The organism is Streptomyces sp. ISL-1 (assembly GCF_018614585.1).
GTDB lineage: Bacteria > Actinomycetota > Actinomycetes > Streptomycetales > Streptomycetaceae > Streptomyces > Streptomyces maoxianensis.
On sequence record NZ_JAGGOI010000057.1, the window covers coordinates 1 to 57,671 of the forward strand.

At 69.2% G+C, this 57,671-nt stretch carries 44 protein-coding genes and 5 pseudogenes (1 of these 49 running past the window's edge); 31 read left to right on the top strand and 18 right to left on the bottom strand.

Annotated features, from left to right (window positions below):
• Window positions 1-50 precede the first annotated feature (50 nt).
• Both katG and J7E87_RS35675 read right to left on the bottom strand, forming a co-directional pair.
• Window positions 51-2,282 carry a catalase/peroxidase HPI gene (gene katG / locus J7E87_RS31830; protein WP_215098097.1) on the bottom strand — a complete coding sequence of 744 codons (2,232 nt, stop codon included), beginning with the start codon at window positions 2,280-2,282 and terminating at the stop codon, window positions 51-53.
• A 32-nt stretch (window positions 2,283-2,314) separates the two neighbouring features.
• Window positions 2,315-2,650, bottom strand: a pseudogene (locus tag J7E87_RS35675) (transcriptional repressor).
• Between the two features lie 213 nt (window positions 2,651-2,863).
• Here J7E87_RS35675 and J7E87_RS31835 point away from each other — a divergent pair.
• Entirely contained in the window at window positions 2,864-3,274 is a 411-nt protein-coding gene (locus J7E87_RS31835; RefSeq protein WP_215098098.1) for a Fur family transcriptional regulator, read from the top strand.
• 199 nt (window positions 3,275-3,473) lie between these two features.
• Window positions 3,474-4,577 (top strand): PP2C family protein-serine/threonine phosphatase, encoded by a 1,104-nt coding sequence (locus J7E87_RS31840; protein ID WP_374195247.1) that lies wholly within the window; start codon window positions 3,474-3,476, stop codon window positions 4,575-4,577.
• 132 nt (window positions 4,578-4,709) lie between these two features.
• Here J7E87_RS31840 and J7E87_RS36305 read toward each other — a convergent pair whose 3' ends face one another.
• The 3 genes and pseudogenes from J7E87_RS36305 to J7E87_RS31850 form a co-directional block, all read right to left on the bottom strand.
• Window positions 4,710-5,381 carry a transposase gene (locus J7E87_RS36305; protein ID WP_308313150.1) on the bottom strand — a complete coding sequence of 224 codons (672 nt, stop codon included), beginning with the start codon at window positions 5,379-5,381 and terminating at the stop codon, window positions 4,710-4,712.
• A gap of 121 nt (window positions 5,382-5,502) precedes the next feature.
• Window positions 5,503-5,748, bottom strand: a complete 246-nt coding sequence (locus J7E87_RS36310) for a transposase (protein WP_308313154.1) — start codon at window positions 5,746-5,748, stop codon at window positions 5,503-5,505.
• A gap of 286 nt (window positions 5,749-6,034) precedes the next feature.
• A pseudogene (locus J7E87_RS31850) lies at window positions 6,035-6,889 on the bottom strand (IS630 family transposase); the annotation flags it as partial.
• 216 nt (window positions 6,890-7,105) lie between these two features.
• On the opposite strand from J7E87_RS31850, the gene J7E87_RS31855 reads away from it, so the two are divergent.
• Window positions 7,106-7,594, top strand: a complete 489-nt coding sequence (locus tag J7E87_RS31855) for a hypothetical protein (RefSeq protein WP_251018310.1) — start codon at window positions 7,106-7,108, stop codon at window positions 7,592-7,594.
• A 14-nt stretch (window positions 7,595-7,608) separates the two neighbouring features.
• Here the strand turns inward: J7E87_RS31855 and J7E87_RS31860 are convergent, their stop codons facing one another.
• Genes J7E87_RS31860 through J7E87_RS31875 form a run of 4 tightly spaced genes read right to left on the bottom strand, consistent with a single transcriptional unit; the run spans window position 7,609 to window position 13,761 of the window.
• Window positions 7,609-8,487: an IS5 family transposase gene (locus J7E87_RS31860; protein WP_215098100.1), complete on the bottom strand. Its 879-nt coding sequence runs from the start codon at window positions 8,485-8,487 to the stop codon at window positions 7,609-7,611.
• 53 nt (window positions 8,488-8,540) lie between these two features.
• Complete coding sequence (locus tag J7E87_RS31865; RefSeq protein ID WP_215098101.1) at window positions 8,541-9,884, bottom strand: acetyl-CoA carboxylase biotin carboxylase subunit family protein; 1,344 nt, start codon at window positions 9,882-9,884, stop codon at window positions 8,541-8,543.
• A gap of 41 nt (window positions 9,885-9,925) precedes the next feature.
• Window positions 9,926-10,936, bottom strand: coding sequence for an aspartyl/asparaginyl beta-hydroxylase domain-containing protein (locus J7E87_RS31870; RefSeq protein ID WP_215098102.1), 1,011 nt, complete (start codon window positions 10,934-10,936; stop codon window positions 9,926-9,928).
• A 14-nt stretch (window positions 10,937-10,950) separates the two neighbouring features.
• Entirely contained in the window at window positions 10,951-13,761 is a 2,811-nt protein-coding gene (locus J7E87_RS31875) for an amino acid adenylation domain-containing protein (protein WP_308313151.1), read from the bottom strand.
• A gap of 495 nt (window positions 13,762-14,256) precedes the next feature.
• On the opposite strand from J7E87_RS31875, the gene J7E87_RS31880 reads away from it, so the two are divergent.
• From J7E87_RS31880 to J7E87_RS31940, 13 genes are all read left to right on the top strand, one after another.
• Window positions 14,257-14,469 carry an MbtH family NRPS accessory protein gene (locus J7E87_RS31880; protein WP_215098103.1) on the top strand — a complete coding sequence of 71 codons (213 nt, stop codon included), beginning with the start codon at window positions 14,257-14,259 and terminating at the stop codon, window positions 14,467-14,469.
• 74 nt (window positions 14,470-14,543) lie between these two features.
• On the top strand, window positions 14,544-15,557 hold the full coding sequence (locus J7E87_RS31885; RefSeq protein WP_215098104.1) for a class I SAM-dependent methyltransferase: 1,014 nt from the start codon (window positions 14,544-14,546) through the stop codon (window positions 15,555-15,557).
• Window position 15,558: 1 nt separating this feature from the next.
• Entirely contained in the window at window positions 15,559-18,243 is a 2,685-nt protein-coding gene (locus tag J7E87_RS31890; RefSeq protein ID WP_215098105.1) for an amino acid adenylation domain-containing protein, read from the top strand.
• A 6-nt stretch (window positions 18,244-18,249) separates the two neighbouring features.
• Window positions 18,250-19,518 (top strand): condensation domain-containing protein, encoded by a 1,269-nt coding sequence (locus tag J7E87_RS31895; RefSeq protein ID WP_215098106.1) that lies wholly within the window; start codon window positions 18,250-18,252, stop codon window positions 19,516-19,518.
• Window positions 19,519-19,585: 67 nt separating this feature from the next.
• Window positions 19,586-27,133 carry a non-ribosomal peptide synthetase gene (locus J7E87_RS31900; protein WP_215098107.1) on the top strand — a complete coding sequence of 2,516 codons (7,548 nt, stop codon included), beginning with the start codon at window positions 19,586-19,588 and terminating at the stop codon, window positions 27,131-27,133.
• On the top strand, window positions 27,130-28,539 hold the full coding sequence (locus J7E87_RS31905; protein ID WP_215098108.1) for an FAD-binding oxidoreductase: 1,410 nt from the start codon (window positions 27,130-27,132) through the stop codon (window positions 28,537-28,539). Before J7E87_RS31900 ends, J7E87_RS31905 begins: the two co-directional genes overlap by 4 nt.
• A 3-nt stretch (window positions 28,540-28,542) precedes the next feature.
• Window positions 28,543-29,601 (top strand): amino acid--tRNA ligase-related protein, encoded by a 1,059-nt coding sequence (locus J7E87_RS31910; protein ID WP_215098109.1) that lies wholly within the window; start codon window positions 28,543-28,545, stop codon window positions 29,599-29,601.
• Between the two features lie 17 nt (window positions 29,602-29,618).
• Complete coding sequence (locus J7E87_RS31915) at window positions 29,619-30,926, top strand: MFS transporter (protein ID WP_215098110.1); 1,308 nt, start codon at window positions 29,619-29,621, stop codon at window positions 30,924-30,926.
• Entirely contained in the window at window positions 30,926-32,059 is a 1,134-nt protein-coding gene (locus J7E87_RS31920; protein WP_215098111.1) for a cytochrome P450, read from the top strand. The genes J7E87_RS31915 and J7E87_RS31920 overlap by 1 nt, the downstream gene beginning before the upstream one ends.
• 51 nt (window positions 32,060-32,110) lie before the next feature.
• Window positions 32,111-32,836 (top strand): thioesterase II family protein, encoded by a 726-nt coding sequence (locus J7E87_RS31925; RefSeq protein ID WP_215098112.1) that lies wholly within the window; start codon window positions 32,111-32,113, stop codon window positions 32,834-32,836.
• Window positions 32,833-33,663, top strand: a complete 831-nt coding sequence (locus J7E87_RS31930) for an SDR family oxidoreductase (RefSeq protein WP_215098113.1) — start codon at window positions 32,833-32,835, stop codon at window positions 33,661-33,663. The genes J7E87_RS31925 and J7E87_RS31930 overlap by 4 nt, the downstream gene beginning before the upstream one ends.
• 281 nt (window positions 33,664-33,944) lie before the next feature.
• Window positions 33,945-35,297, top strand: a complete 1,353-nt coding sequence (locus J7E87_RS31935; RefSeq protein ID WP_251018320.1) for an IS1380 family transposase — start codon at window positions 33,945-33,947, stop codon at window positions 35,295-35,297.
• Window positions 35,285-35,461 carry a hypothetical protein gene (locus tag J7E87_RS31940; protein ID WP_215098115.1) on the top strand — a complete coding sequence of 59 codons (177 nt, stop codon included), beginning with the start codon at window positions 35,285-35,287 and terminating at the stop codon, window positions 35,459-35,461. The genes J7E87_RS31935 and J7E87_RS31940 overlap by 13 nt, the downstream gene beginning before the upstream one ends.
• Window positions 35,462-35,731: 270 nt before the next feature.
• Here the strand turns inward: J7E87_RS31940 and J7E87_RS31945 are convergent.
• Window positions 35,732-36,181 (bottom strand): annotated as a pseudogene (locus J7E87_RS31945) (pyridine nucleotide-disulfide oxidoreductase); the annotation flags it as partial.
• A gap of 19 nt (window positions 36,182-36,200) precedes the next feature.
• Between J7E87_RS31945 and J7E87_RS36630 the strand changes: the two are divergent.
• Window positions 36,201-36,287, top strand: a pseudogene (locus J7E87_RS36630) (RNA-guided endonuclease TnpB family protein); the annotation flags it as partial.
• 150 nt (window positions 36,288-36,437) lie between these two features.
• Here the strand turns inward: J7E87_RS36630 and J7E87_RS31955 are convergent.
• Window positions 36,438-36,614, bottom strand: coding sequence for a hypothetical protein (locus J7E87_RS31955; protein WP_215098117.1), 177 nt, complete (start codon window positions 36,612-36,614; stop codon window positions 36,438-36,440).
• A gap of 373 nt (window positions 36,615-36,987) precedes the next feature.
• Complete coding sequence (locus J7E87_RS31960; RefSeq protein WP_215098118.1) at window positions 36,988-38,034, bottom strand: hypothetical protein; 1,047 nt, start codon at window positions 38,032-38,034, stop codon at window positions 36,988-36,990.
• A gap of 218 nt (window positions 38,035-38,252) precedes the next feature.
• On the opposite strand from J7E87_RS31960, the gene J7E87_RS31965 reads away from it, so the two are divergent.
• From J7E87_RS31965 to J7E87_RS31975, 3 genes are all read left to right on the top strand, one after another.
• Window positions 38,253-38,705, top strand: coding sequence for a MarR family winged helix-turn-helix transcriptional regulator (locus J7E87_RS31965; RefSeq protein ID WP_215098119.1), 453 nt, complete (start codon window positions 38,253-38,255; stop codon window positions 38,703-38,705).
• Between the two features lie 401 nt (window positions 38,706-39,106).
• A complete protein-coding gene (locus J7E87_RS31970) occupies window positions 39,107-39,682 on the top strand; it encodes a GNAT family N-acetyltransferase (protein WP_215098120.1) in 576 nt (191 codons plus the stop codon).
• Window positions 39,683-39,857: 175 nt separating this feature from the next.
• Window positions 39,858-40,259 (top strand): DUF3662 domain-containing protein, encoded by a 402-nt coding sequence (locus J7E87_RS31975; RefSeq protein WP_215098121.1) that lies wholly within the window; start codon window positions 39,858-39,860, stop codon window positions 40,257-40,259.
• Between the two features lie 164 nt (window positions 40,260-40,423).
• On the opposite strand, the gene J7E87_RS31980 is transcribed toward J7E87_RS31975, so the two are convergent.
• Window positions 40,424-40,702: a GlsB/YeaQ/YmgE family stress response membrane protein gene (locus J7E87_RS31980; protein WP_215098122.1), complete on the bottom strand. Its 279-nt coding sequence runs from the start codon at window positions 40,700-40,702 to the stop codon at window positions 40,424-40,426.
• 584 nt (window positions 40,703-41,286) lie between these two features.
• Here J7E87_RS31980 and J7E87_RS31985 point away from each other — a divergent pair.
• The 10 genes from J7E87_RS31985 (at window position 41,287) to J7E87_RS32030 (ending at window position 54,109) form a co-directional block, all read left to right on the top strand.
• A complete protein-coding gene (locus J7E87_RS31985) occupies window positions 41,287-44,664 on the top strand; it encodes a pyruvate carboxylase (protein WP_215098123.1) in 3,378 nt (1,125 codons plus the stop codon).
• Between the two features lie 514 nt (window positions 44,665-45,178).
• On the top strand, window positions 45,179-45,679 hold the full coding sequence (locus tag J7E87_RS31990) for a DUF5990 family protein (RefSeq protein WP_215098124.1): 501 nt from the start codon (window positions 45,179-45,181) through the stop codon (window positions 45,677-45,679).
• A gap of 298 nt (window positions 45,680-45,977) precedes the next feature.
• The gene (locus J7E87_RS31995) at window positions 45,978-46,145 is read left to right on the top strand and encodes a hypothetical protein (RefSeq protein ID WP_215098125.1); all 168 of its coding nucleotides are present in this window, start codon (window positions 45,978-45,980) and stop codon (window positions 46,143-46,145) included.
• A 500-nt stretch (window positions 46,146-46,645) separates the two neighbouring features.
• Window positions 46,646-47,125 (top strand): lamin tail domain-containing protein, encoded by a 480-nt coding sequence (locus J7E87_RS32000; RefSeq protein WP_215098126.1) that lies wholly within the window; start codon window positions 46,646-46,648, stop codon window positions 47,123-47,125.
• Window positions 47,126-47,605: 480 nt separating this feature from the next.
• Window positions 47,606-47,752, top strand: coding sequence for a hypothetical protein (locus tag J7E87_RS32005; protein WP_215098140.1), 147 nt, complete (start codon window positions 47,606-47,608; stop codon window positions 47,750-47,752).
• 12 nt (window positions 47,753-47,764) lie between these two features.
• Entirely contained in the window at window positions 47,765-49,255 is a 1,491-nt protein-coding gene (gene rox / locus J7E87_RS32010) for a rifampin monooxygenase (protein WP_215098127.1), read from the top strand.
• Between the two features lie 317 nt (window positions 49,256-49,572).
• Window positions 49,573-50,046, top strand: coding sequence for a carboxymuconolactone decarboxylase family protein (locus J7E87_RS32015; RefSeq protein WP_215098128.1), 474 nt, complete (start codon window positions 49,573-49,575; stop codon window positions 50,044-50,046).
• 157 nt (window positions 50,047-50,203) lie between these two features.
• Window positions 50,204-51,127 carry an RNA polymerase sigma-70 factor gene (locus J7E87_RS32020; protein WP_215098129.1) on the top strand — a complete coding sequence of 308 codons (924 nt, stop codon included), beginning with the start codon at window positions 50,204-50,206 and terminating at the stop codon, window positions 51,125-51,127.
• A 252-nt stretch (window positions 51,128-51,379) separates the two neighbouring features.
• A complete protein-coding gene (locus J7E87_RS32025; RefSeq protein ID WP_215098139.1) occupies window positions 51,380-53,338 on the top strand; it encodes an acetoacetate--CoA ligase in 1,959 nt (652 codons plus the stop codon).
• Between the two features lie 147 nt (window positions 53,339-53,485).
• Window positions 53,486-54,109 carry a malonic semialdehyde reductase gene (locus J7E87_RS32030; protein ID WP_215098130.1) on the top strand — a complete coding sequence of 208 codons (624 nt, stop codon included), beginning with the start codon at window positions 53,486-53,488 and terminating at the stop codon, window positions 54,107-54,109.
• A gap of 382 nt (window positions 54,110-54,491) precedes the next feature.
• On the opposite strand, the gene J7E87_RS35680 is transcribed toward J7E87_RS32030, so the two are convergent.
• The 4 genes from J7E87_RS35680 to J7E87_RS32050 all read right to left on the bottom strand — a co-directional run bounded on the left by J7E87_RS35680 (window position 54,492) and on the right by J7E87_RS32050 (window position 56,244).
• Window positions 54,492-55,094: a DUF6518 family protein gene (locus J7E87_RS35680; RefSeq protein WP_251018321.1), complete on the bottom strand. Its 603-nt coding sequence runs from the start codon at window positions 55,092-55,094 to the stop codon at window positions 54,492-54,494.
• Complete coding sequence (locus J7E87_RS32040) at window positions 54,982-55,416, bottom strand: transposase family protein (RefSeq protein WP_308313155.1); 435 nt, start codon at window positions 55,414-55,416, stop codon at window positions 54,982-54,984. Before J7E87_RS32040 ends, J7E87_RS35680 begins: the two co-directional genes overlap by 113 nt.
• Window positions 55,417-55,537: 121 nt before the next feature.
• Window positions 55,538-55,759: a helix-turn-helix transcriptional regulator gene (locus J7E87_RS32045; protein ID WP_010981499.1), complete on the bottom strand. Its 222-nt coding sequence runs from the start codon at window positions 55,757-55,759 to the stop codon at window positions 55,538-55,540.
• Complete coding sequence (locus J7E87_RS32050) at window positions 55,759-56,244, bottom strand: DUF2975 domain-containing protein (protein ID WP_215098132.1); 486 nt, start codon at window positions 56,242-56,244, stop codon at window positions 55,759-55,761. Before J7E87_RS32050 ends, J7E87_RS32045 begins: the two co-directional genes overlap by 1 nt.
• Window positions 56,245-56,611: 367 nt before the next feature.
• On the opposite strand from J7E87_RS32050, the gene J7E87_RS32055 reads away from it, so the two are divergent.
• Complete coding sequence (locus tag J7E87_RS32055) at window positions 56,612-57,241, top strand: hypothetical protein (protein ID WP_215098133.1); 630 nt, start codon at window positions 56,612-56,614, stop codon at window positions 57,239-57,241.
• Window positions 57,242-57,476: 235 nt separating this feature from the next.
• Here J7E87_RS32055 and J7E87_RS32060 read toward each other — a convergent pair.
• A pseudogene (locus J7E87_RS32060) lies at window positions 57,477-57,671 on the bottom strand (helix-turn-helix domain-containing protein) (its annotated part continues 509 nt past the right edge of the window); the annotation flags it as partial.

Sequence of the window (57,671 nt, forward strand, 5' to 3'; positions counted from 1 at the left end):
GACCGATGGCGTCCAGGCCGGCTCGCGTGGGCCGGCCTGGTCGCCCCTGATCAGACGAGGTCGAACCGGTCGAGGTTCATCACCTTGTTCCATGCCGCGACGAAGTCGTTCACGAACTTCTCCTTCGCGTCGTCGCTCGCGTAGACCTCTGCGAGTGCACGCAGCTCGGAGTTGGACCCGAAGACGAGGTCGGCGCGGCTGCCGGTCCACTTGACCTCGCCGGTGGCGGCGTCGCGGCCCTCGAACGTGTTCGCGTCCTGGGACGTCGCCTTCCACGTCGTACCCAGGTCGAGCAGGTTGACGAAGAAGGCGTTGGTCAGGGAGCCGGGAGTGGTGGTGAAGACGCCGATCTGCGACTGCTGGTAGTTGGCGCCCAGGACGCGGAGGCCACCGGTGAGGACCGTCAGCTCGGGGGCGCTCAAGGTCAGCAGGTTCGCCCGGTCGAGCAGCAGGAACTCGGCCGGCAGCCGGTTGCCCTTCCCGAGGTAATTGCGGAACCCGTCGGCGGTCGGCTCGAGCGCGGCGAACGACTCCGTGTCGGTCTGCTCCTGCGAGGCGTCCGCGCGGCCCAGGGTGAAGGGCACCTCGACGTCGAAGCCGGCGTCCTTGGCGGCCTGCTCGACGCCCGCGCCACCGGCGAGCACGATCAGGTCGGCGAGCGAGATCTGCTTGCCGCCGGTCTGGGCGGCGTTGAAGGACCCCTGGATTCCCTCCAGGGCGCGCAGCACTGTCGCCAGTTCGTCGGGCTCGTTGACCTCCCACCCGCTCTGCGGCTGGAGGCGGATGCGCGCACCGTTGGCGCCGCCGCGCTTGTCGCTGCCGCGGAAGGACGAGGCCGACGCCCACGCGGTGGACACGAGCTGGGACACCGACAGGCCGGAGGCGAGGATCTGCCTCTTGAGGGAGGCAATGTCCTGCGCGTCGACGAGCTCGTGCGTCACGGCGGGCAGGGGGTCCTGCCACACCAGCGTCTCGGTCGGGACCTCGGGGCCGAGGTAGCGGACGACCGGGCCCATGTCGCGGTGGGTCAGCTTGAACCAGGCCCGGGCGAAGGCGTCCGCGAACTCGGCGGGGTTCTCGAAGAAGCGCCGGGAGATCTGCTCGTACGCCGGGTCGAACCGGAGCGAGAGGTCGGTCGTCAGCATCGTCGGGGCGTGGCTCTTCGACGCGTCGTGGGCGTCGGGCACGGTGCCCGCCCCGGCGCCCTCCTTCGGCCGCCACTGGTGCGCGCCGGCGGGGCTCTGGAACAGCTCCCACTCGTAACCGAACAGGATCTCGAAGAAACTGTTGTCCCACTCGATCGGGGTGTTCGTCCAGATTCCCTCGAGACCGCTGGTGATCGCGTCGCCACCCTTGCCGGTGCCGAAGGAGTTGCTCCAGCCGAGTCCCTGCGCCTCGAGCGGGGCGGCCTCGGGGTCGGGGCCGACGCTCTCCGCCGGGCCTGCGCCGTGGGTCTTGCCGAAGGTGTGACCGCCCGCGATCAGGGCGACCGTCTCCTCGTCGTTCATCGCCATCCGGCGGAACGTCTCACGGATGTCGCGGGCCGCGGCAAGCGGGTCCGGGTTTGAGTTCGGGCCCTCCGGGTTGACGTAGATGAGGCCCATCTGGACCGCGCCGAGGGGGTTCTCCAGCTCTCGGTCGCCGGTGTAGCGCTCGTCGCCGAGCCACGTGGTCTCGGGACCCCAGTAGACGTCCTCGTCGGGCTCCCAGACGTCCGCGCGGCCTCCGCCGAAGCCGAAGGTCTCGAAGCCCATCTGCTCCAGGGCGACATTGCCGGTGAGGACCATCAGGTCGGCCCACGAGAGGCTCTGGCCGTACTTCTTCTTGACCGGCCACAGCAGACGGCGGGCCTTGTCGAGGTTCCCGTTGTCCGGCCAGCTGTTGAGGGGTGCGAAGCGCTGCTGGCCGGCCCCGGCGCCGCCGCGGCCGTCGCTGATCCGGTAGGTGCCCGCACTGTGCCACGCCATACGGATCATGAACGGGCCGTAGTGACCGAAGTCGGCCGGCCACCAGTCCTGAGAGGTCGTCAGCACCTCCGCGATGTCCTGCTTCACCTCGGACAGGTCGAGGGTCTTGAACGCCTCGGCGTAGTCGAAGTCCTCGCCGAGGGGGTTGGCCACGGCGGGGTTCTTGGCGAGGATCTTCAGGTTGAGCCGCTCCGGCCACCACTGGCGGTTTCCGCCGCCCTGGGTCGGGTGCGCGGCGCGCCCGTGCGCGACCGGGCAGCCACCTGAGCCCTCCGCTTTCGCGTCGGTGACGATTGCATCGTGGTTCTCGGACATGGAAATCCTTCCGGAGGGGCGGATCACTGTGCTCAGGAACTGCGGGCGGTGGAACACTCGGGGCACGGGCCCCAGTTGATGACCTCGGCCTCCTGGGCCGAGAAGACGTGGCCGTCGCAGGCGGTAGGGCCGGGCTCTCGCCGACCGCTCGGTCGACGTCGGCGACGAGGCGACGCGCGCCCTCGAACCGAGCCTGCCTGTCGGCCGGTTCGACCCGGGGCACGAGCCCCGCCGCGGAGAGCACGTGAAGGGCCTCACCCACGATGGGGACCAAGATGCGGCCCACGCGATCGATCACCCCGGAGACGATCGCCTCGCCGGGGCGGTCGCCGCCCGGCGGTCTCGAGGAGCGCGACGCGCGCGGCCATCACCCGCACGCCGGCCCCACGCAGCCACTCGGCGGTGGTCCCGTCACGTCTCGTCTCCTGTCGTACGGGAGTCAGTCCTGTCCCTTGGCTATTGCCGGAACCGATCCTACGATGGACAGAGTCCAAGTCAACCAGTGTGCCAAGCTCGTATTCAATCGGAACCCAGACATCCGCCGGTAGCCTTCGGGTATCCCACATCTGAATAGGTGAGATATGAGTGACCTGCTGGAGCGACTGCGAGGGCGTGGCTGGCGGATGACCTCCCAGCGGCGTGTCGTTGCGGAGGTACTCGCTGGTGACCACGTGCATCTCACGGCCGACGAGGTTCACGCCCTCGCCGCACAGCGGCTCCCCGAGATCTCCCGGGCGACCGTCTACAACGCCCTGGGCGAACTGGTCTTGCTCGGTGAGGTCATAGAGGTCTCCACCGACGGCCGCGCCAAGCGCTACGACCCCAACGCACACCACCCGCACCAGCACCTGGTGTGCTCCCACTGCGGCACCATCCGCGATGTCCACCCGACCGGCAGTCCGCTGGCCGACCTCCCGGCGGAGGAACGGTTCGGCTTCACCGTGACCCAGATCGAGGTCACCTACCGCGGGCTGTGCCCATCCTGCGCCTAGTGCGTCCTGCACAAGGCTGCCCGGCCCGCCGTTCGGCCCAGCCTCGTCGGTGGTGATGTTGGGCCGTCGTCCGGGCCGGGGCGGGGAGCGTGACCTCGATCGAGCGGACCGCGCATCTGCGGTTCAAACGGCTGATCACCGCATAAGTGCATGTCCCCTTGTAGCTCGATGACCGTTTCAGACCGATATGATGCCATTTGTGATCACGTCCGGACGGCGCCGGAGCCGTCGTCCCCCCTACGGCGGCCGGTGGGAAGCTGCCTTGCTGTCACCGGTGATCCTTACCGTCCTCATCGCAGGCCTGGCGTTCTCCACACCGAGGGAGATCGCCTTCAGCCGCCTCCTGCCCGCCGCACCGGCCCTCGCCGCCGCGATGTGGCCCGTAATCCCCACGATCCTGCTGGGGACGTTCTGCCTGCTGGTCATGATCGGCCTCAGCTTCGTCTACACCGACCTGGGGACGCCATACACGGCGGCTGCAATCGTCGCCGTCACTTTGGCGGCCGCATACGCAAGCCATGTCCGACTCCAGCGGGAGGAGACACTCTCCCACGTCCGGCTCGTCGCCGACGCAGCCCAGAAGGTGCTGCTACGCCCGCTGCCGCGCCGCATCGCGGACTTCGAGATTGAGTCGCTGTATCTGGCGGCCCAAGAGCAGGCCCGGATCGGCGGCGACTTCTATGAGACGGCCGACACGCCGCACGGGGTCCGGCTGCTCATCGGCGACGTACGCGGCAAGGGCCTGCCCGCGGTGGGGGCGGCCGCGGCGGTGATCAGTTGCTTCAGGGAGGCCGCGTACGACGAGCTCGACCTGAGGGGCATCGTCCATCGCCTGGAGACCAGCATCTCCCGCTACAGCGCCGCGTTGCCCGGCCAAGACCTGCCGGAGCGCTTTGCTACCGCAATTCTCGCCGAGATCCCGCACGGCGGCGGCCACGTCAGACTTCTCAACTGCGGGCACCCCCCGCCGCTGCTGGTGCACCGCGGGGAGATCCGCGTCCTGGACCCCACCACCCCCTCGCCGCCCCTCAACCTCGCCACGCTCATCGGAGACCGCTACTGCGTCGACACCGTCGCCTTCGCCCCGGGCGACGATCTGCTGCTCTACACCGACGGCGTAACGGAGGCCCGGAACCGCACCGGCGAGTTCTTCCCCCTGCCGGACTGGATGCGGCGGCAGGGCCCGGCGCCGCCGCGCGAACTGCTCGACCGGCTTCACCGGGACCTGCTCCACTACGGCGGCGGAAGACTCGAAGACGACATCGCGGCCCTCGCCGTGAGGCATGCCCATTCAGCGCAGTAGGGGAGGGGCAGATCGGCATCGTCACTCAGCGTAAACGCCAATGAGGCTGTGCCAGAACGAGTTTTGAAGGCACTGGGGTCCTTGCCAGGGCAGCATCGGGCCGGCCTGAGCCTCTACCGCGTCGTCCGCGAGCTACAGACCCTCCTCGCGACAGGCTGAAGGCAGCTGGGCGGTCGCCGCAGGCTGGATGTGTTGGTAGAGCTCGCGGGCCACGTAGCGTTTGAGGCAGCGGATGATCTCGCGCTTGGACATGCCTTCGGCGGTGCGTCGTTGCAGGTAGGCCTGGGTGCGTTCGTCCCAGCGTATGCGGGTCATCACGATGCGGTAGAGGGCGGCGTTGGCTTGTCGGTTGCCGCCCCGGTTCAGCCGTCGGCGCTGGGTCTTGCCGGAGGACTGCTCTACCGGGCTGACGCCGCAGTGGGCCGCGAAGGATGCCTCGTCGGTGAGACGGTCAGGGTTGTCACCTGCGGCGATGAGTAGGACGGCGGCGCTGTCGGGGCCGACGCCAATCAGGTCCAGCATCTGCGGTCGGCAGGAGCGGACGGCCTTGGTGGTGCGTCGGGTCAGCTCTTTGACCTCGGCGGACAGGAGCTGGATCCGTAGGGCGAGCAGGCGCATCGGGAAGACGGCCTCGCCCCGCTCGTCGACGAGTGCTGCGCAGGTGGCGACCAGGGCGGGGTTGCTCAGCCCGGTAAGCAGGTCGCGCAGGTCGGGGTCGATGTCCAGCAGGACGGCCTTGAGCTGGTTCATCGCCTGGGTACGGGCCTTGACCGCCGATTCCTTGGCCAGCCGCAGAACGCGCATGTCCGCCGCGGGGCCGTCCGCGGTCTGGCGTGTGACCGTGGCCCGTCCCGACAGGACAGCGCGGGCCGCCGCGTCCGCGTCGATGGCATCGGTCTTGTCGCGCTTGCGCCGCGTGGCGCGGTCAGGCTGGTTGACCTCGACCGACGCCGATACCCTCCCGGTTCAAAGCCCTGGTCAAGGCGGCCCCGTAGGACCCGGTGCACTCGACACCGGCGCGTCGAACGACACCGAACGTCCTTGCCCAGGAGATCAGTTGCCGGTAACCGACTGCTGTGGTGGGGAACTCCTGGAGGGCGAGTGAGGCTCCCAGCGTGGTGATCACGGCCGCGACATGGATGTGCTTGTGGGTATCGACTCCCAGGACCACATCCTCTGCGAGGTCCGGGACGTGCTGCGCGGGCAACGCGGGCTGGGCATGCTGGTGATGGTCACAAGGCTCCTCGGACTGGGGCTGGTCGCCGACGCCGATCCGGTGGCAGTCAGAACTGTGACGGTGCTTTGTGCAGCAAAGCCCTTATCGGGACACGTCCAGCGGCCCGGCGGCAGCAAACACCGCAGCGGACCGGAAGCCGACAGATCTACGCCAAGGCACTTGCGGCCAGTTGTCACACGGGTCAGGCTCCGGTCCCCTGCGGCACGCCACGATTCTCACAGTTGTCACATACCAGTGCACGTCGAGTCCGGCGGGGACTGCCTTGTCTATCGTGACCAGGAACTTCTTAACTCCACCGCCCGGTGGCGGCGGTGGAGTTCACTGATGACGGTGCCGTCGGCGATGTTGAACGCAGCGAACAGGCTGGTGATGCCGTGCCGCAGATAGTCGTGGGTACGCCGTTCGGGCATGCCCGGCATCATCGGCAGCACCGGCTGCGACCGGTCCAGCGCCTGGATCTTGCTCTTGTCATCCACGCATAACACCACTGCCTTCTCGGGTGGTTGTGGTACAGGCCGACGACATCGACGACCTTCGCGACGAACTGCGGGTCGGTGGAGAGCTTGAAGGAGTCCTGCAGGTGCGGCTTGAGGTCTAACTTCTTCCAGATCCGGCCGATGGCGGACGTCGACAGTCCGGTGCGAGCAGCCATGGAGGCGCGCGACCAGTGAGTGTCCTCGCCCGGCGTGGACTCCAAGGTCACCACGAGGACATCCTCGACTTGGTCAAGCAGGACTGACGGCGGCCTGCCCGCCCGGGGCTCATCGGCCAGCCCGTCCAGCCGGCCGGCGATGAACCGGGCCCGCCAGCGGTTCACCGTCGCGGTGGCGACGCCGAGCTCGGCGGCGACCTGTTTGTTCGTCCCGCCCTTCGCGCAGCGCAGCACGATCCGCGCGCGCAGCGCCAGGAACTGCGTGGTCTTCGCCCGCCTCGCCCAGCGCGTCAGCTGGGCCCGTTCGTCTTAGCTGAGCACAAGCTCCAACTTGCGCCGACCCGGCCGCGGCTCATCGGCAAGCCCGGCCATCCGCTGGGCAACAAACCGCGAGCGCCACTTCCTCACCGTATCCGCGGTCACCTTGAACTCCGCCGCCAACGCGTATGAGGATCTTCAGTTCCGCGTCGCGTGCCGTTCGCGGTGGAAAGCCGTGTTCGGGAGAACTGCAGGCGCTTGAAGCGGCGGGGACTGGAAACGGAGCGGAAGCCACCGCGCCAGTCCCCGACCCGACCAGGTCGTGTCCGATGGGTCATGGCCCGCAGCGAATCACACGGCATTCGAAGGCATGGTGCGACGATGATGCGGGGGGTGTTCTACGACGATCTCACCCCGTATGACTACCTGGACATGGATTACTTCGAGGACAGGGAGTCGGGCTTCTACGGCCTCAGCTACCGCCCCGCGTATACGCGCCTGAACGTCGGATGGCTGGAGGCCGGCAGGCCGTATCCGATCGGTCCAGTCCCTCCCGCGTTCACGGAGAAGCTGGAGGCTGTCCAGGCCGTTCAGTGGATGAACGTCTGCCTGGGGCTGCACGAGTGCGACCTCTGTCCACCGGAAGGTGCCCCGGATGGGAACGGAGAAGTCCGTATCCCGGGCTCTCCCGGTATTGCTTACGCCGCTCCGTTCCTGATCAGCCACTACATCACCGCACACGGTTATCAGCCGCCGCAGGTCTTCATGGACGCCATTCTCGCCGTGGACCTCGATGCGTGGGCCGCCGCCCGCTGGCCCGAGGTCCCCTTCCCCTGGGTCCCTGACGACGCCAAACGCATGGAGGAGTAGGCCCGCCCTGTCCATTACGGGCGGAGCCAAAGCCGGATCGCAGCCGTGGTGATGGTGCCGTGGAACACGAACGCTCTCTTGTCGTATCGGGTTGCTACCGCGCGGAAGGTCCTGAGCCGGTTGATCGTCCGCTCAACCTCGTTGCGACGCCGGTAGAGGGCCTTGTCGAAGCCGGTGGGCCGGCCGCCCTTGCTGCCTCGGCGCTGGCGGTTGGCCCGCTGGTCCTTGGGCTCCGGGATCGTGTGCTTGATCTGGCGTCGCCGCAGGTAACGCCGGTTGCGGCGCGACGAATAGGCTTTGTCGCCGCCGAGATGGCCGGGCCGAGCGGGCGGGTGTCCACCTCCTGGCCGGGGGACGCGGATCTGTTCCAGCACGGGGATCAGTTGCGGGGCGTCGCCCCACTGGCCGGGCGTGATGACGAACGCGAGCGGGCGGCGACCGCCCTCACCGGCCAGATGGATCTTGCATGTCAGGCCACCCCGCGAACGGCCCAGGGCCTCGTCGGAGCGGTGCTGGACGGGCCTGCTGCGTCTGCCGGTTCTCGGCGGACGGGTGGGGGCTCCTGCCGCGTGCTGATGAGCACGACAGGAGGTGGAGTCCACGCTGACCATGCTCCAGTCGATCCGACCCTCGGAGTCGGTATCCGCCTGGACAGCCCGCAGGATCCTCTCCCACGTGCCGTCAGCTGACAACCTGCGATGACGGTCATGAACCGTCTTCCACTTCCCAAAGCGGGTCGGCAGATCCCGCCACGGCAGGCCGGTCCGCTGCCGGAACAGAATCCCGTTGATCACACGGCGGTGACACTGCCAACGCCCGCCCCGCCCGCGGCTCTTCGGCAGGTGCGGTTCCAGCCGAGCCCACTCGTCATCCGAAAGATCACCCCGCCCCACATCGACCGGAACGATCCATCACCAGGTGAGTCACACGACCCATTGGACACGACCTAAACGGTAGGCGGCACGTACACCCCGCCGCCGAGGCGGGCGTGATCCGGCCAGTTGGACTCGTGCCACTCCCGGTGCTCACGGAAGGTCATCCGGGGCGAGGCCACGACCAGCCGCTCGTCGACATATGTGCGCAGCCCCGTCACGCGTGAGGCGAGTTCTTCGTTGGTGTCGCCGGTGACCAGCATGAGGCCAAGGCTCTGGCCGATGAACTCGATCGAGTCTGGCAGCGAGCTGCCGAAGGGGTGCTCGTAGCGTGCGTAGGTCACACCTGGGAGCGACTCCAGCTCGGTGACAGACGGGTAGCTGATGATCGTTCCGGGGCGGCCGAGCAGATGGGTGTGGCCGACCGCACCGGTACGGATCTTCACATCGAGTTCGGGCCGCTTTCCGAGAGCGCACAGCACGCCGCACTCGGAGAGGTCGACATTGAACTTGTGCAGCACCTGTTCCTCGGTGAGGCCGCCGCCACGGCGGGCGGCACATTCGCCGAAGCTGACCGTGCCGGTCGCCGGATTGTGGAACAGCTCCATGTGGAATACGCCCGTGGTCATCCCAAGGGCCTCCAGCGAGCCGCGCACCACGGGGGCGGCCAGGTCGTACGCCCAAGATTCGGAATCCGGGTCCATGGCCCGCGCCCACAGCGGTCGCTGCTCCCGCAGGGCGTCGAGGCACGGCTCACCGTACTTGCCGAGGGCGAAGAAGAGCACCTCGCCCTCGAAGACCACGCCATCGGCGATCCACTCTTCTCCCTGCATGAACTCCTCCAGCACGAACGTGCGCCGGTCCAGCTGCCGGGCCCGGAACTCGCGGCTGAGGGCCTCCAGCTCTGTGTAGTCGGCGACGGTGGAGGTGAAACCGGTGCCCCCGTACGAGAGAGGCTTGAGGACGGAGCGGGCGAAGGGGGTGTCGGCGAGATGGCGTACGTCGTGGATGTCCTCGATGGCCATCGCCGCGGCGGTGCTGAGGCCCGCCTCGCGCACCCGGTGCTTCTGCAGGAACTTGTCGCGGAAGTGCAGCGCGACCACCGGGTCCATCCCCTGGCACCCGAGGTGCTTGGCCAGCAGGCCCGAGCTGACGAGGGCGAACTCGTCACCGGAGTGGACCGCGCTGAAGCGGTGGTCACCGAGCCCCGCCCGATAGAGCGCTCCCAGGACGGACTCGGCATTGCCCACGTCGTCTGCGCGCAGGATCCGCACGCCCTCTTCGGGAACCGTGGGGCCGAAGTCCCAGGGTTCGGGGGCGCACAGGGCAACTGTCTCGGCCGCGTGGCGTTGGCAGGCGCGCAAGACGTACCTGTCCACGCCGATGTTGAGAATGGAGGTTTCCTGCCTGTCGGGCATGATCGCGCTGCTCCTGACTGCTGTGAACGGGTCTTTCGTGGTCACGTGGATGCGCCCGCGCGGGCGACCTCCGTGCTGTAGCTGCCGTGGCGGTAACGGAACACGTCGTGCCGGACCCCGTGGTGAGTCTCGAACCGCAGGGTCCGCTCCTCGGTCCAGCACAGGTAGCGGAACTCGTTGTCCCCGATGTGCTCAAGTACGGCGTCCGGCTCGCCTTCGGCTACGAGGATCAGCCGTCCGTCGCGTACGAGGAGCGCCCCGACCGCGTCCGGGCGTGTCGGGTCGGACCACTCGTCGGCACTGGGGGGGTCGGCGTAGGGAAGCAGGAACGCGGCGGGTACCGACAGTGGGCCTGCCAAGCGCTCCAGGTCTGCTGGGGCGGCGGGCCGGCTGTCCGCCCTGAGCATCATCTCGGTGGGAGAGATGAGCGCGCGGTACTCGGCGGGGAAGAGGCCGAGGAGTCCGGGATCGCAGAAGCAGTCGATGACCAGGTGGACCCTCGGCCGGTCACCGTTGTTGTAGAGGTGGTGAGGTTTACCGAAGTCCGCGTACCACAGCTCTCCCGGCTGCCAGCGCTGCTCGGCGCCGTCGATCACGATGACGGCTTGGTCGTTGGTGGTGATCGGCATATGCAGCCGGGCCCAGCCGACCGGCAGGCCGTACGGGTAGTCGGTGTGCTCCCCGACCGAGGCACCCGGCTCCAGGCTCATGTACCGGACCGCGCGCAGCGCGGGGCCCAGGCCGGACAGCACGGAGGCGGTGTACGGCACCTTGTCCATGAACGGGGTGTTCGCATAGTCGGCCAGGCCGGGACCGCCGGCGTCCGTGCGGCGCGGGTCGCCGTCCGGGCCGCGCAGCGACAGCACCCGCCAGCCCTGGTACTCGTTCTCGATGATCGTGCCCGCGTCGAAGGTCGCCTGCGGGCTGAACCGCTCGCCGAGGGAGAAGAGTTCGTTCTGCAGGCGTTCGGCATCGAGCCCAGTGCGCAGTCTGACCACATCGGGCAGTGCTGCCGGACTCGTGGTTGTGGTCGGGCCGGTGCTATCCGTCATGTGCGGGATCGTCCTCACTGCTCGGTGTCGGAGGCGAGCGCCTGGGCGAGTGCACTCACGGTCGGGGTGCGATAGAGGGCGCGCAGCGGCATGGGGGGCATGCCGTGCTCACGGATGGCTGCCGCGACGCGTACCGCGTAGAGCGAATTACCGCCCAGGTCGAAGAAGTTGTCGTGAGGGCCGACCGGGACGCCGAGGACCTTTTGCCAGATCCGGGCCAGGGCGTCGGCCAGGGTCGGCGCGTCTCCTCGCGGCACGGAGGTGAAGTCGAGGTCCTCGCCCGCTCCCGGTCCCGGCGGGGCCGGGCATGCGGCTGGGGTCGGGGGCGCCGGGAGGCTCTGGACATCGAGCTTCCCGTTGACCGTGAGCGGCAGCGCCGGCAGGGGCGTGACGCTGGTCGGCACCATGAAATCCGGCAAGGTCCGTGCCGCGCGGCGTCGTACGGCGAGTGGGTCGATGCGGGCGTGCTCCGCGGGCACCACATAGGCGTGGATGCTCACCCCGGCGGCATCGCCACCCGCTCCGCCGTCCGAGAGGAGTACGGCTGCGGATCTGATGTCGGGGTCATCCAGCAGTACGGCGCGGATCTCGTCCAGTTCGATGCGGTATCCCCGCACCTTCACCTGGCTGTCCAGTCGGCCGAGGTGTTCCAGGGTCCCGTCGGGGCGCAGCCTGCCGCGGTCGCCGCTGCGGTACATCCGGCCGCCGCGGAAGGGGTCGGGTACGAAGCGCTGCTCGGTCAGCTCGGGCCGGTTCCAGTACTCGAGTGCCACACCGGCCCCGGCGACGTGGATCTCGCCGGGAGCGTCGCAGGGCAGCGGCCTGCCGAGCGGGTCCAGCACGTACACCTGCCACCCCGGCAACGGGCGGCCGACCGAGCGGGATCCGGCGAGCGCGTGGCGGCGCTGCACGGTCTGGGCCGTCACATGGACCGTCGTCTCGGTGATGCCGAACATGTTGACCATTCGGCACCGGGACTCCGGGTAGCGGTCGAACCAGCCGCCGAGGGCGGCGGTGTCCAGTGGTTCGCCGCCGAAGATGACGAGGCGCAACGGCAGGCGGGAGTCCTGCCGGAGGTCTGCCTCGGCGAGCTGGCCGAAGGCGGAGGGGGTCTGGCTCAGCACGGTGACTCCCTCCTTGAGGAGGAGGGAGTGGAACTCGTCGGGCGAGCGTGAGACCCAGTACGGGACGACAACCAGGCGGGCACCGGTGAGCAGGGCACCCCAGATCTCCCACACGGAGAAGTCGAACGCGCCGGAGTGGAAGAGCGACCAGACGTCGGCGGGTCCGAGCCCGAAGTCGGTACGGGTGGCATCCAGCAGAGCGACCACATTCCGGTGCGGCACGACCACGCCCTTGGGGCGGCCCGTGGAGCCGGAGGTGTAGATGATGTACGCCGCCGCGTCGGGTGCCCGTCTAGGGGCCAGCACGGCGGGTGCGGCGTCTGCGGCCTCGGCGAGCGCGGCGGGCGTCAGCAGTCGGATGCCCACGGCACCGGGGATCTCGTCGAGTTCGGTGACGACCAGGCGTAGTCCGGCGTCGTTCGCGGTGTGCGCGAGCCGGGCGGCGGGATAGGCGGGATCCATGGGTACGTAGACCCCGTCGGCCAGCAGCACCGCAAGCATGCTCACCACCAGATCGGTGGAGCGCCCGAGGCAGATGCCGACGTGTTCGCCGGACTGCGCCCCATGGGCCAGTAGCCCTGCCGCGAGCCGTCGGGCCCGGTCGAGCAGTTGGGCGTAGGTGGTGCGCTCGTCCTCGTACACCAGGGCGACGGTGTCGGGGTGGGTCGCGGCGCGCTCCGTGAACAGGTCGTCGATGCGCGTTGCCTGATGGGAGAGCAGGGTGCCGCCCGCGCCCAGCGCGATCAGCTCCTCGCGTTCACCCCGGTCCACCGGGTCGATGTCCTGTGGCATGGTCGCGGGCGTGGCGGCGCCGACGGCCTGGAACGCATGCGCCACATGGCGGGCGAAGCGCCGTGCGGAGTCCGCGTCTATCTCGGCGGGGCGGTGGTGGGTCTCCAGCCACAGGGTCCCGTCCGCGTCGAGGCGCGGAACGAGGGTGAGGGGGAACGGCGCGCTGTGGCAGGGGACCTGTCCCTCGGACGCGATGGGGAGCAGTCCGACCAGAACGCGGCCGCCGACACGCTGGGTGAGGGTCGCGTATCCGGTGGGGTCGCAGCGTAAGGAGGGGTCGCGCAGTTGTCGTCGTGTGGTGCTGACGAGGGTGGACAGATCGTCGGTGCCGGTGAGGTCTGGCACGAGGAGCGTGGCGAAGTCGTGGGCACCAAGGGCGCGGGGAGGCCGGCCGGGGTCGGGGGCGATGGCCGCGACGACGGGGCGTTCCTGTCCTTCGTACCTGCCGAGCACGATGGCGGCAGCCACGGCAAGGGTGGCGGACACGTCCGTGGGGACGGCGGTGAGCGCGGTCCGCAGGGTGCTGGTGCGGTCACCCGCGTCGGGGTTGGCAGTGGCCCAGCCGGGGTGTTGGGCGTAGTCGGCGGCAGTCAAGCTCTGCCACATGTCAGAGTCCGGGGACACGGGCGGTGGCAGGGTCGCCTCGCGTAGGGCGAGTTGGCTGGAACATGTTGTTCGGCCGACCGGCTCCTCGCCGCCCGCGCGGGCTCGCGCTATCAGGGAGTCGGCGAGGACACGCAGCGAGCGCGGGTCCAGGACGGAACGGTGCGCGGACAGCACCAGGTCGGTCCGACCGTCGGTATGGCGCAGAAGCACGGCACGCGGCTGCGCGGAGGTGGCGCCGACGGGGCGAGCCAACTCTGCGCGGAGTCTGCGGCGGGCGGCGGGGGCGTCGGCGGGGTGAGGCACATCTTCACGCCACAGTTTGACTGGAAATAGTTGGCTGAATCGATTCGCATCAGCATCGCCGGGGAGCGTCACGCGCAATGCGTGGCTGTGGGCTGAGAACCGACCGCTGTCCAGGATCAGCTGGGAACTTCGGGGAGTAGTCACGACCGAACTCCAGAGATGGTAAAGGTCGGGTCATCGTGATGATTTAAGCCTTTACCCTCTCGTGTCAAGGAGTTTGTTGCGGGCGATTCGGTACTCACCGAATTCGGGACTTGAGCACGGATCGATTCCTTATTTCTATCCCATCGGGTCGAACCTTCACATCATCGCCAACGTAGATCATTCCGGACATATTCTCGACCCTTCTTCGAGGGTGACCCAGGACACATTGCTCTTTGTGTGGGGCTGTGCGCAGGATGAATCTGCACGTAACAAGGACTCTTGATGGTGTGTCAGCCACATCAATCACTTCTTCCAGCGTCGCAGCGAAGAAACGAACTAAAAGGGGAAGACGTGGCCCTGAATCCCTTTGAAGCCGACATTTCGGGGAAGTTTATCGTGCTGATCAATGACGAGAATCAGCATTCGCTGTGGCCCTCATGGGTTCCCGTTCCGGCCGGATGGAAATCCGTATCGGAGGGATCGCGTGAGAGCTGCGGCGCATATATAGAATCGCACTGGACCGATATGAGGCCGACCAGTCTGATCAATTCACGGAACAGCTGAACCTCGCCACACCTGGCGGGTCCGCCACATCGCGTTTCTCATTGCAAAACAACCCGGCAGGGGGTCGGTTCACCGTGTCCGAGGGCTCATATCTGCCTTCTGTACCACTCGACGAGTACGTGCGCATCGTGGCAGCACAGCATCCGCAGCTCCATGGACTGCTCGACCTCGTGCGCGCCCGCTCGGCGGACACCCTGTCTGCCCTGCTGTCCCTCACGAATGAGTTCGACTCCGACGACACCGGTCGCGGCGACTCCTACCGGCGGGCGCAGCAGGACGCCTTCGTACGCTGGACCGGGGCTCACCGGCTGCTGTCCCTGGCCACCCCGGCCGACCCGGCTGGCGACGTGGTCATCCTCGACGTTCTCGGCGGCGACGGCACCATAGCCCGGGCCGTCGGGGGCCGGGCCGACAGCAGTGCCGCCAAGCTCACCATCCTGACCGGTGACATCTCCGGCGAGATGGTGGCCCAGGCGCTGGCCTACGGCCTGCCCGCCGTACGCCAGGCCGCCGAGGCGCTGCTGCTCCGCGACGACTGCGTCGATGCCGCGCTCCTTGCGTACGGCACGCACCACATCGCCCCGGCGGACCGGCCCCGCGCCGCCGCCGAAGCCGTCCGCGTGGTCCGGCCCGGTGGTCGGGTGGTCCTGCACGACTTCGACGAATCCAGCCCGATGGCGCGGTTCTTCACCGACGTGGTACACCCCAACTCGTCGGCCGGCCACGACTATCCGCACTTCACACGGGCCGAGATGGCGGACCACTTCGACGGACTTCCAGTATCCGTGCAGGTGTTGGACGTCTACGACCCGCTCGTCATTCGCGGATCGACGGCGGAAGAGGTCCGTGACCGGATGTGCGACTACATTGCGGACATGTACGGAATACGGAGTTACCTCTCCGCTCAGCGGAACAACTCCGCCGCATGGGATCTCCTCACGGAATTCTTCGACCACTCGGAATATCTCTCGGGTCTCTCTTCTCCGCCGACAGGTCCGGTGCGTCCGGTCATCCGTGAGCACGACGGCGAGTTCGCGGCCGAGGTACCACGGGTGGCCATCGTGGCCGTGGCCGAGAAGGCGGTCTGACATGAGCCGGATCTACGTACCCGATCTGCTCCAAGCGGGCGACGGCCCCCATGCCGACAGCCCCGCCGTCCTCGGCCCCGACGGCGAACTCTCGTACCGGGAGCTGTGGGAGCAGGTCGCCGCCGTGGCAATGCAGCTCCACGAGGCCGGTGTCCGCCCCGGTGACCGCATCGGCCTGTACCTTCCCCGCTCCGCCGCCTATGTCAGCGCGCTGATCGCCACGATGACCCTCGGCACCGTCGCCGTGCCCATCGACCCCGAGTTCCCGGCGGACCGCCGGGCCCAAGTCTGCGACGCGGCCCGCCCGCGCGTGATCCTGCACGACGGCACCGACAAGCCGGAACAGAAGAACGAGGACGCTACGGACACGGCGCGGTGGCTGGTTCCGGCAGCAGGGCCGGCCCCGCTCTCCGAACTGGACCGGCTGACCTGGCGCGAGGCGGACGCGGCCGAGCAGACTGCGATGATCCTCTTCACCTCCGGCTCCACCGGTCGTCCCAAGGGCGTGAGACTGCACCACGCAGGCCTGGTCAACCGGCTCGAGTGGGGGCATCGCCGCTACGCCTTCGACGCCACCGACCGCGTCCTGCACAAGGCCTCGTCGGCCTTCGACGCCGCGATCCACGAAATCTTCTCACCGCTGATCTCGGGCGGCACCCTTGTCATCGCACCGGCGGGGCTGCAGTTCGACAGCCTCGGGCTGGTGCGGCTGATCCAGGAGGCGGAGGTCACCACCGCGCACTTCGTACCCTCCGTTCTGCGCTATGTCATCGACGAGGACGAGCTGGCGTACTGCACCTCCCTGCGCCGTGTCTTCTGCGGCGGCGAGGCGCTGGACATGACGCTGGTCCGCCGTTTCCGGTCGCTGTTGCCCGCGTCCCTCTACAACCAGTACGGGCCCACCGAGACCTCGGTGAACGCCACGTACTGGGACTGCGACGAGCCGTTCGACGGCGACGTCGCTCCCATCGGCCGGTCCATCGACGGCGTCGAACTCCATGTCCTGAATGAGGAGTTGCGGCCTGTCGCGGCCGGAGAGACCGGTGAGCTGTGGATCGGCGGTATCGCCGTGGGCGGCGGCTACCTGGACGACGAACCGCTGACCGCCGAGCGTTTCCTCCCCGACCCGTTCACCGGTGGGCAGGGCCGCATGTACCGCACCGGCGACCTGGTCCGGGTCGCCGAGCCCGGATTCCTCGAGTTCCGGGGGCGGATCGACGACCAGGTCAAGGTGCGCGGGGTGCGGGTGGAGCCGGAGGAGATCGGCAGCGTGCTGCGCGGTCACCCGATGGTGCAGGACGCCGCTGTGGTCGCCGTCCCCGACCAGGCCGAGGGCGTACGGCTGGTCGCCTACGTCGCCGCCCGGCGCCCCCACTCGCCCGTGGTCGACGGGCTGCAGCGGGTCCAGCTGCCTCAGGGAACGGCGGTCGCCACGCACTCGCCGGACGAGGCCCTGTTCCTGTACCGCCAGATCTTCGAGCAGGACGAGTACGCCCGCTTCGGCGTCCGCCTCCGCGAGAACGACGTGGTCGTCGACGTGGGCGCGAACATCGGCCTGTTCGGGCTCTGGGCTCACCGGCAGGCGCCCGGCATCCGGCTGGTGGCGGTGGAACCCAATCCGGACACGCTTCCCTGTCTGCGCGTCAATCTCGAACTGGCCGGCGTCGACGCGGAGATCGTCCCGATGGCCGTCACCGACGGCATCGGCACCGAGACGCTGACGTCCTTCCCTTACCTGAGCTATCTGTCGGGGCTCGGCGCGGACCGCCAGGGCGAGGCGGTGGAGCTCGTCCAATCGCACTACCGGCAGTCGACGGTGGAAACGGCCGACGGCGCCGGCCCCGGCACGGCCGCAGGCACCGAGGAGGAGATCGCCGGATTGCTGCGGGGCGCGGAAGAGCGACTGCAGGCCACCCTGCACGAGGTGGAGACGACGGACCTGTCCAGCCTGCTGGAGCGGCTGTCCGTGGAGCGGGTCGACCTCCTGAAGATCAACACTGAGGGTGCGGAACTCAGCGTGATACGCGGGATCCGGCCCGAACACTGGAAGCTCATCCGCCAGGTCTGCCTGGAGGTGGAGCACAGCAGGGTGGTCGGACCGGAGATCGAGAGGATCCTGACGGACGCCCGCTTCACCGTCCACTCCGTCAACGACTGGAGTGTCGGCGAGGACGCCGACGTCGCCTACCTCTACGCGACCCGGGACTGTGAACCGGCGGCCGGGGGAGTCCCCGGCATTCCCGTGACGGAGCGTGCCGACGTCCTGCTGACCACTCGCGAGCTGCGCCAGTACGTCGGCGACCGGCTGCCGTCGGCGATGCGGCCGAGCCAGGTCATCTTCGTGGAGGAACTGCCCCGCCTGCCCAACGGCAAGCTGGCCCGCCGCGAACTGCCGCCGCCGCCCACCGTCACGCCACGTGCGGCCGGCGAGACCGACGGCACGACGGAACTGCTGCGTGAGATCTGGCGCCACGTGCTCTCGGTGGACGAGGTCATGGACGACGACGACTTCGTCACCCTCGGCGGGCACTCGTTGCTCGCCCTCAGGGTCAGTGCCCAGGCCCGCAGACTTGTCGGAGAGGCGGTCTCCCCCAGCTCGTGCCTGCGCGCGCCGAGTTTCGCGGACTGGCTCACCACGATCCTCACAGCGGCGGACGCAGACCGCACCGACACGGTGCAGGGGTAGCCCGGTATGGAACCCCTTCGCCCCCTCTCCGACATCCAGCAGTCCATGCTGGTCCACGAGGCACTCGGCGACCGACCCATGTACGCCATGCCGCTGTGCTTCCGGATCGGCGGCGCGCTGCGGACCGAGTGGCTGGAGCAGGCACTGCATCTGGTCCTGCGCCGGCACGCCGTGTTGTGCGCCACGTACGAGGACGGCCTGGCCGTCCCGCTAGCGGCCACGGCGCCGCTGCCGGTCCTGCGCACGATGGCGCCCCGTTCCGGGGACCAGGGAGAAGCGGACGCCGTCGCGGCGCTCGCCGAACTCTGGGAGGTCCCGTTCGAGCTCGACATCGAGCCGCCGGTACGGGCCGGGGTCCTCTGCACCGCCGCGGACGAGCACTGGTTCGGGCTGGCCGTACACCATGTGGCCGGGGACAGCTGGTCGCTCGCGCTGATGTCGCAGGAGATCGGGCTCGCCTACGCCGCGCTCGCCGCCGGACGCGAGCCTGAGCTGGCCGACCCGGCATCGGACTACTTCACCCATGCCGCGTGGGAGCAGGAGCACGACTGGGACGACTCCTGGTGGCGGGAGAGGCTGACCGGCATACGGCTCCGGCCGTTCCCGCGAAGCTCACCTGCCGAGGAATCGCAGCGTGGGGCGTTTCTCCCCCTGTCCCTGGGGCTCGGCGCGGCCGCCACTGGGGGGGTACGCGCACTCGCTCGGACCACCCGGGTGTCGCCTGCCGTGGTGCTGTTCACCGCGGTGAGCGCGGCGGTGGCCGACGAAGGGCCCGTCCGAGAGGCGACGGTGGGCATGCCCGCCGCACTGCGTGACACAGAGGAACTCCAGGCCACCATCGGCCCCCTCCTCAACACCCTGCCGATTCGCACGGCGTGGTCCGACGAGCTGTCCGCCCGGCAGCTCGTCGGACGCCACGCGGACGCGATCGAGGAGAGCTTGGCCCACAAGGAGCTGCCCTACTCGCGGATCCTGCGCGCTGCCGGGCACCAGCGCGTCCCCGGAGGGGCTCCGCTCTTCCTCCACCTAGTCAACATCGACACCGAAACGCCGAGGCTGCGACTCCCGGCATTGCGCACGTCGCCCGTGCCGGTTCCGCCCCGGTGGGCAAACTTCCCGGCCTTGTGGGAATTCGGCTGGGGCTCCGTCGGCAATATCCACGGCACCCTGCGGGTCTCGGCCGACGCCTTCACCGAGGCGGACGCGCAGAGGCTGCGCGAGAGGTTCCACCGAACGCTGCAGCGCCTTCTCGAGGACAACAGCGGCCGACCGTGAAGTGACGCGACCCGGTCGGCCATCCCGAAACCACTGCTTCCGCACCATCGCTACGAAGGGGATTCCTGTGTCTTCCTCGCCCTCCACGGGTTCCGCGCCCCGCACACCGCATGAAGAGATCCTCTGCGGTCTGTTCGCCGAGGTTCTGGGCGTCGCATGGATCGGCGTCGACGACAACTTCTTCGAAGAGGGCGCCGATTCGCTGATGGCGATGCGGCTCATCAGCCGCATCCGGGCCGTCCTCGGCTCACGTATCCACATCCGCAAACTGTTCGAGGCTCCCACCGTCGCCGGCGTGGCACGGGCCCTGGCCGGCTCCGCCGCGACGTCCCCCGCTCATACCTCCCCCGCGGCCGTGGTAGTACCGGACCGCATTCCGCTCTCCCTGACCCAGCAGCGCCTGTGGTTCCTGGCGCAATTGGAGGGTCCCAACCCGCGCTACAACATGCCGTTGGGCATCGCGCTGCGCGGTCCCGTCGACCCGGCCGCGCTGGAAGCGGCGCTGACCGATGTGGTGACTCGGCACGAGCCCCTGCGCACGGTGTACCCGCAGAACGACGGGACGCCGTTCCAGCGGGTGCTGGATCCGGACGCGGCCCGCCCGGCGCTCACCGCGGCAACCGTACGGCGCGACGCCCTTGACCGGACCCTGTCCGCGGCGGCCGGGTCGGTCTTCTTCGACATCACCGCCGACGCCCCGCTGCGGACCTGGCTGTTCACCCTGGAAGACGAAAACGAGGACGAGGGCGGTCAGGAGCCGGCCGAGCATGTCCTGTTGCTCCTGCTGCACCACATCGCGGGCGACGGCTGGTCGGTACGGCCACTGATACGCGACCTGGCCCACGCGTACTCGGCCCGGCTGGCAGGCGCTGCCCCCGAGTTCGCGCCTCTGCCCGTGCGCTACGCGCAGTACAGCGTGTGGCAGCGTGAGTCGGAGGCCGCCGAGTCCGGTGCCCTCGGCACCCAGCTGGAGTTCTGGCGGCAGACCCTGGCCGGTGTGCCCGAGCGGCTGCCGCTCCCCTTCGACCGGCCTCGCCCCGCGACCCGCTCCTTCCGCGGCGCCAGCGTCGACTTCACCATCGACGCCGACCTCCACGCCCGGCTGCTCACCCTGGCCCGCGCCAACGGCTCCACCCTCTTCATGGTGCTCCAGGCGGCCTTGGCCACTGTCCTGACCCGGTACGGCGCGGGCGAGGACATTCCGATCGGCACCCCGGTGGCCGGCCGTGCCGAGGAGAGCCTCGACGACACCGTCGGCTTCTTCGTGAACACCCTGGTGCTGCGGACCGACACGTCCGGCGACCCGCCCTTCGGCGAGTTGCTGGAGCGAGTGCGGGCCGCCGACCTGGCCGCCTACGCCCACCAGGACGTGCTGTTCGACCGACTGGTCGAGGAACTCAACCCGGAGCGCTCGCTGGCCTGGAGCCCCTTGTTCCAGGTGTCCCTCGCCTTCAACGGCGACGTGGTCGGCAACGGTGACCTGCCGGCTCTGCCCGGTGCCCGGATGCACGAGGTACCCACCTCTGTGGCCAAGTTCGACCTGGGTTTCAACATTCGCCAGATGGAGGCACTGGACGGGCAGTCACAGGGCCTGGTCGGGTTCGCGGAGTACGCGACCGATCTCTTCGACCGGGACACGGTGGAACGGCTCGTCGCTGCCCTGCTCCGAGTGCTGGGACAGGTACCCGACGATGCCGGGCTGCGGCTGGGAGACTTGGAACTGGTGGCGCCCGACGCGGCTGCCGCGCTGCCGGCGCGCGCGTTCGGAGCACCGGCCCGGGCAGCCGCCGCCTCGGTGCCGGAGCTGTTCGCGCGCGTGGCCGCCGCCACTCCGGACGCAGTGGCGTTGGTCGCGGGGGCTCGCGAAGTCTCCTACGCGGAACTCGACCTGCGGGCCAATGAATTGGCCGCCCGTCTCGTCAGCCTGGGCGTCACTGCGGAGAGCCCCGTCGCGGTCATGGTGGACCGCTCCGTGGAGTACGTGGTCGCCCTGCTGGCGGTACTCAAGGCCGGCGGCGCCTATGTGCCGCTCGACCGCCGCTATCCGCCGTCCCGGCTCGCCGAGATCGTCGCGGCGACCGGCGCCGAGGTGCTGCTGAGCGACGGCGGACCGAACGCCTCCGGCTTCTCGCACCCGGCCCGCGTGGTCCTGGTCGACGCGGTCACCGCTCCGGTCGGCGGGGTCGACGCGCCGACCCTGGCACCGCTGCCCGACCAGCTCGCGTACGTCATGTTCACCTCAGGTTCCTCCGGTACGCCCAAGGGCGTGGCGGCCACTCACGCCGGTATCACCACCCTGGCCAGGGACAGCGCGTTCGCGAGTGATGCGCACCGGAGGGTGCTGCTGCACTCGTCGCCGGCCTTCGACGCCTCGACCTACGAGCTGTGGGTGCCGCTGCTCAATGGCGGCTGCTGTGTCCTCGCGCCGGCCGGGGACCTCGACACCGGGGCCCTCGCCGACACCCTCGTCGGTCAGCGCGTGCACGCGGCCTTCCTCACTTCCTCGCTCTTCCACCTGATGGTGGAGGAGGAGCCTGCCGCGCTCGGCTCGCTGAAGGAGGTGTGGGCGGGTGGCGAACCCGTCTCGGCGGCCGCGATGCGTCGGCTGAGGGACGGTTTCCCTCAGCTGCAGGCTGTCAACGTCTACGGTCCGACCGAGACCACGACCTTCGCGACCCGGTTCCTCGTACCGAGCGAGGGCGAGGTCCCCGAGCCGCTGCCCATCGGCGGTGCGCTGGACGGCATGCGCGCCCTCGTCCTGGACTCCCGGCTGCGGCCGGTGCCGCACGGCGCGACCGGCGAACTGTACATGGCGGGAGACGGACTGGCCCGCGGCTACCTGGGCCGGCCCGTGGCGACCGCGGAGCGGTTCCTCGCCGACCCGTACGGGCGACCCGGCTCACGCATGTACCGCACCGGTGACCTGGCCCGCTGGAACACGGCGGGTGAGCTGGAGTTCGTCGGCCGCGCCGATGAGCAGGTCAAGATCCGCGGCTTCCGTATCGAACCCGGTGAGGTCCGCGCGACGCTGGCCGCCGACGCGTCGGTGGCGCAGGCCGCCCTGCTCGTACGGGAGGACCGGCCTGGTGACAAGCGGCTGGTCGCGTACGTCGTGCCCAGCGACGCCGAGCGCGGAGTGGACACAGAAGCGCTCACGGAACTGGCACGGCACAAGCTTCCCGAGTACATGGTTCCGTCGTTCGTCATCGCCGTCGACGCCCTTCCCCTCACGGTCAACGGGAAGCTGGACCACAAGGCCCTGCCCGCCCCCAAGGTCGCCACCGCCGCGTCCGGCAGCCCGCGTACCGCGCGTGAGGAGATTCTCTGCGCGCTGTTCGCCGAGGTGCTGGGACTGCGCCGGGTCGGTGTCGACGACGACTTCTTCATGCTGGGCGGGCACTCCATGCTCGCGATGCGGCTGGTGGCCCGGATCCGGGGCGCGCTCGGGGTGGACGTCGGGATCGGCGCACTGTTCGAGGCTCCGAACGTCTCGGCGCTGGCAGCCGCACTCGGCGCGAGCGACGGCACCGGCCTTCGGGCCCGGACCCCGCTGGCGGCCATGGCCCGGCCGGAGCGGATCCCGCTGTCCTACGCGCAGCAGCGGCTGTGGTTCCTCGGCCAGGTGGACGGTCCGAGCCCCGTCTACAACATTCCGCTTGCGCTGCACCTCCGCGGGCGGGTGGACGCGCAGGCCATGCGGGCCGGGCTGGGCGACGTACTCGCGCGGCACGAGGCGCTTCGGACACTGTTCCCGGCGCCGGAGGGTGAGCCGTATCAGCTGATCCTGTCCGCCGATCAGGCCGAGGCAGCGCTGACGGTGGTGCCGGTAACGGCGGCGGCGCTCGACGAGCAGATCGCCCGGGCCGCCCAGTACCGTTTCGACGTCACCGTCGAGATCCCGCTGCGCGGCTGGCTGTTCGAGGTTACGGACGCCGCAGTCGAGGGCGCGCGCGACTACGTGCTGCTCGTCGTGCTGCACCACATCGCGGGCGACGGCCTGTCGATGCGTCCGCTGCTGCGCGACCTGGCTCAGGCGTACGAGGCCCGGCTGTCCGGAGTGGCCCCGGAGTTTGCGCCGCTGCCCGTGCAGTACGCCGACTACACCCTGTGGCAGCGCCGGACCCAGGAGGAGGCCGGCCCGCAGACCCTGGAACGGCAGCTCGCCCACTGGCGGCAGGCCTTGGACGGCCTTCCACAACAGCTCGAGCTGCCCGCCGACCGACCTCGGCCGGCGATGGCCGGACACGGCGGTGCCACCGTCGAGTTCACGCTCGCCGCCGAGCTGCACCAACGGGTGCTGGAGCTGGCGCGGACCACCGGATCCACGCTGTTCATGGTGATCCAGGCGGCGGTCGCCACGGTGCTGAGCCGCTCGGGTGCCGGAGAGGACATCCCGCTGGGTACGGTCGTGGCCGGGCGTGCCGAGGAGAGCCTGGACGACGTCGTGGGGTTCTTCGTGAACACCCTGGTGCTGCGCACGGACACCTCGGGCAACCCCGGGTTCGCGGAGCTGCTGCGCCGGGTACGGGAGGCCGACCTCGCGGCGTACGCACACCAGGAAGTGCCCTTCGACCGGCTGGTCGAGGAGCTCAACCCGGAGCGCTCGCTGGCCTGGCACCCGCTGTTCCAGGTGCTTGTGGCGCTGGACGACGGCTTCTTCGGTGAGGAGCTGCGGCTGCCGGGCGCCGAGGCGCGGATGCGGCCGCTGGGCACCGACACCGCCAAGTTCGACCTCTCGGTCGATTTCGTGGACCAGCGCGACGCCGCAGGGGACCCGGCCGGGCTGCGGGCCGTATTCGAGTACGCCACCGACCTCTTCGACCGGAGCACGGTCAAGGCGCTCGGCGACCGCCTGGTGCGCCTGCTGGAGGTAGTCGTCGCCGATCCCGACCGCCCGATCGGTGAGCTGGACCTGCTGTCCCCGGACGAGCGGCACCGGCTGCTCGTCGACTGGAACGGCCCCCAGCTCGCGGAGAGCCCGGTCGACCTGCCCGCCCACATCCGCAGGCTGGCCGCCGAGCGCCCCGGGGCGCCGGCTGTTTCCGACGCGCACGGGCGCCTCGGTTACGCCGAGTTGGCATGCGGCGCGGCGGCCGTCACGGCGGCCCTCTCGGCCGTCGGCGCGGGCGTGGACGCACTCACCGCGGTGCTGTCCGAGCGCAGCCCCTGGTTCGTGACCTCGGTGGTCGGCGCGCTGGGCACCGGCGGCGGCTACATGCCGTTGGACGCGGGCACCCCCGTCGCGCGAGCCGCTCTGATGCTGCGCGACGCCGACGTCCGCTTCCTGCTGGCCGCTCCCGGACTGCGCGGCCGAGCCGAGGAGATCGTGGCAGCCTGTGGTGATCACCGGGTGAGCCTGGTGGCACCGGATGCCGCGGCAACGGTGGACGCCACGGCCCTCGCGCAGGCTCCGGCCGGGGTGCCGGTGCCGCCCGAGGCCCTCGCGTACTCCGTCTTCACCTCAGGCTCCACCGGCCGCCCCAAGGGGGTTCTGGTCCCGCACAGGGGCCTGTCCAACCACCTTCTCGCCGTGATCGACCTGTACGGGCTCGACGAGAACGACACCATCGCCTTCAACGCCCCGCTGACCTTCGACGTCTCCATCTGGCAGACCCTGACCCTGCTGCTCGCCGGCGGCCGGGTGCACGTCATGGACGACGACACCACCCGCGATCCGCACGCCATGCTGGAGTCGATCGCGGAGCACGGGGTGACCGTGATTCAGATCGTGCCGGCCGTGCTGAGGGCCGTGCTCGACCTGTGGGACACGGACGACAAGACGGTGGAGCACTGCGCGGGGCTGCGCTGGATGCTGGTGCACGGCGAAGAACTGCCGCCGGACCTGGTCACGCGCTGGTACAAGCGGTTCCCCGGCATTCCGCTGGCCAATGTGTACGGGCCGGCCGAGTGCTCGGATGACGTCTCCATCTCGGTGATAGGAAGCGAGGGCCTGCCGCGCGGCGGCCGGGCCCCGATCGGCAGGCTGCTGCCCAACACCCGGGCGTACGTCCTGGACGAAGGGCTTCGGCTGCTGCCGGCCGGGGTGATCGGCGAGCTGTACGTGGCGGGCGCGGGCCTGGCTCGCGGCTACGCGAGGCGCCCCGCTCTGACGGCGGAGCGGTTCGTCGCCGACCCGTACGGGGCACCGGGCGAGCGCATGTACCGCACCGGTGACCTGGCCCGCTGGAACTCCGCCGGTGAGCTGGAGTTCATCGGCCGCGCCGACCACCAGACCAAGATCCGCGGATTTCGCGTGGAGCCGGGCGAGGTTCAGTCCACGGTCGAGGCCGACGAGTCGGTGGCCCAGGCGGCCGTGCTCGTACGGGAAGACGGCCCGGGAGGCAAGCGCCTGGTCGCCTACGCGGTGCCGGCCGATCCCGAGGCGGGGGTCGACGTCGCGGCCCTGCGCAGGCGGGTGGCGGCAGCACTGCCGGAATACATGGTTCCATCCTTCTTCGTCGTGCTCGACGAACTGCCGCTGACCATCAACGGCAAGCTCGACCGCAAGGCTCTGCCGGCCCCCCAGGCGGGCGCGAGCCCGGCGGACGGCGCCCCGCGCACCCCGCGCGAGGACGTGCTGTGCAGCCTGTTCGCCGAGGTGCTGGGACTGCCCGAAGTCGGCGTGGACGACGACTTCTTCGCCCTGGGCGGGCACTCCATGCTCGCGATGCGACTGATCGCCCGCATCCGCACGGAACTCGGACTCCGAGCGGCGGTGAGCGACCTGTTCCGCAACCCCACCCCCGCCCGGTTCCTCGACGCCGGGGGCGCAAGCGAAGCCTCGGACTTCGAGGTGCTGCTGCCGCTGCGGGCGGGAAGCGACGCGAGGCCGCTGTTCTGTGTGCACCCCGCCACCGGTTTGGCCTGGAGCTACCTGGGACTGGCCCGGCAACTGCCCGAGTCGCTCCCGGTGTACGGCGTCCAGGCGCTCGGGCTCGCCGTCGGCTCCACCATGCCGGCCGACTTCCTCACGATGATCAACCGGATCACCGAGGAGATCCGCTCGGTACAGGCCGAGGGACCTTACCGCTTGCTCGGCTGGTCGCTGGGCGGCAACATCGCCCACGCCCTCGCGGCCCGCTTCCGGGCGGCCGGCGAGGAGGTCGAACTGCTCGCGCTGGTCGACTCCTACCCGGGCGAGACTTGGCCGTACCCGGACTTCGCGAGCCAGGACGAGTGGGACGAGTTCGCCCTGCTGGCCACCCTGGCCGCCGAACCGCTGGACGCGGCCGCCCACGCCGGCGACTTCACCGACTGGCTGGCCGGGCTGCGTGACGAGGCCACGCGTCGGCTGCCGGTGGACACTGAGCAGTTCGATCGCCTAGTCGAGACCGGCGTCAACAGCAGCCGGCTCGCGGCGCAGTGGCATCCGGAGACCTTCGACGGCCAGGCGGTGTTCTTCACCGCCACCGAGGGCCGTGACGCGGACGGACCGGCAGCGCAGGCGTGGCTGCCCTATGTCGGATCGCTGGCGGAGCACCCGCTCGCCTGCACACACGAGGAAGCCATGGCGGAGGGCCCGCGTGCCCTGATCGCCGAGGCCCTCACCGCAATTCTCATGCCCGGCGTCCCCGAGACCCGGGGCACGCAGCCGGACAGGCAAGGAGCCAAGTGACACCCAAGCGCACGGACACCTTCCCCAGGGCCCTGCCCGGCCACTGGCTGCACCCGGCAGACCCCGGCTACGACGAGGCCCGCAGGATCTGGAACGCCACGCACGACCGCCGCCCCGCCCTGATCGCCCGCTGCCGTGACGCGGCCGAGGTGAGCCTGGCCATGCGCTACGCGGCGACCTCGGACCTGGAGGTGACGGTACGAGGCGGCGGTCACAACGTGGCCGGGACCGCGATCGCGGACGGCGCCCTGTTGATCGACCTGTCCCCGCTGAACGAGGTCACCGTCGATCCGGTGGCGCAGGTGGCGTACGCCGGCGGCGGTGCCCTGCTGCGCGACGTGGACGCGGCCACCATCCCGCACGGCCTCGCCTGCCCGGCCGGAGTGGTCTCGCACACCGGCCTGGGCGGTCTCGCGCTCGGTGGCGGCTACGGCTGGCTCACCCGCAAGTGGGGGCTGACCTGCGACCATATCCTGGCCGCCGATGTAGTACTGGCCGACGGTTCGGTGGTCGAGGCCGGCGAAGACAGCCACCGCGAACTGCTGTGGGCGCTGCGCGGAGGCGGAGGCAATTTCGGCGTCGTCACCCGCTTCACCCTGCGGCTGCGGCCGGTCGGCCCGGTCCACCACCACGTCGGCGTCTATGCGCTGGAGCAGGCCCCTGCCGCACTGGCCGCCTACAGGGAGTTCGCCGAAGGGCAGGGCTTGGACCTGCATGCCGTGGGCTGCCTGAAGTTCGCCGGCGAACAGGAGTGGATTCCGGCCGGGCTGCGGGGACAGCGGGCGCTCTTCCTGACCGTGGCCTGGTTCGGTGACCCGTCCCAGGGCCCGGCCCGCGCCGCCCCGCTCTTCGAAGCGGCTCCGCCGGCCGGTGCCGTCGAACGTGTGCTCTCGTACGCGGAACTCCAGGCGCTCGGGGACCACGGTGAGCCGCACGGCAACCGGTACTTCACCAAGTCCTGCTATCTCCAGGAGCTTTCGCCCACGGAGGCCGGAGAGTTCGTGGCCATCACCCGGGACATGCCCTCACGGCTGTCCTCCATCGATTTCGAGTACCTGCGCGGAGCGATCGCGGACGTGCCGGGCGCCGACACGGCGTTTCCCAGCCGCGAGGCCCCGTACATCTGCACCGTCTCCTCGCAGTGGACCGACCCCGAGCGCGACGCGCAGAACGCCGCCTGGCCGCGCCAGGGAATCGCGCGCCTACGTCCTTTCAGCACGGGCGGTGCGTACGTCAACTACCTCCAGGACGAGAAGGAGGGCCGGGTGCTCGAGGTGTACGGGGCAGCGCGCCACGAACGCCTCGCCGCGGTGAAGAAGGCCTACGACCCCGGCAACGTCCTGCGCCGCAATCAGAACATCCCGCCGCTGGCGGACGACCAGCAGTCCAGCAGCAAGGAGTCATGAGCCATGACGCAGACCCTCTCCGCCTCGTCGATCATCCACCCGCCGTCCGTCTACGACAGCAACGAGCCCGACGCTTTTGTCAAGGCTCTTCGCTCTCCCTGGTATGCGCTCGTCGCCGACCTCTTCCACGTGGTGCGGACCGCGACGGCCGAGTACGCACACGGCCACGGCCTGCGCAACCTGCCGTTTCCGCTGACCACGCGCACAGTGACGTGTCCGACCGCGCTCGGCAGCGATTCCGAGCCGGTGCCGGTCTCGGTGCTCGGCGTCGACACCTACCTGCCCGACTCCATGCAATTCGCTCTGGAGTACGGCTGCCGGCTTGCCCCGGGGGGCTGCTACGACATCCAGCCGTCCTACCGGGGTGAGATCCCCGACGAGACCCATCTGAACCAATACACGCACAGCGAGGCCGAGATCCCCTGCGGCCTCGAGGAGTTGATCGCGTACGTCGACGGCTATGTGAAGGCGCTGGCCACGGCGGTGCTGGACCAGCACGGCGACCGGCTCGCCGCGGCCCGCGGGGACATCTCGCACCTGGAGCGCATGGCGGGCCACGCCTCCGCGTTCGAGCAGGTCACCTTCGCCGAGGCGGTCCGGATCGTCGGCGACACGGAGGGCTGCGTCCGCGACGAGGGTTCCTGGCGCAGCCTCACCCGCAAGGGCGAGCGGCTGCTGATGGAGCGGGTCAGCGAGTTTGTGTGGGTGCACCACTTCGACTCCCTCGGCGTGCCCTTTTACCAGGCCTTCGGCGACGAGAACGGCCGGACGGCGCGAAACGCCGACCTGTACTTCGGGCTGGGTGAGATCATCGGCGGCGGTGAGCGCCACGCGGACGCGGAGATCCTGCGCAAGTCCATCGCGATGCACGGCGTCAACGAGCAGGAGTACGCGTGGTACGTGCGCATGCGGGAGGAGCTCCCCATGCGTACCGCCGGCTTCGGTATGGGCGTCGAGCGCTTCTTGATGTGGGTGCTCAGCCACGGCGACATCCGGGACATCCCGCTGATCTCCCGACTCAACGAGACGCCCGAGTACCCGGCTGCGGTCATCCGCCCGTAATCATGCAGGTTACCTCCATGGAGAAGACGAAGTACGGCGGGGTACTGCGACAGCGCGACTTCCGACTGCTGTGGTTCGGTGAGACGGCGCGCACGCTGGGCAACAGCGTGACTGCCGTGGCACTTCCACTGATCGCGGTCGTGGTATTGGACGCGGATGCCACGGCGGTGGGTCTGCTGTCCGCGGCGGTCTGGCTGCCCTGGTTGGTGGTCGGGCTGCCGGCGGGCGCGTGGATGGACCGGGTGCGCAGGCGCCCCGTGATGCTCGCATGCAACGTGGTGTCGGCCGTCCTGTACGCGAGTGTGCCGGTCCTGGCCTGGCTCGATGCCCTGACCTTTACCCACCTCCTGGTCGTCGCACTGGCCGGAGGCACGACCGCGGTGTTCTTCAACACCGCCAACCACGTCTACCTGCCTACCGTCCTGGCCGAGCGGGATCTGCTGGAGGGCAACTCCAAACTCCGGGCGAGCGAGGCCGGGACGAGTGTGGCCGGCCCCGGACTGGCAGGTGTGGTCGCGCATGTCTTCGGCGCGGTGGCCGGGCTGCTCGTGGACGCGCTCACCTTCCTGGTCTCCGCGGTGTGCCTCAGCTCGATCCACGCGCAGGAGACACCACCCAAGGACGACGACCGGGGCGGGAGTCTGCACAGGCAAATCGCGGAGGGACTTCGGTTCGTCCTGAAAGACCGTTACTTGCGCCCGATGGTGATCTACGGAGCCGTCGTCAACCTGGCCCTGATGGGCTACCAGGCCGTGCAGGTCGTCTTCCTGGTGCGCACCGTCGGAATCAGTTCCGGAGCGGTCGGACTGGTACTGACAGCCGGCAGCCTCGGAGGCATCGTGGGCGCGATGCTCGCCGCGTCCATCGGACGCCGGTTCGGCACCGCTCGCGGAATGCTGGTGATGCAACTGCTCACCGGGCCCTGGGCGCTGCTCATGCCCCTCACGTCCGATGGGGCGGGCCTGCTGTTCTTCGCGGCCGGCGCTTTCGTGATCGGCGTCGGCATCGTCTCGTGCAATGTCGTCCTGGGCAGCTTCCGTCAGATGTACTGCCCTCCCCAGCTCCTGGGGAGGGTGGTGGCGACCACCATGATGCTCAACCACAGCACAATTCCGATCGGTTCGCTGCTCGGTGGCTTCCTCGGCGACGCCCTGAGCCCCCGCGCCGCCATGTGGATCACGACAGGTCTCCTCGCCCCCTGCTGGCTGATCCTTGCTCTCGGACCCATGCGCGCCCAGCGTGACCTCCCCACCAGCTACCGACCCGCCGATGCCGCAGGGGACGCCGCGAGCATGGCGGACTTCCCAGACAAGGACAGAACGTGATGACGGCTGACGAGACTTCCACGGTCCGCTACTACGACGAGCTCGGCTGCTGGGTGGCATGGGGCCGCGAGGCCGCACAGTCGGCTCTCCAGGACTCGCGGCTCTCGTCCGAGACGCTGGAGGCGGCCAACCTCAGCTATCTGCCGGCCGACATGCACGAGGAGTGCTCCCACCTCATCGAGACGATGCGCCGGTGGTTCGTACTCCTCGACGGTGACCGGCACACCGTCGCGCGCCGAGCCATCCAGCCGATGTTCTCCCCGCGGCGTATCCGCAAGCTGGAGGAGACCATCGAGGTCATCGTCGCGGAGGAACTGGACGCCTTCGCCGCCTCCGGCGCCACCGGCGACTTCGACGTCATCACCGGCCTCGCCGACAAGATCTCTGCCCGTACCATCGCCCTGCTTCTTGGACTGCCGGGCGACGACGACGCCACGCTGCACCGCTGGGCCAAGGCCCTCGCGGACTTCCTCGCCTCGTCCTACCGGCGCGATTGTGCGGTCAACGCCCAGGCCGCGCTCCAGGAGATGGGCGAGTTCATCAAGAACGCCCCCGATGAGGAAGGCGAGAGCATCTGGAGCCGGGCCACGGGCGGTGAGTGGGACCGGCTGGCCACCTCCTCCATGGTGCTGTTCGGCGGTCTGGAGACCACGGCCGGACTGATTGGCTTCGCCGTCTGGTACATGCTGGGCAACGACTTGGCCGAGCAGGTCGCGGCCTCGGAGGCGGGCGAGGAGGCGAAGGCCGTCGTCGAGCGGGTACTGGATGTGTACGCGCCGCTAGGACATGTGGCGCGGATGGCCTCCGAGGACACCGAGCTGGGCGGCTGCCCGATCGCCGAGGGCGATCTCGTCCTGGTCTCGCTCACCGGGCGCGATCTCTTCGACGCCCAAGACCTGCCGACGGAGCCGTCAGGCCACCAGGACGGCGACCGGTTCGACCATGTCGCCTTCGGCTACGGCATGCACTACTGCGTCGGCGCTCCGCTGGCGAGGGTGACCGTCGCCAATCTGCTCACCCAGTTCGCCCGGCGCTTTCCCAAAGCCTCGGTCAAGGATGTCGCGTGGCGCAAGAACCGCACGTTCCGCGGCTTCGATCACTTGGTCCTCGACGTGAGCGGGCCGCAGACCTGACGCCGCCGTGCGTTGTTTCGCTGTCTCAACCGATTCGGAGAGTTACACCGTATGCAGCCGATCTCACCGACCGTACTGATATGCCTGCCGTTTGCCGGGGCTGGCGCCTCCTTCTTCAAGAAATGGCAGCCACTGGCACCTGACGAGATGCGGATCATCGCCGTGCAACTGCCCGGCCGGGAGGAACGGTTCCTCGACGACCCGCACACTGACGCGGCCGTGGCCATGGACGAGGCCTGGTCCTGGGTCGAGCCCCAGCTCGACGGCGAAGAGCGGATTGCCGTGTTCGGGCACAGCCTCGGCGCGGTACTCGCTCACGAGCTGGTCCACCGAATCACCGGCGGCGGGCTGCCCGTTGAACGGCTCTTCGTCAGCGGATCCGCAGGACCATGGAAGCCGCGGGCCAAGAGGGCCAGCGGTCTGAGCGACGAGGAGTTCCTGGCCCGGGTGAAGAACTTCGCCGGTTACACGCATCCCGCGATGCAGGACCCGGAGATGCTGGAACTGCTGATCCCCGTGCTCCGCGCGGACGTCGAGATGCACGAGAACTACCACCCCTCGTTCCCTGGGCCGCTGAGCACGCCGATCACCGCACTGCGGGGCGCGCAGGACGACCTGGTCGACACGGCCGAGGCGGCCCAGTGGGCCGAGGCCACTACGACCGGCTTCAACCAAGTGGAGCTTGCCGGCGGACACATGTACCTCACCGACAGCGCCGAGACAGTGCTGCAGCTCATCTCCGACACGGTCGGGGACGGTTCCGTGGCAGCGCTGTGAGCGGCCGGCTCAAGGGGAAAACCGCTCTCATCACCGGGGCCGCCCGGGGACTGGGGCGGGCGACAGCCCGCGCCTTCGCCCGCGAGGGCGCCGACCTCGTACTGCTCGACGTCGCCCGGGACCTGCCGGGGGTCCCCTACTCGCTCGGCTCGACCAGCCAGCTGGAACACACCGCGTACCTGTGTCGCGAGGTGGGCGCGGCCGTGCTGGTGATGCAGGCGGACGTACGGCGTACCGCAGAGGTGGACGAGGCGGTGGAAACGGCGCTGGACCGGTTCGGCGCTCTCGACGTCCTCGTGAACAACGCGGGCATCGCGGCGCCCTCGGGCAAAGCCGCGCACGAGATCACCGAGCAGGAATGGCAGTTGATGCTCGACGTGGACCTCTCCGGGGCCTGGCGGATGATTCGTGCAGTCGGCGGCATCATGGTGGAGCGAAAGGCCGGCAGCATCGTGAACATCGCGTCCACCGCGGGCCTGGTCGGCTACCGGCACTTCTCGGGATATGTCGCGGCCAAGCACGGGCTGGTGGGCCTGACCAAGGCGGTAGCGCTCGACTATGCCCCCTACAAGGTCCGTGTCAACGCCCTGTGCCCCGGCTCGGTGCGGGACGATGCGGAGGTCGAAGGCCGGATGCTGGCGGAGATCGCGCGGTCCCTTCATGTTCCGGTCGCCGAACACGAGGAGATCTTCGTACGGTCGCAGCCGATGAACGCCCTGATCGAGCCGGAGGATGTGTCCGCCGCGGCAGTATGGTTGGCCGCCGACGAGTCCCGCCAGGTCACGGGCAGCGTGGTAGCGGTCGACGGCGGCTTCACGGCGTACTGAGCACGACGGCTCCAGTATCAAGCCACGGTGACCGGCGATGCTCTTCCCTTGTCCTGGACAGAGATACGGGAAAGTGGGTCCTGGAGAAAGCAGTCCAGAGAGTGAGTCAGCCAGTACTGCAATTGTGGGCGGGTGACGAGCTCTTAGCCTCGATCCACCGGCCAACGACTGGTCCAGGGCTTGGACATGAAAGTGGAGATGCGCTCTGACCTGGGAGAATAGGAGTTCTCTAGGCTTCTACTCGACCAGTTCGGAGGTGCATCTCCGGGATGCATTCTTCCATGCCGCCGCGTGCGGTGTCCGCAGTGTTCGATGAGTCGAATCTGTTCGCCGACGTGGGGCTGGTGCCGGTGATGCGTCTCGCCGAGCGGGCCGGGCTGGCGGAACTGGCCCGCGCGTCGGTACGCATCGACGGTGCGGACAACAGCGGCGGGGCAAACCCGGCGGCGAAGGTGACCTCGCTGATCGCGGCGATGTGTGCTGGGGCGGACAGCATCGAGGGCGCCGACCGGCTGCGGCACGGAGCGATGTCGACCGCCTTCGGGGGCATCCGGGCCCCGTCCACGCTCGGCACGTTCCTGCGCTCCTTCACCCACGGCCATGCCCTGCAACTGCACGCGGTGCACCGCACGTTCCTCGGTGAACTGGCTGTGCACACCCCACTGGTGCCCGGCGCCGGACAACTCGCCTTCATCGACGTCGACTCCACCCACAAGCGGGTGTTCGGCCGCGCCAAGCCGGGCGCGCAGTACGGCCGGTTCAAGGGCATACGCACGCTGCATCCGCTGCTGTCCACGATCTGCACTCCGCTCGCCCGGCCGGTGATCGCCGGGGTCAGGTTGCGGCAGGGAAAGTCCGCCGACTCCCGCGGTGCCGAGCGGTTTGTCACCGAGGCCGTGGCCACCGCAGCTGAGGCGGGCTGCACCGGAATCCGGCTGCTGCGCGCGGACTCGCAGTTCTACGACGCCGGCGTGGTGGCGGTCTGCCGCCGGGCCGGAGCCCGCTTCTCGATCACGACCGGCATGAACCCCTCCATTAAACGGGCCATCGCCGCCGTCCCCGACGGTGCCTGGCGGCAGATCCGTTACCCGACGGCGGTCCCCGACCCCACCACCGGCGAGCTGATCTTTGACGCGGAAGTCGCTGAAATACCCGACTACACCGCGTTCACCGGCCGACCCAAGGCCGAGCAGGTCACCGCCCGCCTGATCGTGCGCCGCGTCCGTGACCTGGCCAAACCGGCTGTCGAGGGTGAACAGGGTGAGCTGTTCCCGCTCTGGCGCCACCACCCGTTCTTCACCGACAGCCCCTTCGAAACCCTCCAGGGCGAACGACAGCACCGCCACCACGCGTTGATCGAAAAGGTCATCGCCGGCAGCAAAGCTTCAGGCCTGGCCCACCTGCCCTCCGGCCATTTCAACGCGAACGCGGCGTGGCTGACCCTGTGGGCGATGACCTACAACCTAAGGGAAAACCTCAGCAGGGGCGGATCAGGCAGCGTCTGCATCCGCATGCCGCGCACAGGGGGCCGGCGGGTACGGCGAGTCACCTTCGACGATCCGGGTCTGGTATCGGGATACGGGGGCACACGAGTCTCACCCCCTTCGAAAGGAGCTGCTCCATGCTCGGTATAGCCGCGGCGGTACTGTTCTTCATCGCCTTCCTGATCAACGCCGCCGAGATCACGACGAACCATGTCTTCGCTTCCGGGAACGTCATGTTGCTCGGACTCACCCTCCTGGCCCTGCACGTGGCGGGGATCGGCAGCGGCTGGGCCGGTCGGACGCGCAGACGCTGACAGAAGCGGACACCCAGGGTGTGGTGACGCACCGTCATATGGGGCACCACACCCTGAGTGTTTCCTCCCCACAGGTGGTTGAGCCCCGGCTGGCACATGATGCTGGGGGTACTGGCACGGGCATGAGACCGAAGAGGCCAACCATTCCTCCCGAAGATGGAGGGCCGGTCGCGTCACCCCGGACGCAAGCGGCATCCGGACCGACTGAGTTCGACTTGCATCTTCTGCTCGATCAAGTTGAGGGCTGCACGCAGTTGGCCCACCCCTTACCTACCCACGGTAGGTTTCCGGCTGCCGCAGCCAGACTTCACTGATCGTCGGGAGAGCGGGGACGGCGTGCCAGAGTCGTTCAACGGGCACCTCGCTGGTGACCGCGATGGTTGCTGAGTGCAGGAGTTCACCGACGCCGGGACCGACGAAGGTGACCCCGGCCACGGTGCCGCAGTCCAGGTCGACCAGCATGCGAGCCTTACCGCGGTATCCCTCCGCGTACTGGACTGCGCCGGCGACGCCGCCGATGTCGTAGTCCACCACCTTGGCCTGGCGCCAGGCGCGCTCCGCTTCCCGAGTGGTCAGGCCGATGGCCGCGACTTCCGGGTCCGTGAAGATTACTTGCGATACAGCCGCGCTGTCGGCGGTTGCGACGTGTGCGCCCCACCTGTCGTCGAGCGGCACACCATTGGCGCGAGCTGCGATCACGGCGCCCGCAATGCGAGGCTGAAAGCGCCGGGCAGAAGTGATGGCCGTGAACCCACGCAACACCTACCCTACGTGCCCCGAATGCGGGCACACAGCGAAGGAGAACCGGCCCACACAGGAGAAGTTCCACTGCGTCGCCTGCGCCCACACTGCGCACGCCGACACAGTCGGGGTTCTCAACCTACGGGCCGGGCTGGTCCGTCGCAAAGCCCAACCGGCATGGCGAGAAGCCCGATCCTCAGGGCGGGGAGGAGTCACTGCTTGGGGCCGACGTGGCTCACAGGCAGTACCGAACGAGCCACTCGTCGGCGTTGTATATGTTCTTCGCCGGGTCCGGCACCGTGGCCACCTGTTCTTCGACCATCTCCTCGGAGAGGATTCGCTTCGGCAGCTCGCTGAACCGGGCGCGGCGGGCCGTTTCGGCAGGGCCGGGGCTCTGCTGCGCAGGTTGCATTTGCATCGTCTCCTCAGGAGCTTGGTGACGGCTCCTGGTCGGTGGCGGGGGCACGGCCAACTAGGGCTGGCTGGGGTCCGCCGCGGTAGCCGCCCAGCGGGCGGTGCTTCTGCGGCCGGTCTGGGGCCGGCCGGAGGGGCTCAGCCCCGATAGGAGTCCTTGCTGGCGGCCACGAAGGCCTCGACGCGTCCGGGTGACGCGACGTGGCGGGCAATGCGGTCGTCGTGGCCTGCTTGGTGCAGTCGGGCCATCGTGATGAGGTGCTGGGCTGTGTGAGGGGGCGGGCTCAATGGGCCAGGTCGTGGTCATTGGCGGTCATCGGTGTGCCTTTCAGGCGTGGCGGTGGTGGAACGACCGGGTCTGGGGTTACGGATCAGGCGGCGGCTGCGGTGCGCCGCCGCATCAGGCGGGGGCGCAGGCCGAGCAGGACCGCAGCGATGGCGGTCCACAGGGCGAGCGTGATCAAAGGGCCTGCTGCGTGCGCGCCGTTGAAGTAGCTCAGGTCGGTGATGGTGCGGACGGCCGCGCCAGGTGGCAGTAGTGCGGAGATGGCTCGGGCCGCAGCGGGCAGCAGATCAGCGCCGATGATGGCGCCGCTGGTGGCGTTGCCGACGGTGAGGAGCACAAGGGTGGCGACCGGGACTCCGATCGGGCCGAGGTAGGTGCCGAGAAGTTTGGTGGTGAAAGCGGCCGCAGCTGCCAGGAGGGTGAGAGTGAGGACCAGCGGGACGAGCGGAGCCGGGACCGCACCCATAATGGGGCCGGCGATGATCGCAGCGACGGTGCCGATGGCCACGGAGGCGCCGGCCAGCAGCCAGAACCGCTGACGCAGGTTCAGGACACCGGTCAGGCCGAGAGCGTTCGAGCCGAGGACGAAACCGGCCAGTGTCACGCCGAAGGCCATGTAGAAGCCGGCCAGCCCCCGGGCGTCGAAGTGGGTCAGGGGGACGACGTCCTCGGTGGTCACGTGCTTGCCCGCACCGTGGGCATAGGCGTCGACGAGATTGTTCACGGCCGATGTGGTGGACGTGCCGACTGCTCCTGCGATCTCCAGGCGCAGCCGGCCCGGGCCGTCGGTGCTGAGCGCCGCGACGACGTCGTGGCGCTCCAGTGCGTGGCGCGCTGCCTCGGCGTCAGTGACTGGGTGGACCTCGAGGTTGTCGCCGAGGGCCTGGTGTATATCGCCCGGCAGGTCCGGTCCGGTGACGGCGATGGGGACCTGATGGGGCTGGGGGTCGCGCTGGAGGCCGACGTAGCAGGCGATGAAGGCCGACACGACGACCAGGGCGATCAGAGTCGGCTGGAGCCAGGCCCTCACCGGCGGGCGGTGGCGGGCGGCGTCGTGGGGCTTCGGGGAGACTTCGGCCGCTGCGGAGAGTGTCGGCTCACGCACGGAAGCGGTTCCGATGGGGGTTTCCATGACAAGGCTTTCTGATGGAGGGGCGCGACGCTCGCGGGAGGGATCAGGCGGAGGTATGCACGCGGACCATTAGGAGTATATGCTCGTATTTACCCGATGGCAAGGGCGGGCAGTTTGGGGCGAACCTGTCACCCCGCTGCCGACCGCTGATCCCCGGGCGGCCCTATCGCGTACGAGTATCTGCTCCTATTGTGGGTGGGGAAGCTCTGGAGGAGACCATGACCACTGCGCCGAACAGCCTCGGCGACTCGTGCAACAACCTGGCACTGCGCAAGGCGGCCCGGTACCTCGGCGCGACCTACGACAAGGCCCTGGCCCCGGTCGGTCTTCGTGCAACGCAGTTCAGCATCCTGCAGAAACTGAGTGTGCACGGAGAAATGACGATCACCAGCCTCGCCGAGATGATCGCCATGGACCGCACGACGATGGCCTCAAACCTCAAGCCCCTCGCGCGCGAGGGCCTGGTAACCGTCGAGCCATCGGCAGCCGACCGTCGCGCACGGATCGTCACCATCACGCCGGACGGCCTCTCCCGAACGAAGGCGGCAGTACCACTGTGGAAAGCCGTGCAAGCCCAGTTCGAGGAGAACTTCGGCGCCGACGACGCAGCCCAACTGCGCGCATCCCTCCAAGCCGTCCTCCGTACCGGATTCGAGCCCTGGGCGGAGTAGGGCACGACTCTTCTGGCGCTACCGAGGGCTGACTCTGGTCGCCCGGACGTCACCAGAGCGCCCGCGTACCACGCCGGGCGTGGCGGCCCCCTCCCAACCGGAAGCTGGCGGCAGGGACTCGCGCTGTGCAGCCTGAACAGGCAGAACACCGCACTGTGAGCTGGGCACCTCCAGGCAGCCCGAACCGGCACCGGCTGACAGCACGTCGTCGCTTCAGGCTTGGGAGATGGGCATGTCCAGCGAGACTGTCTTGCCCCGACCGTTTGGTGCGCCGCCGCCCGGGGCAGCCGGCCGACGTTGCAGGAGATGCGCCCCCTATAGATTGCGCCCCTGTAGATATAGATAGAGCGTGTTTCAAAATCCCGTTGCCTGCAGTGGCTGCTGCATACGATCCTCCCGGCATGGACCTTCCACAGCAGGTGATCGAACTGGACGACCTCACGCTGCGCGCATTCAACGGCGAGGCGGACCTTCCGGAGCTCTTCCGGGTCATTGAGGAGTCGCTGGAGCACCTACGCCCGTGGATGCCCTGGGTTGCTGAGCACAGCCTGGGCAGGACGACCGACTTCCTGGCCGGCCGCGCGGAGCGCTGGGCGAGCGGTGATGAGTTCACCTACGCGATCGTGTTGGACGGGGCCATCGTCGGCGCCTGCGGACTGCTCCGGCGTGACGACACCCCGGACAATGCCCGCGAGATCGGCTACTGGCTGCACCCCGCCGCCACCGGCCGTGGCGTGGCCACCCGAACCGCCCGCGCCTTGGTCGAACAGGCCTTCCGCTTTCCCGGCATCGGCTATGTCGAGGTCGTCCACGACCCGGCCAATGTTGCCAGCGGCGCCGTCCCGGCCCGCCTCGGCTTCACCGAGCACCTCCGCCGCCCCGCCGAGCGCCTCGCCCCGGCCGAGACCGGCGAGGTTCAGATCTGGCGACTGACTCGCCGCCAGGCGGGGACCCTGACTGCCGCTGAGGCTTGTTGACGGGCACGGGCGGGAGATCCGGAGCGGCGCTGGCGATCTCCTCGGCGTCCTTCGGCCGTGCCGGCTCGGAGGCACGCTTTGGCCGTGTGAGGGACTGGGGCCGAACCGGCGACGCTTCGACGTTGCCCCTTGGGGGCGGGCGTGATCAGGCGGTGCCACGGGCACCCGAAGTGTCATGGGAACTCTGAAGCAGTGGGAACAGGCGCTAGAACGCTGGCAGGACGCCTTGGTCGCGAAGTTCGTCCACAGCGAACCGGTCGAGCTGCTCGACAAGCTCCGGGGCGAGTGCGACAACCACGTGGTGGTGTGCAGCCAGACCCGAGTGGTGGCGCCCAACGCGTACGAGGTCGAAATTGACTCCAGCCTGCACAAGGAACTGGCCCGGCATGTGCGGCAGGTGGGGCAGGCGCTCATGGACAGTCTCGCGCGGCATGGCGAGAGCCGCGGCTACGAATGGGCCGGCCCGCTGACGGTACGCGTGACGGCGGCGGTCCATCTGCCCAACGGCCGGTACCGCATCGCCTGCCGCCCCATGCCCCATGTCCGCGCCGATGCGTTCCCTTCGGCGAGGGAGTAGGCGCCCGGCGCGGTCGAACGCTTCGGGCCAGACCCGACCGTGCCGAGGCGCCCCTGCCTCGTACGTAGTTCGTGCCTGTGCGGCTCCCACCCGCCAGGGGGTGGGAGCCGCACAGGCACGAACTACGGGTTCGTTTTCTTCCCTGTGGGGTTTCGCGCCAGCCGTCAGGCGTGCCGGTGGGAGCGCCTGTTTCCGGTGATGAGCCGGTAGAGGGCGAGCAGGATCAGGGAGCCGACGATCGCCGCGACCCACGTGGAGAGATCGAAGAAGCCGTCGATCGAATCGACGCCGAAGATGACCTTGCCGAGCCAGCCTCCGAGAAGGCCGCCGGCAATACCGATGAGCATGGTGATGATGATGCCGCCGGGGTCCTTGCCAGGCATCAGAAGCTTGGCGATCGCTCCGGCGAGCAAACCGATGAGTATCCAGGCGATGATGCCCATGATGATCGTCTCCGGTCTCGGGGATGTAGGGCTGAGTTCAGTTATCGTCTGCGCCGGGAAAGCGGCTTCAAACCTTCCGGTCAGGGCAACTCCGGGTGCGAAGGCCGGCCGGCGGCAGGACAGCCCGGTGTCCTCGCCCGCTCACCGGCTTGCCGCCGGCAGGGCATCGACCAGGGCGTCCACATCCTGGACCCCCGCCGACTCGCGGGGCCGGACGCGAGAAGATTCCGTCCAGGTCCTCGCTCTCGTGCCGCTGTTCGTTCTCGTTGTGGGCTGCGGCGAGGATCAACTCCAACTGTAGGTGAGGCGACTGGCGCGAAGTAATGGATGTGCGCCGGGCGGGGTTGGGCCGCAGGGCCGTTCGGGTGCTCCGGACACCCCCTGATACGGGCGGACATCGGCGGGCCCCACCGGCACTGCGTCGAAGCCTGCACGGACCGGCGTGACATAGGTCCCGCCGGTGAGAGATCGACTCCGCCGCTACTGATCGGTACCGTCCACGGGAACAGCGGATGCCGATCCCGGCAGCCGGAATGACATCGCCACCTTGGGGCCGCGCGCCCGCAACACGACAGGGGACATTGATGTTCCGCAAGGTATTGGTCGCCAACCGGGGCGAGATCGCGATCCGCGCCTTCCGCGCGGCGTTCGAGCTCGGCATCTCCACCGTGGCCGTGTTCCCCTACGAGGACCGCAACTCGCTCCACCGGGCCAAGGCGGACGAGGCCTACCAGATCGGCGAAAAGGGCCACCCGGTGCGGGCTTATCTCTCGGTCGACGAGGTGATCAAGGCCGCGCGCAAGGCCGGTGCCGACGCCATCTACCCCGGATACGGCTTCTTGTCGGAGAATCCCGACCTCGCCGCCGCGTGCGCCGAGGCCGGGATCACCTTTGTCGGGCCCCCCGCCTCCGTACTGCTCCTCACGGGCAATAAGTCCCGCGCGGTGGCGGCCGCTCGAGAGGCAGGGGTTCCGGTACTGAAGTCGTCGGAGCCGTCCACGGACGTGGACACGCTGGTCGGCGCCGCCGACTCCATCGGGTTCCCCCTCTTCGTCAAGGCCGTCGCAGGCGGCGGCGGGCGAGGAATGCGGCGCGTCGCCGAGCCCGCCGAGCTGCGGGAAGCGATCGACGCGGCGATGCGAGAGGCGGAGTCGGCGTTCGGAGACGCCACCGTCTTCCTGGAGCAGGCCGTCATCAACCCGCGCCATATCGAAGTGCAGATCCTCGCCGACGCCCATGGGAATGTCGTCCACCTGTACGAGCGGGACTGTTCGCTGCAGCGCCGCCACCAGAAGGTCGTCGAGATCGCGCCCGCGCCGAATCTCGACCCGGAGCTGCGTGCGCGCATCTGCGCCGACGCCGTCGCGTTCGCCCGGCACATCGGGTACGTCAACGCGGGCACCGTGGAGTTCCTGGTCGACGAGCGCGGCAACCATGTCTTCATCGAGATGAACCCCCGTATCCAGGTGGAGCACACGGTCACCGAGCAGGTCACCGGACGGGACCTGGTGATCGGGCAGCTGCGGATCGCCGCGGGAAAGACGCTTCCGGAACTGAACCTGACGCAGGACGACATCGCCCTCACGGGCACGGCCCTGCAGTGCCGTATCACCACAGAGGATCCCGCCAACGGTTTCCGACCGGACACCGGCACCATCTCCGCGTACCGTTCCCCGGGCGGCCCCGGCGTACGGCTCGACGGCGGCACTGTCCACACCGGCGCCGAAGTGTCCGCCCACTTCGACTCGATGCTGGTCAAGCTGACCTGCCACGGCCACGACTTCGCCAACGCCGCCCGCCGCGCACGGCGTGCGATCGCCGAGTTCCGTATCCGCGGAGTCGCTACCAATCTGCCCTTCCTCGGCGCCGTGCTCGACCACCCCGCCTTCCGCGAGGGCCGTATCACGACGAGCTTCATCGCCGAGCATCCGGAACTGATCCGGGCGCGCCCCTCCGCCGACCGCGGAAGCCGCATGCTCACCTATCTCGCCGAGACGACCGTCAACCGTCCCCATGGCCCGCGTCCGCAGGTCATCGACCCGGCCGCCAAGCTCCCTCCCGCCTCACTGGGCAGCCCGCCCGCCGAAGGGTCCCGGCAGCGCCTCGCGGCACTCGGGCCGGAGGCGTTCGCAGCGGAGCTGCGCCGGCAGCGGGCCGTCGCGGTGACGGACACGACCTTCCGCGACGCGCACCAGTCCCTGCTGGCCACCCGGGTGAGGACGCGCGATCTGCTCGCCGTCGCCCCGTATGTCGCCCGCACAGCGCCGGAGCTGCTGAGCCTGGAGTGCTGGGGCGGCGCCACCTACGACGTGGCCCTGCGCTTCCTCGCCGAGGATCCCTGGGAGCGGCTCGCGGCCCTGCGGGAGGCGGTGCCCAACATCTGTACGCAGATGCTGCTGCGTGGGCGCAACACCGTCGGCTACACGCCCTACCCCGTCGAGGTGACCGAGGCCTTCGTCGCCGAGGCAGCGGCGACCGGAATGGACATCTTCCGGATCTTCGACGCGCTCAACGACGTCTCGCAGATGCGTCCCGCCATCGATGCCGTACGGTCCACCGGCACCGCGCTGGCCGAGGTCGCCCTGTGCTACACCGCGGACCTGTCGGACCCGGCCGAACAGCTGTACACCCTCGACTACTACCTACGCCTCGCGGAGCAGATCGTCGAGGCCGGCGCGCACGTACTGGCCATCAAGGACATGGCCGGGCTGCTGCGCCCGCCCGCCGCCCGCACCCTGGTGACCGCACTGCGCGAGCGCTTCGACCTTCCGGTGCATCTGCACACCCATGACACGGCGGGCGGCCAGCTCGCGACGCTGATCGCCGCGATCGACGCGGGCGTTGACGCCGTCGACGCCGCCGTCGCCTCGATGGCGGGCACGACCAGCCAGCCGTCCCTGTCGGCGCTCGTCGCGGCCACCGAGCACACCGAGCGCGCGACCGGGCTCTCGCTCGACGCGGTCGGGGGACTCGAGCCGTACTGGGAAGCCATGCGCAAGGTCTACGCGCCCTTCGAGTCGGGGCTCGCCTCGCCCACCGGGCGCGTCTACCACCACGAGATCCCCGGCGGACAGCTGTCGAACCTGCGTCAGCAGGCCATTGCGCTCGGCCTCGGCGACCGCTTCGAGCTGATCGAGGACTGCTACGCGGCCGCCGACCGGATGCTGGGCCGGCTGGTCAAGGTGACTCCCTCCTCGAAGGTGGTGGGCGACCTCGCCCTGCACCTGGTCGGAGCCGGGGTCCAGGCGGCCGACTTCGAGTCGGACCCCGGCAAGTTCGACGTACCGGACTCGGTGGTCGGTTTCCTGCGCGGCGAGCTGGGCGAACCGCCCGGCGGCTGGCCCGAGCCGTTCCGTACGCGCGCACTCCAGGGCCGCCCCGCGCAGGCCGAGACCCCGACGCTGTCGGACGAGGACCGCGAGGGACTGGGCCGGGACCGGCGGGCGACGCTGAACCGGTTGCTGTTCCCGGGCCCGACCAAGGAGTTCGACGCCCACCGCGAGGCGTACGGCGATACGTCCGTACTGCCCACGCAGGACTTCTTCTACGGCTTGGAGCCGGACACCGAGCACACGGTCACCCTGGAGGCCGGTGTCACGCTGCTGATCGAGCTGGAGGCGATCTCCGAGGCCGACGAGCGGGGCTTCCGTACGGTGCTGGCCACGCTCAACGGTCAGCTGCGCCCGGTGCCGGTGCGGGACAAGTCCGTCGCCACTGAGGTCAAGGCCGTGGAGAAGGCCGAGCCCGGCAACGACCGGCATGTCGCCGCGCCGTTCGCGGGCGTGGTGACGCTCCAGGTGGAGGAGGGCTCTTCGGTCTCGGCGGGTCAGACGGTGGCCACCATCGAGGCGATGAAGATGGAGGCGTCCATCACCGCCCAGTGCGCGGGCACGGTCGCGCGGGTGGCGATCGGGAAGATCCAGCAGGTCGAGGCGGGCGATCTGCTCATCGAGATCGGCTGACGTCTGCTTCGTGCGTGCGTACGCGGCCGGCCCGGGAGAGGTTTCCCGGGCCGGCCGCCCCCGTACGGGGAGTCGGTTGGCCGTCAGACTTCGGCGTCGTGGATACCTCGCCCAGCTCGCGGCCGGACTTCGGCGCATCGCGAAGACGTCTTGAGGCCGCAGGCGCCCTTGTGGCATGGAGTTCGTGATCGCCGGAGCGGTTCCTTGTGCTGCGTCGGCGGCCGTAAGGGGTGACCGTTCCCACGGAGGTGCGCCGGCGTGGTCGGCCGCGTGCACTTGGTCCGTTTCACGAAAGTTTCATGCCCTGGGCAGGGGCCTCGATCAGGGCTCTGCCCGTCGCGGAGCCGAGGGGCGCCCAGCCGCTGTCTGCCGTCCTGAACCGCGGTCTGCCGCCTCTGTCGCACCCGCTCAGCTGGGCCGGGCAGATCTGCGACGCTCTGGCCGCGGAGCATGCCGTCGGTGTGGTTCAGGCCCCTGAGGCACCGGGCGCGGACGAGGGAGGGATGATGGGCGTATGCGCATCCGCATCGACGCCGTCGACCTGCCCGGCCTCACCTGCCCGGCCCCCGCCGACGGCAACGTTTCCGCGTACGGCAACATCCACGTCGCCGTGCAACGCCGCGACCGTCCGGCCGAACTCCTCGACCCGCAGCCCGGCGACGCCAAGTCGGCAACCTGGACCCTGGAGTGCACCGCGATCGCCTCGCCGACCGGCACCGACGTCAAAGGCCCATACGTGCAGGACCGTCTGGGCCGCCGGTTCATCTACCTGTCGTGGGGCACGGTCGACGAGTCGGGCGTCTTCACCATGTTCCGCCGCGCCAAGCTCATGCTCGACGTCGTCCCCGCCGAGGTGCTCGCCGCCGCCGCTCGCGACGGCCTGCTGGTCGCACGCCTCGGGCTGACCGACGCGTGCGGCAACCCCCTGTGCGCACGGGTCGTGCCCCCGCACATCACCTGGACCGCCGAACCCGCCGAACGGAGCGCTGCGGCAGGCCCGACTTCCGGCGGGTGAGCCCCGGCCGACCGTCGTTGGCCGGTTGGGGCATTCGCAGGTGGGGGTGCTCCCGGCGCTCCGCCTCGGCCGGCGCGGCTGTGCCCGTGGCCGGCTCCTCGGCGAACTGGGAGGAGCAGCCGACCAGTTCCGGCATGGTGAAGTCCGCCGTGAGTACGCGCGGCAGCGTGGAGACCTGATTCGGGGCCAGGCCGGAACCGAACCGGAGCGCGCGCCAGGTCGAAGGCAGTCCTTCGCGCGCCGCGGCTGCGCCTGTGCTCGCTGAGGCACGGGTGAGGGGCTGGTGCTTGCGGGCGCAATGAGGCCGTGGGCGCGCCCCACGATCTCCGAGCCCGCCATCTACGGGGACATCCCGGCCACCGATCACGCCTACACCTGGCTCTACGAAGTCCTCGCCCGGCTCCATCTCGCCGATCGCCGCGCACGCCGGGCGGGCTCTGACACAGGCAGGCGCCTCCCGAACTGATCTGACCGCCACAACACCGGCGTGCGGCGGCGAGCGGCGCCGCACGCCGGGAGAGGGCCCCACGAAGACCGGCGGGACCCCGACTGCAGCAGCGCGTACTCGGTCCTCAGCATTCATCCTGTCGCCCCTATGTGCGACTCCGTCTTGTGTGTGCGAAGAAATGTGCAGAAGCGTTGTTACCGGGATCCTGTCCGCCGACCGGATGATGCGTCGGGTGGTGCAACCGGTGGTGCGCCGGAGCGTGTAAGGGCTTGCTGTTGATCGTTGAACGGATCGGTGTAGCGGTCAGTGAAGTCCGGGCCACGCCTGTCCCATATGTGTGACCGATACAGGTGCCTGTTACGGAAATGTCCGTACCCGGTAACGCGGTTGGGTTGGCGTGCCGCCGGCCGCGGCGACGCCGCAGAGTTTGGGTCCTCGGTCCAGCACGGGCCGGGAACCCGCACCGCACCACCAGCTCTTATCGGCTTGTGGAGCACTGTTCTTGAGGAGACGTCACCATGTCTGCTTCTCGCACCGCCCGCCGTATCGCCGCGACCGCCCTTGCGGCCGGCGCCCTCCTCTCCGCCGTCGCCCTGCCGGCCTCGGCCCACGACAACAACCGCGACCACCACCAGCAGTCCCGGGTCGAGATCAGCGACGTGCAGGCCGACAGCCCCGGACGCGACAACGGCACCAACCGGTCCCTGAACGCCGAATGGGTCGAGATCACCAACAGCACCCGCCGCAGCGTGGACCTGGACGGCTGGACCCTGCGCGACGAGGACGGCAACCGCTACCGCTTCGACGATGTCCGCCTCGCCGGCCGCGCCACCGTCCGCATCCACACCGGCGCCGGCCGCGACACCCGCACCGACCTCTACCAGGGCCGCCGCACCCACGTCTGGGACAACCACTCCGACACAGCGACCCTCCGCGACGACCGGGGCCGCACCATCGACACCGAGTCCTGGGGCCGCGGCCACCACAACCACCACTGATCCAGCCGGTTACGGCCGTCCGGCCGTCGACACCGGACGACCCAACCCTCCATGAACCCTGTGCCCCGGGCAGCCTGACCTGCCCGGGGCACACCCACGACCTGACCATGGACCAGGCTGCGGACGAACCCGGCATCACAGCGGTCGGGGTGCGCTTCACCGGGTACCTCGGTGACCAGGGGACAGGTAATGCGCGGGGAGCCCCTGCGGCTTGCTGGATCCCGGGCGGTGTTGCTGCTGACGGGACTTGGGGGCGGTCGTCCCATGGGGGACCCTTCTGGGCCGACGTACCGCCGTACGCGGCGCGCCGCCGCTCCGCGAGGAGGTTGTCCGTCCACAGCGGACGATGAAAGGCAAGGAGAGTACCCACTCCTTGCCACTCTCAACGTATAGCGCACCAGGGGGCTTGCGGCAAGACCCGGGTCGTGCCGCAGAATTGTCGACCAAGGCCAGGACCTGCGGAAATGACAGATTCGCGAAGTGCGTGTGTTGTCGACGCATGGGTTGCGCGAGAACGTCGAACCGTCGGTGGGACTCGCGGTGCGGCTGCGGGGACTCGGCGCGGAGGTGCGGGTGTGCGTGCCGTCGGACTGCGCGGAGCTGCTGGCCGAAATCCAATCTCGTTGAATGGGGGCTTTCATGATTGACGTGATCGTGGTCGGCGGCGGACCGACCGGCTTGATGCTGGCCGGCGAGCTGCGACTGCACGGCGTGCACGTGGTCGTGCTGGAGAAGTTGACCGGGCCGACCGGGGAGTCCCGCGGGCAGGGCCTGCACGCGCGCAGCGTCGAGATGATGGATCAGCGCGGCCTGCTGGACCGGTTCCTCGCGGTCAGTGAGAAGTTCCAGGTCGGCGGTCTCTTCGGCGGCATCATGAAACCGTGGCCGGACCGGTTGGACACGGCGCACCCGTACGGCGTCGCCACCCCGCAGCCGGTCACCGAGCGGCTGCTCAACGAGCGCGCCGTCGAACTCGGTACCGACATCCGGCGCGGCTGCGAAGTGGTCGGGCTGAGCCAGTCCGATGACGGGGCCGGGGCCGGGGTGACCGTCGAGCTGGCGGACGGTACGCACCTGCGCTCGCGTTACCTCGTCGGGTGCGACGGCGGCCGCAGTGCCGTGCGCAAGCTGCTCGGCGTCGGTTTCCCCGGCGAGCCCGCCACGGTCGAGACGCTGCTGGGCGAAATGGAGGTGACCGAGGATCCGGCGACCATTGCCGCCGTCGTCGAGGAAGTCCGCAAGACCCAACTGCGGTTCGGCGTCGGCCCCAACGAGGACGGGGTGTGCCGCGTTGTCGTGCCCGCCGACGGGGTGGCCGAGGACCGTGCGACCGCGCCGACCCTGGAGGAGTTCAAGAAGCAGCTGCGGGCGTTCGCGGGCACCGACTTCGGCGTGCACTCGCCGCGCTGGCTGTCCCGGTTCGGCGACGCTACCCGGCAGGCCGAGCGCTACCGGGTAGGCCGGGTGCTGCTGGCCGGCGACGCGGCGCACATCCACCCGCCGACCGGCGGGCAGGGGCTCAACCTGGGCGTGCAGGACGCGTTCAACCTCGGCTGGAAGCTGGCCGCAGTGGTCATCGGCTGGGCACCGGAGGGGCTGCTGGACAGCTACCACGCCGAACGGCACCCGGTGGGCGCCCGCGTGCTGGACAACACCCGCGCGCAGATCACGCTACTGGGGGCCGATCCGGGTGCGACCGCGCTGCGGGAGCTGTTCTCGAAGCTGATGGACTTCGAGGAGGTGAACCGGTATGTGACCGGGATCATCACCGCGGTCGAGGTCCGCTACGACTTCGGCGAGGGCCATGAACTGCTCGGCCGGCGGATGCGGGACGTGGGGCTGAAGCGGGGTCGTCTCTACGAGCTGATGCACGGCGGCCGCGGGCTGCTGCTCGACCAGACCGGCCGGCTGTCGGTGGCGGGCTGGGCAGATCGGGTTGACCACGTCGTCGACGTCAGCGAGGAACTGGACGTGCCCGCCGTGCTGCTGCGGCCGGACGGCCACGTGGCGTGGGTCGGTGAAGATCAGCAGGAACTGCTCAGCCGGCTGCCAAAGTGGTTCGGCGCTGCGTCAGCTGAGCGCGCAGTTGCGGCCCGAAAGGGTGGAGCCTTGATCGAGACGCTGGACTAAAGGCCGTCGGCGACGACAGGGGCGGGCATCTCCAGGACTTGCTCACGGCTCGCTGCGGTCCGGGTCGGCGGTCGCGGGGCCCCTAAGGCAAGTTGGTCAAGTTCCGGGTGGTCCGGCCTCCGCCGGCTCACTGCCGCGTGTCTTGGCCCGGGCCTTGTTGTCGAGGTGTCGGTGTTGGTGGCGCGGGTGACGCCGAAGTCGTCGGCTGACGTGCGCCGACGGCCGGGAGACGCAGGTCACATCCGTCCATGTCACAGGGGGCCGGGCTACCCCGTCTCAGGTGTGTAGCCACTGACGACCACAGAGGAGCACACACCATGGACGCACGGCTCAGCTACTTCACCGACCCGACCGCCGGCAAGGTCCTCAAGTACGTCATGTCGGCGGGCAAGGCGCTCAAGGACTCGCCGCTGCCGGCCGCGACGCAGGAGCTGGTGGCGCTTCGCGCAAGTCAGATCAATGGCTGCGCCGTCTGCATCGACATGCACACCAAGGAAGCTGCCGCTGCCGGCGAGACCTCGGTGCGGCTGAACCTGGTCGCGGCGTGGCGGGAGGCCACGGTCTTCACCGAGGCCGAGCGTGCCGCGCTGGAGCTGGCAGAGGAGGGGACCCGGGTCGCGGATGCGGCCGGTGGGGTCAGCGACGAGGTGTGGGCGTACGCCGCCAAGCACTACGACGAGGAGCAGCTCACCGCCCTGGTAATCCTGGTCTCCTTCATGAACATGGTGAACCGGCTGAACATCCTCACCCAGCAGCCGGCCGGCAACTACGAGCCCGGGCAGTTCCACTGAACGGCATCAGCAACTGGCTCGGGGTCCGTCTGCGGGCTCCGGGCCCCCGGGCTCGGGGGCGTTACTCCGGCCCGCCGCTGGTCCGGATGATCACCAGAAGATGTCTGCGCCGGCGAGTACGGCCGGGTGGGAGGGCTTCAAGGGGAGGGGATTCGGCGTGAGCAAGGTCGAGGAGTTCGAGGAGCTGCGGCCGCTGCTGTTTTCGATTGCCTATCGGATTCTGGGCAGTGTGGGTGAGGCCGAGGACGCGGTGCAGGAGACATGGCTGCGCTTTGACGGCTCGGCGACCCGGCCCACGTCGACCAAGGCTTTTCTGTCGGCCGCGGTGACGCGGATCTCGATCGATGTGCTGCGCTCCGCGCGGGTGCGGCGGGAGGAGTACGTGGGCCCGTGGTTTCCCGAGCCGCTGCTCGCCGACCCTTATGAGGATCCGGCGCGATCGGTGGAGCTGGCCGACTCGGTGTCGATGGTGGCGCTGCTGCTGCTGGAGCGGCTCAGCCCGCTGGAGCGGGCGGTGTTTGTGCTGCGGGAGGTATTCGGCTTCGGGTTCGACGAGGTCGCCGCGGCGGTGGGGCGGTCGGAGGCGGCGTGCCGGCAGCTGCTGGTGCGGGCGCGGCGGCATATGGAGGCTGGGCGGCCGCGCTTCGAAGCGGTCCGCAAAGAGCGGGAGGAACTGGCGTCGCGGTTCTTCGACGCCCTCCGCGAAGGCGACGTCGCGGGCCTGCAGGACCTGCTCGCCGCCGACGTATCGATGGTCGGCGACGGCGGCGGCAAGGCACCGCAGCTGGCCAGGGCCGTCATCGGCGCCGAGAACGTGGCCCGGCTGCTTGCCTCCGTCTTCCCCCGGATGGCCCGGATCGACGTGACGTTCGAGCCGCACGAGGTCAACGGCCAGCCGGGCGCGATCTTCCGCGACCGGGACGGCAAGGTGCTCCACACCCTGGCGCTCGATGTACTCGACGGGCAGATCCAGGCGATCCGCTCGGTGATCAACCCAGACAAGCTCGGGCACTTGGGCCCTGTAGCGGACGCCTGGGCAATCGACCGCGAAGTAAGACAGGCACGCCGGCCCACGCAATAGCCGCAACAGCCGACCGCACCTCGAGCCCCCTACAAGCAGCTCAACACCTTCACCGGTAGGAGCACTTCGCCACCCCGGGGGATGAGGCAAGGAGGACGGCTGGGGAACGCCCACACTCCGTGGCGTTCCCCAGCCGCAGTCGGGCTGAGAGAACCGAGGTCACCCAGGCGGGTCGTGCAGCGCTCGAAGGTCCCCACGGCCCTCCCGAGCCGTGGGGACCTTCCCCCGCCGGGTCGAGGTCGCTCGTCCACCATCTCCTGGCGCGACATCGCGGACTTCGCCCGATGGGCGGCCCGGCACCAGGGTGCCGAAGGGATCCAGGACCCCACCGACTACCAAGCCCTGTACCGCTGGTCCGTCACCGACCTGGAAGGGTTCTGGGCCACGGTGCGGGAGTACTTCGACATCGACGCGACGACTCCGTACGAGCGGGTGCTGGCCGAGGAGGCCATGCCCGGCGCCCGCTGGTTCCCCGGCGCCACCCTCAACTACGCTCACCACGCGCTGCGCAACCTACAGCCGGACGCTCCCGCCATCACCGCCCTGGACGAGACCGGAGCCGGCTACGAGATCACGGGCCGGGAGCTGCGCTCCCGGGTCGCCTCCCTCGCCGCCACCCTGCGCGACCTGGGCGTCGGACAGGGCGACCGGGTGGTGGGCTACCTGCCCAACACCCCCCACGCCGTCATCGCCTTCCTCGCCACCGCCAGTCTGGGCGCGGTGTGGTCGGTGTGCGGCCAGGACTACGCACCCAAGGCCGCCGCCGACCGCTTCGCCCAGCTCGAACCCACGGTCCTCATCACCGCGGACGGCTACCTCTTCAACGACACCACACACGACCGCCGGACCGCCTCGCTCGAACTGGCCGCCGCCCTGCCGACGCTGACGGCCACGGTGCTCGTGGACCACGTGGGCCTTGCCTGGCCCGAGGGCGGGCACCCGGGGCTGACGGTTCCCTGGGAGGACGCCGCCGCCCGCACCGAGTACCTCACCATCGTCCCGGTGCCGTTCGACCACCCTTTGTGGGTCGTCTTCTCCTCCGGCACCACCGGCCTGCCCAAGGGCATCGTCCACGGGCACGGCGGGGTCCTGCTCGAACACCTCAAGATGCTCGGCCTGCACACTGATCTGGGCACCGGGGACCGCCTGTTGTGGTACACCACCACCCACTGGATGATGTGGAACCTGGTCGTCTCCACCCTGCTGACCGGCGCGACCACCTGCACCTACGACGGCAGCCCGGCGCCGCTCGCGCGACCGGACATCCTGTGGGAGCTGGCGGCCCGCCACAAGGTCACCGTCTTCGGCACCAGCCCTCAGTACCTGCTGGCCATGAGCAAGCTGGGCATCGAACCCTCCGTGCACGACCTGTCGGCCGTCCGCGTCATCGGCTGCACCGGCTCCGCTCTGCCCGCCTCCGCCTACCCCTGGGTCCGTGACCATGTGGGCCCCGGTGTCCAGCTGGCCTCCACCAGCGGTGGCACGGACGTCGTCTCCGGCTTCGCCGGCAGCGCCTCCACGACCCCCATCTGGGCGGGGGAGCTGTCCGCCCCCGGCCTGGGCGTGGCGCTGGCCGCCTACGACGCGACCGGCACCCCTGTCCTCGACCAGGTCGGCGAACTGGTCCTCACCCGGCCCATGCCGTCCATGCCGCTGTACTTCTGGAACGACCCCGACGGCAGCCGCTACCGCGACGCCTACTTCGGCGCCTACCCGGGCGTGTGGCGGCACGGCGACTGGATCACGCTCACCTCGCACGGCTCGTTGATCGTCCACGGCCGCTCCGACGCCACCCTCAACCGCAACGGCGTCCGCCTGGGCAGTGCCGACATCCACGATGTCGTCGAGCGCCTCCCCGAGATCACCGAGGCCCTCGTCATCGGCGCGGAGGAATCCGGCGGCGGCTACTGGATGCCGCTCTTCGTGGTCCTCGCCGACGGGGTCGGCCTGGACGATTCCCTGCGCGAGAAGATCCGCGACGCGATCCGCGCCGGCGCCTCGCCCCGCCACGTCCCCGACGAGATCCTCGCCGTACCGGCCCTCCCGCACACGAAGACCGGCAAGAAGCTCGAAGTTCCCGTCAAGCGCCTGCTCCAGGGCGCCCCCGCCGAGCAGGTCCTGAACCCCGCGGCGGTCGACAACCCTGACCTGATCGCCTACTTCGCCCGCCTGGGCGCGGAGCGGAACAAGCGGTCAGCAGACCACACATGAGTCGGCCAGGGGCCACAGGCCGACGTGACAACACCGGGTCCTTGTGCCCCGCCCGGCTCCGCAAACCCCGTCCCCACCGCATGGTGCCGGGGCGGTCAACCCGCCCCGGCACCACACCATCCGCACAACCGAAGTAAGAGAGAGACCATGAGCATGACCGACCGCGAACCGCAGGCCCTCGATGTCCTTGAGGACGCCGGGCGAAAGGTGCTGTTCACCGAGGCCCGCACCGCGAACACCTTTGCCGCAACGGCCGTTGCCGACGACGAGCTCGCCATGATCTGGGAGCTGGCCCGCTGGTCGCCGAGCGCCGCCAACGGTCAGCCTCTGCGTGTGCTCTTCGTGCGCACCGGCGAGGGCAAGAAGCGACTGGTCCGGCATCTCGATGAGGGCAACAGGGTCAAGACGCTCAGTGCGCCGGCCGTGGCGATCCTGGCGTACGACGTCGACTTCCACGAGCAGATGCCGACCGTCTTCCCGGCCCGCGGCGACATGCTGCGCGCGGCGTTCGCCGACCAGACGGAGAAGCGCGAGAGCCTCGCGGCCTACAACTCGGCACTGCAGACCGGGGTCTTCCTGCTCGCGGTACGCGCGGCGGGGCTGGCGGCCGGTCCCATGGCGGGCTTCGACAGGGCCGGCGTGGACGAGGAGTTCTTCGCCGGTACCAGCTGGCGCTCGCATCTGGTGGTCAACATCGGTCACCCCGGCGCCGACCCGTGGTTCCCTCGGCTGCCCCGCGTGCCCGTCGAGGACGCCGTCGCCTGGGGCTGACGGCACTGACGCCACCTGGTCGCGCGGGATCCGAAGTCCGAGCGGCCCGAGAGTGGTCGGCGTAGTGGTAGGAGGTGCTATGCCATGGGCGCCGGTGCTCTCCTGAGTACCAGCGCCCATTCTTCGCCCCTGCCCGAGGTGGCTGTGATGGGTTTTCTGGAAGCGACCGTCCTCGTAGCGGCCATCAACAAGTGGCGGCGGCCAGGGTGAACAAGAGGTGCCCCGTATTAGACGGGGAGTGCCTGAAGGGGCAGCTCGATGGGACGTAGGCGAGGAGCGCGCGGGATACGGCGGCGCCGACCGTCAAGGCGCGCTCTCTGTGTACGGGCCATGAGAAGCAGGATCAGGAGGAAGAGCGCGAGGCATGCCCACGCCTGTGGGCCTAGTTGAGATCCCAGGCGTACGCGATGCCCTCCATGCCGAAGAGTCCGGCTAACGCGGCCCAGCTGATCAAGCGGCGGGCTGCGTCCCGGCCGCGCCGCCACCAGTCGCCCGCGACACCGAACAGGGGCCCCGCCACGAAGGCCATGCCGAGCCATACGAGAGGGAAGAAAAGGTCCCCCCTGCCGTCACGTCTGAGTTCGGCGTATCCGTAGTACCCGACGATCAGGATGATCTCCTCGCCGAGGCCGCCGAGCGCGGCCTGCGCCAAGGGACCCTGCCGGTACAGCGGTGCTCCGGCGGCGAACGCGACAGCGGACCAGACGGCGTCGGAGTTGGCGATCTGGCTCCATGCTCCAGAAAGCCATCCGTGTGGACCAGGCTGGTGGGCACACCGAGCAGCAGGCCGCCACTGGTTGCCATCACCGCACGGCCGCCCCAGACGCGCAGTCTGCTCCTCAGCGCGGGCAACTGGGTGGGAGTGGTGGTCGTCATCGTTGCCCGCATGCGGCGAGCAGATGGATCTTGCGGCCCGTGGCCCTGGCCGCTCCGCGCAGGGTCTTGCCGTCGACCGCCACTGCGTGCAGCTGACCGTCGGCCCCAGCGCGCCGGTCGGCCGGCCAGCGGCCCACCGCCCGGTCCAGCGCGTCGCCGTCGATGCGGCCCAGCAGCCGCCGCACCGTCGCCTCCGCCGGCAGGCACCGCTTCGGGGACAGCGGATCGGGCCGTACGCCAAGGCGCTCCAGGACGGACGGCGGGGCGTCGGTGATCCACTCACCCCCCGCCAGCAGGGAGGTCGCTCCGGCCAGAACCGCGCACGGGGTCAGCGCGAGCACGACGACCAGAGCGTGCCGTACGCCGCGCGGATCGCGAGGGTCGGGCACCTCGGCCAGTCGCTCCAGCAGGCCCGGGACCTCCTCGGGCACGGCCCCGGGATGCTCGCGGAGTTGGTCAAAGGCAGGCGGGATCGGCGATGATGCGTCGGCAGGCACGGTCCTCCACTCGGATCACGGGGCGTCGAGAACTCCATGATCTTGGAAGGGCACGTCATCCGCCTGCGGCGTCCTCGGCCTCCCAGCGCAGCAGGTCGCCCGGCTGGCACTTGAGCACCTCGCAGAGCGCGGCGAGCGTCGCGAAGCGCACCGCCTTGGCGCGGCCGTTCTTGAGTACCGCCAGGTTGGCGGGCGTGATCCCTACGCGGTCCGCGAGCTCGCCCACGGACATCTTCCGCCTGGCCAGCATCACGTCGATGTCGACGGCGATCGGCATCAGATCACCTCGTCCAACTCGGCCTGCATCTGCGCCGCTTCGACGTCGCGCGCGACGGCCTGGGCGAGCAGCATCCGCAGCACGAGCACGATGAGCGCGACCCCCAGGATGGCCACGCCAACCCCGCCCATGATGACGGTGACGCCCGGGTCGTCCCGCTGGCCCGGCGCATTGATGACCGTGACCGCGAACCACACGAGGGCAGCCGCCACGATCGCGCCGATCACGCCGTCCACGTACCGGAAGGCGGCGTGGGAGAACACGGTTCCGCGTCGCACCATCGCCACCAGCCGCCATACGCAGACCAGGGCGACCTGGACCGACGCCATTCCCAGGATCGTGATCACGCGCAGCGGGGTCAGCGGGAGCGACCCGTCCTCCGGGTCGGTGGCCAACGCCCACACCATCAATGCCTGTACGAACACAGTGCCGGCGAGCACCACCACGAGCACGACGCGCAGCGCACGCACTGTCAGCTTTCCCATGACCCATCCTTCCATCGAGTTGCGATGGTAATCTATCGAAATTCGATAGTTGAAACAAGGACGTGGGCGGAGGGTGGGCGGCAGTTTCGCACCGTGACGGGACGCCGCCGCCTACCATGGCATGGCGATTGCGCGAACCGTCTTGATCTTGTCGAAATCGGCCTCACTTGAACACAAATCGGACGCCACCCGACTACACCGAAGCCCTGGGCCGAGACCGCCCTGACTAGCTGCCGTTGCCCCATGGGCGACGTTTAGCGTGCCCACCCTGAGACTGGCACACTGAATTTGTGCTTCCGCTGATGGCCGCTGCTGATCAGGATGCGTTCTCACCGTTTCTGCTGCCAGCGTTGTGTCGGTCAGTGCATTGGTCTTCACCGTAGCCTCATTCTGGTGGATCAACGCCAGACAGGGGCGCCTGGAGACGTGGGAGCCTCATTCCTTTGCAGCGATTTGCCACGGCTCCATGATTCGCCTGCGGCTTCCGCTCATCTTTCACAACACCGGTGCCAAGCCGATAGTCGTGCAGGATCTCATGCTGAGCTTCCCGGATGAGCCCGCCTCTCATCTGCCACTCCTGTGGACATCTTCACCATCCCGTCTCCAACCCGGGCCGGACGAGGAGCAGAAGTTGCCGGCCGGATTCGTTGTGGCCGGCAGAGAGGCGCAACAACTCTTCATCGAGTTCGAGGCACCGTTTTCTGGGTGGGTTCCGGAGGCCCGTGACTACAAGGTCCGAATCCAAGTGAGGGTTGGCCACCGCAAGGGTTGGCGCTCGCTTCTGACGTTCACCTTGAGGACCACCAACATCATTTATCCCGACCGGTATGTCGTCTACATCAACGCCCCTCTCGAACTGACGAAGGAAGACCAGAAAAAGGCAGACGCTGCGCTCCTGGAGCTGTTGGAGGGGCAGGAGAAGGGCCCTTCCACCAAGAGCGAGACCAAGCGGCGAGACTCTTCGAACGACGAGGGCGACGCCGGTACAGACCTATAGCTCGGAAACATGATCCCGAGCTCAGCCAGGGCGAACGTGTCGGCGGCTTGCCCGCTGCCGTCGGATCCGGTCATGGACGTGGCCGGGATGGCGATGCTGAAGTCTTCGGTGACGAGCTCATACCAACGGCTCACCTCGGCGGTGGGAAACGATCTACAAGTTCACGGGAAACGATCACCGAAGGGGCGGGAGTCGCCCCTGATCGGCGCATTTCGTCGGTTCCCCGGGACCATGTGCTGTCGGTCGGGACCCGTTCGATGTGATCGATGCCCACGGTGGTGAAGAAGGCTGCCGCCCGGCGGAGGAAGGCGGCGCAGGTGACGGCCTTCTCGTCGGGGTGGACTTCGCTGTAGGCGAGGCGGGTGTGGTCGTCGACGGCGGAATGGATGTAGTCGAAGCCCATGCCGCTGCGGGTGGCTCGCCCGGCCTG

Coding starts and splice junctions, on each gene's coding strand:
- J7E87_RS31995 (WP_215098125.1), top strand. CDS start 45,978: ATGAGGCCGTGGGCGCGCCCCACGATCTCCGAGCCCGCCATCTACGGG.
- J7E87_RS31990 (WP_215098124.1), top strand. CDS start 45,179: ATGCGCATCCGCATCGACGCCGTCGACCTGCCCGGCCTCACCTGCCCG.
- J7E87_RS31890 (WP_215098105.1), top strand. CDS start 15,559: ATGAGCCGGATCTACGTACCCGATCTGCTCCAAGCGGGCGACGGCCCC.
- J7E87_RS31915 (WP_215098110.1), top strand. CDS start 29,619: ATGGAGAAGACGAAGTACGGCGGGGTACTGCGACAGCGCGACTTCCGA.
- J7E87_RS31895 (WP_215098106.1), top strand. CDS start 18,250: ATGGAACCCCTTCGCCCCCTCTCCGACATCCAGCAGTCCATGCTGGTC.
- J7E87_RS31965 (WP_215098119.1), top strand. CDS start 38,253: ATGACCACTGCGCCGAACAGCCTCGGCGACTCGTGCAACAACCTGGCA.
- J7E87_RS32015 (WP_215098128.1), top strand. CDS start 49,573: ATGGACGCACGGCTCAGCTACTTCACCGACCCGACCGCCGGCAAGGTC.
- J7E87_RS36305 (WP_308313150.1), bottom strand. CDS start 5,381: ATGCGCGTTCTGCGGCTGGCCAAGGAATCGGCGGTCAAGGCCCGTACC.
- J7E87_RS31835 (WP_215098098.1), top strand. CDS start 2,864: ATGAGTGACCTGCTGGAGCGACTGCGAGGGCGTGGCTGGCGGATGACC.
- J7E87_RS32030 (WP_215098130.1), top strand. CDS start 53,486: ATGAGCATGACCGACCGCGAACCGCAGGCCCTCGATGTCCTTGAGGAC.
- J7E87_RS31975 (WP_215098121.1), top strand. CDS start 39,858: ATGGGAACTCTGAAGCAGTGGGAACAGGCGCTAGAACGCTGGCAGGAC.
- J7E87_RS31970 (WP_215098120.1), top strand. CDS start 39,107: ATGGACCTTCCACAGCAGGTGATCGAACTGGACGACCTCACGCTGCGC.
- J7E87_RS32050 (WP_215098132.1), bottom strand. CDS start 56,244: ATGGGAAAGCTGACAGTGCGTGCGCTGCGCGTCGTGCTCGTGGTGGTG.
- J7E87_RS31980 (WP_215098122.1), bottom strand. CDS start 40,702: ATGGGCATCATCGCCTGGATACTCATCGGTTTGCTCGCCGGAGCGATC.
- J7E87_RS31910 (WP_215098109.1), top strand. CDS start 28,543: ATGACGCAGACCCTCTCCGCCTCGTCGATCATCCACCCGCCGTCCGTC.
- J7E87_RS32000 (WP_215098126.1), top strand. CDS start 46,646: ATGTCTGCTTCTCGCACCGCCCGCCGTATCGCCGCGACCGCCCTTGCG.
- J7E87_RS31865 (WP_215098101.1), bottom strand. CDS start 9,884: ATGCCCGACAGGCAGGAAACCTCCATTCTCAACATCGGCGTGGACAGG.
- rox (WP_215098127.1), top strand. CDS start 47,765: ATGATTGACGTGATCGTGGTCGGCGGCGGACCGACCGGCTTGATGCTG.
- J7E87_RS31985 (WP_215098123.1), top strand. CDS start 41,287: ATGTTCCGCAAGGTATTGGTCGCCAACCGGGGCGAGATCGCGATCCGC.
- J7E87_RS31925 (WP_215098112.1), top strand. CDS start 32,111: ATGCAGCCGATCTCACCGACCGTACTGATATGCCTGCCGTTTGCCGGG.
- J7E87_RS31955 (WP_215098117.1), bottom strand. CDS start 36,614: ATGCAACCTGCGCAGCAGAGCCCCGGCCCTGCCGAAACGGCCCGCCGC.
- J7E87_RS31940 (WP_215098115.1), top strand. CDS start 35,285: ATGCTCGGTATAGCCGCGGCGGTACTGTTCTTCATCGCCTTCCTGATC.
- J7E87_RS31960 (WP_215098118.1), bottom strand. CDS start 38,034: ATGGAAACCCCCATCGGAACCGCTTCCGTGCGTGAGCCGACACTCTCC.
- J7E87_RS32045 (WP_010981499.1), bottom strand. CDS start 55,759: ATGCCGATCGCCGTCGACATCGACGTGATGCTGGCCAGGCGGAAGATG.
- J7E87_RS31935 (WP_251018320.1), top strand. CDS start 33,945: ATGCCGCCGCGTGCGGTGTCCGCAGTGTTCGATGAGTCGAATCTGTTC.
- J7E87_RS31870 (WP_215098102.1), bottom strand. CDS start 10,936: ATGACGGATAGCACCGGCCCGACCACAACCACGAGTCCGGCAGCACTG.
- J7E87_RS31855 (WP_251018310.1), top strand. CDS start 7,106: ATGATGCGGGGGGTGTTCTACGACGATCTCACCCCGTATGACTACCTG.
- J7E87_RS31920 (WP_215098111.1), top strand. CDS start 30,926: ATGACGGCTGACGAGACTTCCACGGTCCGCTACTACGACGAGCTCGGC.
- katG (WP_215098097.1), bottom strand. CDS start 2,282: ATGTCCGAGAACCACGATGCAATCGTCACCGACGCGAAAGCGGAGGGC.